The sequence below is a fragment of the Colwellia sp. BRX8-4 genome (assembly GCF_014077345.1).
GTDB lineage: Bacteria > Pseudomonadota > Gammaproteobacteria > Enterobacterales > Alteromonadaceae > Colwellia_A.
This window is the reverse complement of sequence record NZ_JACGVS010000017.1, coordinates 1-57671: the sequence shown is the minus strand read 5'-3', so window position 1 is coordinate 57671 and position 57671 is coordinate 1. Positions and strand designations below refer to the sequence as shown.

The window sequence follows — 57671 nt, the reverse complement described above, 5'->3', positions numbered from 1 at the left end:
TTATCTAATTGATAATTTACTAATTGTCCATTTGTATCGACAAACCAAATACTATTATTGAGTAAATTAAGTGTATAGTTTGAGTCGTATAAAGATTCTTTTTGCCAGGGTTTTATTTCAGTTAGCGTATTTGTATCTTGATAAAAAACAAATAATTTATTTGATAGAGTAGTTAACCATAAGTTGTTGTTGTTATCAGCAATGAGTTGATAGATATTTTCATTTTTAAGGATGTCTTTTGTTATGACTTCTCCATAATTATTTATGTAATTCAGTCCTAACTCCTCAGAAGACAACCAAATTTTACCATCTGTTGTTTCGGAAAATGAACCTATGGGTGAGCTGTATGTGCCTGATAAATAATGAGAAAACTTCAAGCTGTCTTTTAAGAATAAATTGAGCCCTTTTCCATAAGTGCCTAACCATATGTTGCCAAATTTATCGCTATATATCGAGTTTATCCAATCTTCTGATAAACTTTTTATCTTTGAATCACTAGTATATGCATCAATTAAATTAGTTTTTAAATTTATAATATTTAAACCATCTGTTGTTCCAACCCATATGGTCGATTCATCGGCTTGAGTTATACTGCGTATAGTATTAGAAATAAGCTTATTTGTTAGATGACCCTGGTTGTACTGATTATTCAGGTTATAATTTTGATCTAATACATAAATACCTAATTCTGTAGCTAACCAATATTCACCATTAATTTCTTTTATATCGAATAGTGATTTAGCAGGAATTGTGATCTTCCATTTATTATTTTTTTCCTGCAGTGATGATGAATAATTAAGATCTTTGTTGGTTACATAAATGCCTTTATCGTAGCTACCAAACCAAAAATTATTATTAGAATCTTGAAATATGGTATATATTTGTTTTATTTCATTTTCAAGGCCATGTATTTTAATGCGTGTGAAATTATTATTAGCGGGATTATATTTTTGGATGCCACTGGTGGTTGATACCCAAATATTATCTGTTTTGTCTTGATAGATATCCCAAATCATATTATCTTTTAAGGAATCACTATTTCCTAATTGATGATAATAGTTTTCGAAGTTATCTAGCTCTGCATTAAATTTACCTAAGCCTTTTTTAGTACCAACCCAAAGAGTACCTTGATTATCAACAAAAACTTTACGAATAAAATTATTCGCAATTGAACTTTTATCTGCCGGGTTGTTTTTATAATGGACGAAGTTACTTCCATCATATCTATTGAGACCAACTTCGGTCGCTATCCAAATAAAACCATCATGGTCCTGGGTAATATCAAAAACGTTATTTTGACTTAACCCGTCTGCAGATAGTAAACGTTTAAACTTTAAGGCTGCTTGGTTTGATAAGGAAGTATTTGCCGAAATAAGACTTTCAGTAGTTGTTTCATCAGCAGTTGCGACATTAATGGTAAATGCCATTGTCAAAATCAATAAACAGAAAGCTTGGCAAAAGTTTTGTAATTTTACCGGATAAGTCTTTGGAAAAAAATTAAGCACAAATACAACCTTGGATAGAAGCTTCAATTAGGCTTATTTACACCACTCATAATATAAAATAGAAGAAAAATATTTATAATGAATTATTTGACCGTTTGAACGGTATAAATTAAGCAAGCAATTTTATTATTTTTGTTATTTATATTGCATCAAGCCACATTAAAAATCATGGCTAGAGCTAAGTCAACTTATTTACCCTTATATGAATTAGATACTCAGATAAGTTAATATCATTAGCCCTAATATTTTATCGGCAGGTTTAGTATTTTCTTTGACAATTTTTTAATTTTTTTTCAATACTTTCATTGTGCTGCAATGTTTTCTCATCATTTTCTGCAATGTTTTCTTGGTAACTTGCTAAGGTTATCCTGTCGGTATTGTTGTTAAATAAAAGTTGTTGAGTAAAGAAGCGACTAATATCATCAATCGTCAATGATAAAATAACGTTGATCAATTGTTGTTTCTCATCGAAATTAGTTTCTTTATTACAAATAGCGGCCCAAAATCGTTGGCTCTTTATTCGTAAACTTGAGTCTTTTTCTTGTAATTGACTCGCCAAACCTTGTTGAATATGTTGCCAATCTTGCTCAGATAACAGTGTTAAATTGTCCTGTGCTCTATTAATAAACTCGTTTATTTCTTTTACTAAAACAATAGCGTCAACGTGCGGTGACTGTATATAGAAAGCGATACCTGGATAACGATTAATAGGAATGAAGCCAACCCCTACCAGATAGCCAAATTGTTTTTCAGTGCGCATTTCTTGAAAAAATAGTGGTGACAATATTTGGCTGGCGATCATCGTTATCGCTATTGTTGTTAAATCTTTTCCTACGAACGGGTAATACACCACGGCAGCATGATCATGTTCTGGTAAATGCAAAGGAAGGTGAATGTCACCTTGGTCTTCAATATCAAGAACAGGTACATTAACGGCATACTTATCTGAATAATGATGACTAAATGCTGCTTTTAATTGTTCACTAAATTTCAATGCATGTTCAGGTAACCAGTTGCCATGCATTAACGCCTCAATAGTTATCTCATCAAACAAGTGTTTTCTAAAGGCGATAAACTCTTCGAAAGAAGTATTTTCTAGCGCGTTAGCGAGTGAACTACTTGTTGGGTTTTTAGGTTGCATTGTTGAGCTAAGAATCGAAAATAATTGCGAAATAGATTTACTGGTTTGCGCGTTATGCCAGTGGTTAATTAATTGTTTTTTAAATAACTCAAACTTTTCTTCAATGAAATTCTCAGTGACTAGACTTATCAATAACTGTTCGAGTAACTTGTCTTGTTTAGTACTAACCCCTGATAGTTGTAGAGTAATACCACCTTGGTGCGAAAATAAATGGTAATGAATTCCAGCTAATTCAGCATCATAATGCTGTTCAATAACAGCATCGCTATACAAATCAACAAATAACCGTGTCATTGCAATATGTTTGCTGTCTTTTATCGTTAGGGGGGCATCAATACCTATGTAAATATAGCCCTTGGGGACAATAAAAGTACTGTCTTGTTTAAACCATACAGATAAACCATCAATTTTTTCAATTAATTTGGGGGTTTTATTACCCTGCTTAGCAACAGGTTGACACGGATATATTTTGGGCTCTTCGACAATATAAGGATTACTTAGCGGCAAAGAAAAATTAGCTGTTAATGCTTCATTTTCCCAAGTGTTAATTTGCAGTTGAGTTATTTTTTCAATACTGAAAGGGACTTGGTACCAAAAACTATTTTTATCAAATTCATTTTGCGCACTAATATGAATAATGCGCATATTGCTTGCTGATAAATAGCCCAACAAGACATTGATTTCTTGTTGTTGCATACCATCCATTATGTAGTCACCGTAAATATAATCTTCGGATCCGTAATGCTGCATGTTAATAACTAACTGACAAACAGAATCTAATGGTTTTAGTTTTTCTTGGTGCTTGAACGCTAAATTAGCGATTGCCTGCTTTTCTTGATAATAAAACTCATCAACAGGTTTGCTCTTCATTAAATTTAGGTAAGAAAAAATACTGCTAATGATTTCGTTAATATGCTGCTCACCTAATTCAGTAAGCGAAATACTTAAATTGAAATCTTTAAAGTTTGAACCATTTACTCCTGAACCAGCGGTTAAGCTAAGTGCCCAACGCTGTTTTTTAAGATAAGACAATATACTGCCTTTACCCTCATGACCCAGTAAATAGGTCAAAATAGATTCTGGTTTGTTACGGTAGTAGGGATCAATGCTGGGCATTGCAAAACTAACAATAAGTTGCCTGTCATTCTTTACCGGTTTTACATTAATTTTTATTTGTTGGTGTTCAGGTAAATAAAGCGGTATATCTATTATTTTGGGGCTTGAGGTTGCGGCTTTTATATCGGTAAATTTATTCTTTGCTAATTGTGATAACTCATCAAGTGACTGTGGGCCCTCTAATACAAGAGTCATTATGTTGGCACGATAATGCTGTTGAAAAAAATCACGTATTTCGGTTGTCAGATCGCTTTCTTTTCTGTCGGCTAGTGTATCAATTGAACCAACCGAGAATTTTGAAAAAGGATGGGCTTGATTAATAGTCTCTTTGTGAACATCGTATAGACGACGAATATCGTCTTTAAGTTTAAGTTTAAATTCAGCATCAACATTCTGGCGTTCTTTTTCAACAAACTCTTGTGAGAGTAACGGACTGATAAAAAATTGGCTAAAACGATCTAAAGCGAAAGTAAAATGTTGATGTTGGATATCAAAGAAAAAACAGGTGTGCTCAGTTGCTGTCCATGCATTATTACTGCCGCCATGTTGACTAATATATTTTTGATATTCACTGCCGTCTGGATAAGACTTAGTGCCTAAAAATAGCATGTGTTCTAGAAAATGGGCTAAACCTTCACGGTTGCTGGGGTCACTAAAGTGGCCAATATTTACTGCCAATGCAGCAGCTGATTTATTGGTTTGTTCGTTGTGAACTAATAGAACACGCAAGCCATTAGCTAATGTTAAGGTTTTATATTGCTTGTTGTCATTTGGGCTTTGTTTCAATATCGGCTCCGGCAAACACTGCAGCAACCTCATTTGTGACGAACACTGGAAAGGTAAGCGTTTGTTTCTAAGATTATTTTAATTATCTAGTTAAATTACCTGAAGCACCAACTAGAGTCTATTGTATTCTTAATTTATCTATTAATTATCTATACTATAGACTGAAATAAGCGCTAGAATGCCATCGATTTGAAAAAATGATGTTATTTGGAAAATTTATGCGAATATTTGTAATGCGACATGGTCAAGCTCAAGCAATGGCTCCTTCTGATAAAGGTCGTGAATTAACTGCCGTTGGTCAACGTGAAGCTGAAGTGATGGCAAAGAAATTGGTCCATCAAAAAGAGCACTTTGATGCTGTTTTTGTTAGCCCTTATGTTCGCGCTCAACAAACCGCAAAAATTGTAAAAAACATCTTAGCAACAACAACAACTCTAACCACGCTTGAATTTATAACGCCAGAAGACTCAGCTCAACAAATGCATAATTATATTGATGTCACTTTCATCGATAATGCCCAGGCAAATGTACTTATTGTTTCACATATGCCTTTGGTCTGTTATTTAGTGGAAGAGTTTACCTGTGGTCAACATGCGCCGTTATTTGAAACCGCCTCTATTGCGGTTATTGATTATGATATAAGTACCGCGAAAGGGCAGTTAGTTTCGCATACGACACCCAACAGTCTTTAGCGCTCTGGTTAGATAATATCAGCGAAGCGATCATTAAGTTCAACTAAAACCAATAATGCGCCATTACCACCCCACTCAAGTGGTGCTTGATGAAAAGCCATTACGTCAGGGTGTTGCACTAGCCAATGTGGGACTTTATTCTTTAGTACCTGTGAACCTAAGCCATGTACAATACAGACACACTTCGCATGTTCTTTTTTACAAGCAAACATTAGCGCGGCAATTTCTAACTTGGCTGTTTTCTGATCTAAACCATGTAAATCTAAAATTAAATCGGGTGCGTACTGACCGCGTCTTAAATTTTTAGCCTCAAAGCTGTCAACATCTTCACGCACATATTTCATCGGCCCTTGCTGATTCAGATTTGGTTCAAACTCATCAGAAAAGTAGAACTCAGCATGTTGTTTTTTCTTCGCATCTGCTTTGTTTTTTCCAAGATGTAAAGATTGATTTTGGGTTTGCTTTTTTATAGGCGCAATTTTATCTTGCACAATTGGCTTTACTTTACCAATAGCCTGCATAAATAAATCTTTCTCATCGGGTGTCAATGCGTCTTTAAATTTCATCTTGGAAACTACATTCTTACTTTAAGAGGGAAAACAATTCAAATTCTAAAAACATCTGTGGGCAATAACAAGCAAAAGGTTATAATACCGAGTAAATTAACTCAATGATCAATGTTAATGCTCTAAATATCCAAAAACAGCGTTGCTTTTAATCCCAATAGCCAGCTATTAGTCAATCAATCGTCTTGTTCTTGAAAATTTATCTTCATTTAAATTTGCACCATGAATTAATTTAATTGTTATAGTACCCCTTATAAAACTTGTTAAATAAAGAGAGTAAATGTGAACGAAGTTGATTTTTCACCGATTAAGGATGAACTGTTTACCATAGGTGATTATCTACGGTTTGCCACCAGTGAATTTAATCAAGCCGAGCTTTTTTTTGGTCACGGTACTAATAATGCGTGGCATGAAGCTATAACTTTAGTGATGTTCGCTTTAAACTTGCCAGTAGAGTTAAATGAACAAGTGTTTAATTGTCGTTTAACATCAACTGAAAAATCAGCGGTACTGGCCTTAATTGAACGACGTATCGTCGAACAACTGCCGGCTGCATATTTAACCAATCATGCCCAGTTTGTTGGCTTACCCTTTTATGTTGATGAGCGGGTTTTAGTACCACGCTCCCCTATTGGTGAATTAATAGAGCAACACTTTTCGCCAAATTTTTCACCAGAAAATCCACCTAAACGTATTCTTGATTTATGTACGGGAAGCGGCTGTATTGCCATTGCTTGTGCGGTAGCGTTCCCTGAATCCGAGGTTGATGCGCTCGACTTATCAATTGATGCGTTAAATGTTGCACAAATTAATATTGAAAATCATGGTTTAACAGAACAAGTTATTCCAATTCAATCTGACGTTTTTTCTGGGGTTGAGGGGCTAAGTTATGATTTAATCGTAACCAACCCACCTTATGTTGATCAAGAAGACGTTGACGCATTACCGCAAGAATACTTGCATGAACCTGAAATGGGCTTAGGTTCGGGTGTCGATGGCTTAGATATTGTTCGTGAAATTCTTGCTCAAGCGGCGAGTCATTTAAATGAGAACGGTGTGTTAATTTGTGAAGTAGGTAACTCTCAAATTCATGTTGAGCATGTTTATCCACAGGTGCCTTTTACGTGGTTAACCTTTAAAAATGGTGGTCATGGTGTGTTTATGTTGACTAAAGAACAGTTAACAAGCCATCAGAACAGTTTAACGCAAGCATTTGAACAAAAGTAATTTAGCTTATTTACCGTAATCGTGTATTCAAATAATAGAGAGAAGATATATTCATGTCAGGCAATACCTTTGGAAAATTATTTACCGTAACATCATTTGGTGAAAGCCATGGTTTAGGCTTAGGTGCAATTATTGATGGTTGTCCGCCAGGACTCGCCTTATCAGAAGCTGACTTACAAGATGATCTTGACCGTCGTCGTCCTGGCACTTCTCGTTATACTACGGCACGTCGTGAAGCCGATCAGGTTAAAATAATGTCGGGTGTTTTTGAAGGCAAAACCACAGGAACGCCTATTGGGCTGTTAATTGAAAATACCGATCAACGTTCAAAAGATTATGGAAATATCGCGCAAAGCTTTCGTCCAGGTCATGCCGATTATACCTATTGGCAAAAATATGGTATTCGTGACTATCGTGGCGGCGGAAGATCGTCAGCACGTGAAACCGCTATGCGAGTTGCCGCAGGCGCCGTAGCTAAAAAGTACTTAAAAGAAAAATTTAATGTTGAAATTCAGGGGTGTGTTACCCAAATAGGTGATGTTTGCGCAACTAATATTGATTGGGATATTGTAGAAAACAATCCATTTTTCTTTCCTGACGAAACTAAACTTGAAGCCTTAGACGAATTATTGCGTGGTATTATTCGTGAAAAGGATTCTATTGGCGCTAAAATTATGGTGCGAGCCACTAACGTTCCTGTTGGTTTAGGTGAACCTATCTTTGATCGAATGGACGCAGATATCGCTCATGCGCTTATGGGCATAAATGCTGTTAAAGGTGTTGAGATTGGTGATGGTTTTGCTGTTGTCAATCAAAGAGGCTCTGAGCACCGCGATGAGTTAACGCCTGAGGGTTTTGCAAGTAACCACAGTGGAGGCATTTTAGGCGGAATTTCATCAGGACAAAGTATTGTTGCAAATATTGCGATGAAACCAACTTCAAGTATTGGTGTTAGTGGTAAAACCATTGATTTAGATGGTAAAGCGACAGACTTAGTGACTAAAGGTCGCCACGACCCTTGTGTGGGTATTCGTGCGGTTCCTATTGCTGAAGCTATGTTAGCACTAACCTTGATGGATCATTTTTTACGTCATCGTGGACAAAATGCTGATGTCGTTTGTGCAACACCTGATATAGAAGCTTAAGTCGTCTTTATTATTAAATACCAAAAGTGATGACATCAGTTAAGTTCGTCAGACTGTCTTCGAGTTACTTTTGGTATTTTGCTATCTTAGGCTTGATCATTCCTTTTCTACCTGTTTTTCTTGATGCCAAAAGCTTCAGCTCAATTGAAATAGGTGAAATTTTGGCTATTATTACAGCCACTAAAATCATCGGTCCAACCTTTTGGGCTTTTGCTGCCGATAAATCAGGTAAACAATTAACCATTATTCGCAGCGGTGCCTTGTTGGCATTATTGAGTTTTTCATTACTTTTTTGGCTAAATGGTTATTGGCCTGTTGTTTTTTGTTTAGCGATTTTTAGCTTGTTCTGGACCGCTGTTTTACCTCAGCTTGAGGTGCTTACTCTTAATTCCATTAGACGTAGTGCTAAAATTTATGCGCGTATACGCTTATGGGGCAGTGTCGGTTTTATTTTCTTGGCTGTGATAGCCGGGGATTTAATTGAACGATATTCCGCAGATGCTTTTACTTATTTAGGTGTCATTGTGCTGGCGGGACTATTTCTTTCAAGCATGAAACTCCACCCTGCAAAAAAGACTAAAAATCCTGTGCAGCAAATCGAAAAAATCAGCGATAAAATATTCAGTCGCTCATTTATATTCTTTTTTCTTGCTGGCCTGATGTTACAAATGAGTTTTGGTCCTTATTATGGTTTTTTTGCGCTTTACCTCCGAGAGCTGGCTTATCCGGGATTTGCGGTTGGTATCTTCATTACCATCTCGGTATTGGCTGAAATTCTTATTTTTATCTATGCGAGTATATTCTTTCGATACTTCCGACTAAAAACCTTGCTGGCCATCAGTATATTACTCACCTCGCTACGTTGGTTTATGACGGGTAGTTTTGCCGATGTCATTTGGGTACTTGTTTTAGTACAGTGCATACATGCGCTGAGTTTTGGTTTGTACCATAGTGTTTCTATCCAATTTATCCATCAACATTTTAATCACGACCAACAAAATCGTGGCCAAGCTATTTATATCGGTGGTGTTTATGGTCTAGGTGGCGCGATTGGCGCTTATATTGCTGGTATCGTTTGGCAAGGAGGGCAAGGCAGTGAACTTGCCTATAACCTAGCGGCATCTGCAGCATTTATTGGCTTTGTGTTAGTATTATTCATGCAAGATAGGCAACAAGTTAATGTCAGTGGCTAAGACTTATCCGCGTTCTCATCCTTTTATATCTTTTATACTCAATATATTTTTCAGCCTAGTGTTTAATCACTAGGCTGACATTCATCTTTCTAATTAATTAGCATTTAGAAGAATAGGTTCTCCTAAACCTAATGCTTTTAGACGTGGTAGTTGCGATTTTGCATCACCTACCACTAAGTAAATCATTTGTTGATGGTGTAAATGTTGATTGGCTAAAGACTTGACGTTAGCCAAAGTTAAGCTTTCAACTGATTTTGCTCGTGCTAATACATAGTTTATCGGCAAGTTGTACTGGCTAATATTTTCTAACATGGTCAGTTTAGCGTTATATGTTTCGAATTTTCTCGCATTACTCTTTAAATAATAGCTTTGAGTAGTTGCTAAATCTTGGTCAGTAAAATCAGTTTGATAATTTTCTACCAGCGACTTTATTAATGCTGTAGCCTCTAATGTGACATTGGTGCGCACACCACTGCTAATGATAAACTCGCCACTTGATTTACTGCCGCTAAAACTTGAACGCACGCCGTAGGTATAACCTTTTCCTTCACGTAATTCTTGGGTGAGTTTTGAAGCGAAACTACCGCCGCCTAGAATATAATTCATCACTTGAGCACTATAGAAATCTTTATGCATAGCATTTAAGGCTGGGAAGCCAATTCTCAACTGCGATTGCTTAGCATCGGGCACATCATAAAAATATAGGGTTGATGTTGTGGGAAGCGCTGCTGGTAACATCTTAGGCAAAACAGCTTTAGTATTAAGCCAATTATTTTCTAATTTTTTAAAAGCCGTTAATACGCTTGTTTCATCAATATCGCCAACAATATGAATATCCGTTAAATTTGGCGACAGTTTTGTTTGATAAAATATTTTTAAATCAGCTAAAGTGATTTCCTCAACAGACAATAATGTCCCTAATAAGTTATTCGATAAAATATGAGTTTTACCATAAAGTAATTTATTCATTTGGTTATTAGCCAATTGGTTGGGGTTGGTTTGCTGTTGTATTATTTGACTAATAATATCTTGCTTGGTGAGAGTAAACTCTTTTTCATCCCAACGAGGTGCTAAGAGCATCTCTGTGATCAAGTCGACAGTTACTTGATAGTTTCTTGCTAAAGTACTGGCTGATAGCTTTATTGATTCTTGAGTTGCATAAATACTAATGGTAGCGCCAAGTTTATTAATCGCTTCTTCTAGTTGTTGAGGGCTTTTATACTTGGTCCCTTTATTCATCATTTCAGCGACTAAGTTGGCGACACCGACTTTTTGTATATCATCAAATAATAAGCCACCAGCAACCGTTATCTCAAGCTGTACTAAAGGGACTTCGCTATTTTTTATCCCGTAAAAATGTAGCCCATTGCTTAACTGACTTTGCCAAACGGTAGGTACCGATAGCGTTGGGGCTTCACCATATTTAGGTTCACTCGCTCGATCGAAACTTGAAGGGGTATTTACATAACGTGATTGCTGGCCAGCATCAAAACTTTGCTCTGCGTTAGCGACAATTTTTTCTTCAATAATTTGTGCTTTTATAGAGTTTTCTAATGCTAAGTCTTTTTGGCCTTTCGGTACAAAACTGGTGGCAACAAAACTTTTGTCTTTAATATATTGATGATAAACACGTAAAACATCTGCTTTGTTGACGGCTAAAATATTTTTAGCTTCTTGGTTAATAAAACCAGGATCCTGAGTGAAAATATTATATTGTGCTAATTTAAAGCCCTTACCTAATACACTTGAAAGCCCACGATAGAAGGCTGTTTCTTGACCTGCCTTAATCGTAGCAAGATCTTCATCACTAAAACCTTTTTTTTCAAACTCGCTAAGTGCTTGACTAATTGCTTGGTCAATCTGGTTTAAGTCAGTGTTCTCAAAGCCTCGTACCTTTACCATTAATTGGCCTGCCAACTCTGATTGGTAGTGATACATGGTTACTCGAGAGGTTAAGGTTAATTCATCAATTAGCTTTTTATTGAGTAAGGCTTTCTTACCATCACTGAGCAATTCAACTAAAACATTTAATGCGTAACTGTCTGAGTGATATTGTGGGACTGTCGGCCAAGTTAGGCTGAGTTCGGGTAACTTAGCAAAATTATCTTCATGATAAATTTTCTTGGTTGTTGTTAGATTTGCAGCTTGCTTGGCGAGGGGCGTTATTTCATTACCCGCCTTAATCTCATCAAAATACTTATGTACCCAAGCTTTTGCTTGTGCTTCATCAAAGTCACCGGCAATAACCAAGGTAACATTATTGGGTACATACCAGCTTTTAAAGAAATCTTTAACATCTTGAAGTGTTGAGTTTTGTAAATCAGATAATGAACCAATCACTTGCCAGTTGTAAGGGTGACTCTCTGGATAAAGATTTTTATCAATAACATACTGTGTATGACCATAAGGGCGGTTGTCATAACTTTGTCTTTTTTCATTTTTAACCACTTGTTTTTCTTTGGCGAGTACTTCTTCGGTCACCGTATTGATAAAAAAACCTAATTTGTCAGCTTCAGCCCAGATCATTTTTTCTAAAGCGTCATTGGGGACAGTTTGATAATAATTTGTTCTATCGCGGCTAGTCGAGCCGTTTGCACCTGAGCCGCCAATACGGGCACTCATTTTGTCTAATCCACCTTTACCCAGGTTTTCAGACTCGAGAAAGAGCAAATGTTCAAATAAATGAGCAAAGCCTGTTCGTCCTTGTGTTTCACGAGCAGATCCAACATGTGCCGTTAATGCAACAGCAACAACTGGGTCTGAACGGTCTATATGAAATACAACTTCTAAACCGTTAGCTAAGACGAACTTGCTATATTCAATATTTATAGTGCTATCAACCACATTAGTCTGATCTGATTGTTGGCTTATTGTTACTGAGTTAATTGATTTTTCTGCTGTATTACAGCCAGTGTTCGCAAGAACGGTTAATAATGAAAAGCTTAGCGCTGCCCACTTCATGAGTGAAACCTTATTTTAATGATTAATAATATTGCTGATATTGTGCCTTTTATTTATCCAAACACCAATAAAAGTAACGATATAAAGTAAATTATATGTTAATAAATATTACCAAGGTATAAAAAAAGCGCCGTAAGCGCTTCTTTCAAATCTGTTTATGTAAACTGTGACTATTTATTTAACGCTTCACCTAAGTGAGGGCGGATATCTTTTAGAATAGTTTTTAATAAACGAGGACAAGCAGCAACAATATTACCTGAAACAGTATGGTTGTGATCGCCAACGAAATCAGTGACTAAACCACCGGCTTCAATAATTAATAATTCACCAGCAGCAGATTCCCAAGGTTTTAAACCAATTTGGAAATATCCATCAACACGTCCGGCAGCGACATAAGCTAAATCTAAAGCTGGAGAGCCCGAGCTGCGAAGATCTGATGATTTAGTAAATAATGTTTTAAACATTTCTAAGTAAGCGTTGCTGTGTTGCTTGTGCTTAAATGGGAAACCTGTGGCAACAATTGCACCAGAGAGTTCTTTATGTTGTTTTACGCGAATACGAAAGCCATTGAGTTGTGCGCCTTTACCACGACTAGCAGTAAAAAGTTCACCGCGAGAAGGATCAAAGATGATAGCTTGATCTAATTTACCTTTGACTTTCAACGCAATAGACACTGAAAAATGTGGAATGCCTTTAATAAAGTTCGTTGTACCGTTTATTGGATCAATAACCCACTGGAAGTCGTCATCTTTTCCTTTAATCACACCACATTCTTCACCAATAATTGTATGGTTAGGGTATGATTTTTTTAATGTTTCAATAATGGCTTCTTCAGCGCTTAGGTCAGCACTAGTGACAAAATCATTTGTCCCTTTTGCTTGAACTTCAACTTTATCTAACTGTTCGATGGCACGAACAATAACTTTACCTGCGTTACGCGCAGCGCGAATACCAATATTAAGCATAGGATGCATATAGAGACTACCTTTTACATATTTGTAAATAGAATTAAACAGTATAACAACTTTTATAAAGAACGAGGCTTGCCGCCGAGCGGATTTTCAAGCGCGAAAATTATAGCAAAGTTATCAGTAATTAGCGACATTGTTTTTTATATAAAATATCAAAGAAAAAATTTCATAGATGTTTAATAACTAACACATAATTTTTCGCACTAACCATTTTCAATAAATTTGATGATTTTTTCTCAGCACAAGGTTAATGTTCTATGATAATATTATTGTTAATTTTAGCCATCTAGATAGTTAATACCAGTAGGTATAATTTATTTTATAAATTAACTATAAATTGAGTAATTTAAGATAATGTCAGAGCAATCATCACTTTTAAGTAATGTTCGGATTGTATTAGTTAATACTTCCGATTGTCGTAATATTGGTTCAGCCGCACGCGCTATGAAAACAATGGGGTTAAGTGAACTTATATTAGTTGATCCTATTGAAATGCCAAATGGTCAAGCACAAGCTTTAGCAGCAGGGGCTACTGATGTATTAAAAAATGCCAAGGTAGTTGCTACTTTAGCGGAAGCTATTAGTGATTGTGGTTTAGTTGTTGGCACCAGCGCACGTTCTCGTACTTTACCTTGGCCAATGTTGGAGCCAAGAGGCTGTGGAGAAAAACTTGTCGAAGAAGCCTATAACTTTCCAGTTGCTTTAGTTTTTGGTCGTGAAAGCAGTGGTTTAACTAACGACGAATTACAACTTTGTCATTTTCATGTGCAGATCCCAGCCAATCCTGATTACAGTTCATTGAACTTAGCGATGGCGGTTCAAACCTTAAGTTATGAAGTGCGGACCAGTTTTTTAATTGATCAACAAAAAGCATTTCAAACAAAAGGCGAAAATTTAAGTAAAAATTTACCCAAAAAGACGCTTGATGAAGACGAGTATCCGATCATGGACGAAACTGAGCGCTTTTATCAACATTTTGAAGATGCTTTAAAAGAAACCGGCTTTATAACACCGAGTCATCCAGGCCTAGTGATGACTAAGTTACGACGCTTATTTAATCGTGCCCGTCCCGATGTTAAAGAAGTCAAAATGATGCGTGGAATCTTAGCTTCAGTGCAAAGAGCCGCTAAAGCTAATGATAAAGAAGCAAACAAAGAATAATAAAAGTAAGCAATCGTACCCGTTTCGATGCAAAGTGCCTTCTAAATTCTGCATTTTGACCGATAACGGGTATATATTGGTACTTGCCTTAACCAATATATAGAAGGATAGAAATATGTTCAGCCGTATCAGAGAAGATATTAAAAGTGTCTTTGATAGAGATCCCGCCGCTCGAAATACGCTAGAAGTTCTCACCAATTATCCTGGTATGCATGCCATTTGGATCCATCGCTTGAGCCATAAGTTGTGGAAAAATAACTGGTATTTACTTGCGCGTAGCTTATCAACATTTTCACGTTGGTTAACCGGTGTTGAAATTCATCCAGGAGCAACACTTGGACGTCGCTTTTTTATTGACCATGGCATGGGGATTGTTATTGGTGAAACCGCTGAGATTGGTAACGATGTTACCTTGTATCACGGTGTTACTCTAGGAGGTACAAGCTGGAATGCCGGTAAACGTCATCCAACATTAGAAGACAACGTGGTTATCGGTGCAGGAGCTCAAGTCCTTGGCCCCATTACTATCGGTAAAGGCGGTAAGGTTGGCTCAAACTCTGTGGTGGTGAAAGATGTGCCTGCTAATGCAACAGCTGTTGGTATTCCGGCACGTATTGTTAATGAAAAAAGCCAGTCAGAAAAAGAACAACGTGACCAAGTGGCTAAAAAGTTTGGTTTCGACGCCTATGCGGTATCTGCGGATAATCCTGATCCTGTCGCTAAAGCTATTGGGCGAGTCCTTGATCATATGCACTTAATGGATAAAAAAGTCGCTGACTTATGTAAAGAAGTCAATCATCTTGGTGGTGAAGTGTGTCAAGAGGATCTACCTGAACTTCGAGTTGGCGAATTTATTGACGATGAAATAGCGGCAGCTAAACGTCGAGAAAAACGTGTGGAGTCATTTGATCCCGAAATTTAATAGAAAATAATTGATGAGTTACCCGATGTTTGATCCCTATCAAACTAAGGTATTGGCTATTAATTGCTTATTTTTACAACAGGTGTAGAATACTTGAGTAAAACAGTCGGGTATTTAGTTGACTATTTTATAAGGTTATGTAGAATTGCTAACGATTCGATAGGGGCACACAATGAAACTGACTTCAAAAGGGCGTTACGCCGTAACTGCTATGTTAGATGTAGCAATACATGCAGTAACTGGACCCGTACCTTTAGCCGATATTTCAGAGCGACAGGGGATCTCGTTGTCATATTTAGAACAACTATTCTCTCGGTTAAGAAAATATGGCTTAGTAAATAGTATTAGAGGTCCTGGCGGAGGTTATCGCTTAGGGATGTGTTCTGCAAAAATTTCGATTGCTGATGTTATCAATGCTGTTGATGAATCTATTAAAGCGACGAGATGTGACGGTAAAGGTAATTGCCAAAACGGTGACGAATGCTTAACCCATACATTGTGGGAAGGTTTAAGTGACCGAATCGAAGATTTTTTAAAAAACATAACGTTGGCCGAACTTGTCGAGCAACGCAATGTGAAATTAGTGTCTAGACGACAAGACAAAGCGCATGCGCGAGCAAACAAAGTTATGCCGTCATTAGAAACATTAATTAAAACCAAGAATATTATGCACGACATGCACTAAATGCGTGTTGTCAAACTGGAGAACGTTAGCGAATGAAGCTTCCTATTTATTTTGATTACTCAGCTACAACACCTGTAGATAAACGTGTTGCAGAAAAAATGATGCAGTATATGACTACTGACGGTTTTTACGGTAACCCTGCATCTCGTTCACACAAATTTGGCTGGCAAGCTGAAGAAGCGGTTGATATTGCACGAAATCAAGTCGCAGAGCTTCTTAATGCCGACCCTCGTGAGATTGTTTTTACCTCAGGAGCTACCGAGTCAAATAACTTAGCCATTAAAGGCGCTGCCAACTTTTATCGTAAAAAAGGTAAGCACGTTATCACCTGTAAAACAGAGCATAAGGCTGTTTTAGATACTTGTCGCGAACTAGAGCGCCAAGGCTTTGAGGTGACTTATTTAGATCCTGAGAGCAATGGCTTGATTGACCTTGATAAATTAGCAGCAGCTATGCGTGATGACACTGTATTAGTTAGCATCATGCATGTTAATAACGAAATTGGTGTTATTCAAGATGTTGCTGCAATCGGCGAAATGTGTCGTGCACGTAAAATTGTTTTCCATGTTGATGGCGCACAAAGTGTTGGCAAAATCGAAGTAGACATGGAAAAGTTGAAAATTGATTTAATGTCAATTTCAGCACATAAATTCTATGGTCCAAAAGGTATGGGCGCTATGTATGTGCGTCGTAAGCCTCGTATTCGTCTTGAAGCTCAAATGCATGGCGGCGGACACGAACGCGGTATGCGTAGTGGAACATTACCAACGCATCAAATCGTTGGTTTAGGTGAAGCTTGTCGCATTGCCAAAGAAGAAATTACTCAAGACATCGCTCACGTAACTGAAATGCGCGATCGTTTATGGGCTGGCTTGAACACCATGGAACAAGTTTTTGTTAACGGAGATTTTGATAATCGCTATCCGGGTAACTTAAACGTAAGTTTTAATTTTGTTGAAGGTGAGTCTTTGATCATGGCGCTTAAAGATTTAGCGGTTTCTTCTGGCTCTGCATGTACTTCAGCTAGTTTAGAGCCTTCGTATGTTCTACGTGCTTTAGGTTTAAATGACGAAATGGCACATAGTTCAATTCGTTTTAGCTTTGGCCGTTTTACCACGACTGAAGAAGTAGACTACGCGATTACACTTATTCAAAAATCAATTGGGCATTTACGTGATATGTCACCACTTTGGGAAATGTTCCAAGACGGTATTGATCTAGACTCAATTGAATGGGCTGCTCACTAAGCATCCCCACTAAAAATTTTACTGATGAGCGGGCATTTTGTTTCGTTCATCGTTATTAGGAGAGAAATCATGGCTTATTCAGAAAAAGTAATTGATCACTATGAAAACCCACGTAATGTTGGCTCAATGGATAAAAATGATCCACAAGTAGCAACAGGAATGGTTGGCGCACCGGCATGTGGTGACGTAATGAAGTTACAACTAAAAATCAACGCTGACGGTATTATTGAAGACGCTAAGTTTAAAACTTATGGTTGTGGTTCTGCGATTGCCTCAAGTTCATTAGTGACTGAATGGGTAAAAGGTAAGTCAATTGACGAAGCAGGGAAAATTAAAAATACTGCTATTGCCGAAGAGCTTGCTTTACCACCTGTAAAAATTCATTGCTCTATTTTAGCTGAAGATGCTATTAAAGCAGCGATTGAAGATTACCGCAGTAAAACTGCTTAAACATCGGAGTTATTTATGAGTGTTACAATGACGAAAGACGCAGCAGACCGTGTTCAGTCATTTATTACCAATCGAGGCAAAGGTCTCGGTTTACGTCTTGGTATTAAAACAACGGGATGTTCTGGTTTAGCTTATGTGATGGAATTTGTTGATGAGTTAAATGAAGATGATACGTTGTTTTCAATCTCTGATGTGAATATCATTATCGATGGAAAAAGTTTAGTTTACCTTGATGGTATTGAAGTTGATTTTGTTAAGGAAGGTCTAAACGAAGGTTTTAAATTCACAAACCCGAATGCCAAAGGCGAGTGTGGTTGTGGTGAAAGCTTTAACGTTTAATACCAAGTCTCTAAGCCTTTTAAATATTGCTGAGTAGCAAGTAACTTAGTCGCAGTGGTATATATTTTGTGAACGACTTAATGTTAAGTCGTTCGCTGGAGTTTTTGTGAATTATTTTCAGATTTTCGGTTTTACAGAGCAATATGAACTCGATGTTCATAAATTAGCTGATATTTACCAAACACTACAAAAAAAAGTACATCCAGACAAGTTCGCTCATGCTTCTAGTCAAGAGCAATTAGTCGCGGTTAAAAGATCAACCTTAATTAATGATGCCTATCAAACACTAAAACACCCCTTGAAACGTGCACAATATCTATTAACATTGCGAGAAAGTGATCAGCCAAATGAACAAGCTTCATTTAGTGATAACAGTTTTTTAATGCGCCAAATGGAATTACATGAAATGCTTGACGATGTTAAGCATGCTGACGACCATGAAGCTGCCATTCTAAATTATGCTGCAGTATTAAATACCGGCTTTGAAGAACTCGCTTTAGAGATGCATACCTTGCTTGATGAAAACTCCATCCAGTCAAACTTATTGGCAGGTGATAAATTACGAAAGTTAAAGTTTTATCAAAAGTTACGCGTCGATCTCGATAAATTAGAAGATCAACTTTTCAATGACGACTGATCGTTAGTTCATATGAATTTTAGTTTAATAAAATAACAGCAAATCGATGTTTTTTTATTTACAATGAAATATCATACCGCCCGTTAATCGTAATCGAATATAAAAGAGTCTAAAAATGGCGTTATTACAAATAGCTGAACCTGGCCAAAGCACGGTTCCTCATGAACATCGCCTCGCCGCAGGTATTGATTTAGGTACAACTAACTCTCTTATCGCCAGCGTTAAAAGTGGTTTATCTGAAACCTTAGTTGATGGCGAAGGTCGAGATATATTACCCTCAGTGGTGAGTTACCAAGCGAATGAAGTATTAGTAGGCCATGCCGCTAAAGCACATTCGGTGAGTGATCCAGAAAATACTATTGTTTCAGCTAAGCGCCTTATTGGTCGTTCATTAGCTGATATCCGTAAAAAATACCCCTCACTGCCATATTCTTTTTCAGGTGATGAAAGTCATCCAAGCATCACTACACGTACTGGTGAAGTAAACCCAGTGCAAGTATCGGCAGAGATATTAAAAAGTTTAAAACAACGTGCAGAACATGCATTAGGTGGTGAGTTGACCGGTGTTGTTATCACCGTGCCTGCTTACTTTGATGATGCCCAGCGCCATAGCACCAAAGATGCGGCAAAACTTGCTGATCTAAAAGTTTTACGTTTACTTAATGAGCCTACAGCCGCTGCGGTCGCTTATGGTTTAGACAGTGGCAAAGAAGGTATTATTGCTGTTTATGATTTAGGTGGGGGTACCTTTGATATTTCAGTATTACGTCTCAATAAAGGTGTCTTTGAAGTATTAGCGACCGGTGGTGATTCAGCGCTAGGTGGTGATGACTTTGACAATCTTCTTGTTGACCACATTATCGAACAGACGGGTTTGCAACGACCATTGTCAGCAACCATAGAGCGTCAATTGTTACAGCAAGCCTGTTACGTGAAAGAACAACTGACAGAAAATGAAGTTATTAGTTTCTCATTAACGCTAGAAAATGGTGATGAAAAACATGGCGAAGTTAATCGTGTGATGTTTGAGTCTTTAATCAATACTCTAGTAACTAAAACATTACGTGCTTGTCGACGCGCATTAAAAGATGCCGATATTAGCGTTGATAAAGTCATTGAAGTGGTGATGGTTGGTGGTTCAACGCGTGTTCCTATGGTTCGCCAACAGGTTGAAAAATATTTTAATCGCTTACCGTTAACGTCTATTGATCCCGATAAAGTGGTTGCCATTGGCGCTGCGATTCAAGCCGATATTTTGGCGGGTAATAAGCCCGACAGCGATATTTTGTTACTTGATGTTATTCCTCTATCACTCGGCCTAGAAACGATGGGCGGATTGGTTGAAAAAGTTATTCCTAGAAATACGACAATTCCCGTTGCTAAAGCACAAGAGTTTACGACCTTTAAAGATGGGCAAACGGCAATGGCTGTTCACGTGTTGCAAGGTGAGCGTGAGCTTGTTGAAGATTGTCGTTCGTTAGCTCGATTTGAATTGCGTGGCATTCCAGCGATGACTGCCGGTGCTGCTCACATTCGTGTTACGTTTAAAGTTGACGCTGACGGTTTATTAGAAGTGTCAGCCATGGAAAAGTCAACAGGTATTGAAACAGGTATCACGGTGAAGCCCTCATTTGGTTTAGAAGAGCAAGAAATTACTCAAATGCTCAGAGATTCAATGAGCAATGCTCAGCAAGATATACAAGCGCGTATGTTGAAAGAACAACAAGTTGAAGCCTCACGAGTTATTGAATCAGTACAATCGGCACTGATTAATGACAGCGCATTACTAAATCATGACGAAATTACCACAATAAATAACGCAATAACCGCTTTAGCGAAGATTGCCCAAAGCACGGTTGCCGATGATATTGAAGCAGCTATTGAAATATTAAATGAAAGTACCGCTATTTTTGCTGAACGTCGTATGGATTCTTCGATAAAAACAGCACTAGCAGGACATTCAGTAGACGAAGTTTAAAAACTTTTAGGAGCTAAGAAAATGGCGAAAATTATATTCCTTCCTAACGAAGACTTATGCCCAGATGGTGCAGTGGTTGAGGCAGAAAAGGGCGAAAGTGTACTTAACGTTGCACTGCGTAATGATATTGGCGTTGAGCATGCTTGTGAAAAAGTATGTGCTTGTACCACTTGTCATATGATCATACGTGAAGGTTTTGATTCAATTGCAGAAAGTGATGAACTTGAAGATGACATGCTAGATAGAGCTTGGGGATTAGAACCTGAATCTCGTTTAGGCTGTCAAGCGCTGGTTGGCGATGAAGACTTAGTTGTTGAAATCCCAAAATATACGGTCAATATGGTTTCAGAAAACCACTAGTCATTTTTTGTCAATTTGATAGATAGGGCAGTAACATGTTAATGTTACTGCCCTTTTTTGTTGTAGCACCGCTAGAACTATTTTTTTAGAGGAGGGCTTTAGTCAACCTTTCCGTACGGCTAAATCAACTGTATTACTTAGATAAATAGACAGGACATTAAAAATTTGCTCTACTCACCATGAATATTTATGTGTTGTAATCGCTTAATAATAGTGAATATATTTTAAAAATAACTTTAGGCATAATGAATTTGTCCGAACTATCTAAATCAGAAACGATAAAAAGCTTAACCATCACTAATCAGTTTGCGACTGATATATTATTATTAAATACCCCAAGTGAAATTTGGCAATATTTAGCTCAAAATATTGTCGAAAAATTAGGTTTTGAAGATGCCGTTATTTACACCTTAGATTCAGGGGGGATGACGCTAAGTCGAATGTCGGGCTTTGACAAAAAAAAATCCTTCAATGATGGTGTAATCACGACTAGTTCCATAAGAGATACTTCGTCTAATTCTATGACCATACCTTTTAATGAAGGCGTTATAGGGAAAGTTGCTGCGACCAAACAACCAATATTGGTAAAAGATACCCGTGAGTTTGAAAGCTATATTGTTGAGGATGAAACGACCTTATCTGAGTTAGCAGTTCCTATTTTATTTAAGCAGCAATTATTAGGTGTTATTGATTCGGAACATGCCAGTGTTAATTTTTACACTGAGTTTCATCTGAAAACACTCACTGCGTTAGCAACAATTACCGCAATGAAAATTTCACAAATTATAAAGGTCGATGGCCTAGAAGAGGTAATAGAAAACTTAGAGTATGCTAATAAAATTCAAGATGCACTGTTTGAAATAGCAGAAATTATCTTTAAAACTAAAAATATTGATGAGTTTTATCAATATTTACACCAGTGTATTGGCAGACTGACCTTGGCGAAAAATTTTTTTGTTGCGCTATTAAAAGATGATGGGCAAACAATAGATTTTCCTTATGCTATTGATGAGTTTGATGATAGATCAACGTTTACTAGTATTAACATCGATCCTAATTTTTTAAGTATTACTGGTTATGCGTTAGCTAAAGACCAGCCTTTTTTATTATATGAAGCGGATATTCAAAAGATGCTTGATGAAAAAGCCATTTATATTCGTGGTAACATCCCCAAAGCTTGGTTAGGAGTGCCTTTTGGTAGTGGGATAAATAAAGGCATAGTTGTCGTACAAAGTTATAGTACTGAATTCTTATTTCAAGAAAAAGACAAACAATTGTTAATGTTTGTGGCTAAGCATATCAATAATGCCATCGAAAGAATGGAAGCCAAACAAAAGTTACAATTTTTAGCCTTACATGATCCTTTAACCAATTTACCGAACCGTTCGCTATTCAAAGACAGAACCCAACACGCATTTTTACATTGCCAGAATAATCGCCAAGACAATATAGCGATATTATTTATTGATGTAGACAGGTTTAAGCAAATTAATGATACCTATGGTCATCACGTTGGCGACAAATTACTGATTGGTATAGCGCATGCAATAATGACTAGGTTGAGAAATACGGATACGTTAGCTCGCTTAGGCGGCGATGAATTTGCCATACTACTTGATGGAAAAATTGATTATGAGACTATCTGTCGTATAACTGAAAGTATTCTTGTTGCTACGGCTTCTGCCTTCAATATCGACGGTTTGAATATCTTTAGCAGTGTTAGTATCGGTATAGCGACTTATAACAATTCGAGTGAAAGCGCAGAACAATTATTGATTGATGCCGATCATGCTATGTATCAAGCTAAGTTAAAAGGGCGTAATCAGTATGTTTTCTTCGAAGCGCTCGAAGAGCAAAATAAATCAACCAATGTCAAAGTTGAGTATGATTTTGATAATGCGGTAAAAAATTCAGAGTTTATTGGTAATTACCAACCCTTGATTGATTTTGACAGTGGCAAGGTTATTGGTGCTGAAATACTCGTACGTTGGCAGCATCCTAAATTAGGGCTTTTGTATCCCGATTTTTTTATTCCAATTTTAGAAAAATCAGGTCAGATAGTACAGCTTGATCTGTATATGCTCAAGCTTGCGGTCAGTAAATTAAATCTATGGGCTGACTGGTTACCAAAACAATTTAAGTTGAGTGTTAACGTTTCAACATCAGGTTTTTCATCTAAAGACTTTATTGGCTATTTACAAGACCAGCACCTAAAATCTGCAGATATTACTGATCGATTATGTGTAGAAATCACTGAAGAAAGCCTTATCCTAAACGTTGACGCGGTCAAAAACCATTTAGACATTTTGAAAAGTATTAATATCCCAGTCGCCTTAGATGATTTTGGAACCGGCTTTTCATCGCTAAGTTATTTACACCAATTTTCTTTAGACTTTTTAAAAATAGATAAAAGCTTTGTTGACGACTTAAATGCAGTCAATAGTAAGGTCTTGATACTGGAAGCTGTGGTTAATTTAGCTAAATCATTAAAGATTAAAACTACCGCAGAGGGCATTGAAACTGCGGAACAATATCAAAAGCTTAAAGAAATTGGTTGCGATTTAGGGCAAGGATATCATATTGCTAAGCCATTACTTGAGAGCGACTTTAAACGCTTTTTCTTAAACAGAGTAAGCTAAGGTTTATGTGCTAATCATCATCCACTAGTTAAACGATGTTAAGCCATAAAAGAAAGTTTGTTGTTAAATTAAAATACCCTAATTTTAAACCTCTTTGCAATTATAAATAATTTATAAAAAGATTAAAGCGCCGAGTTCTTTCAATAGATACCGTTAAATAGGAAATAATATGAGTGATTTACCCTCGGCGGCTGATAAAGCAGCGGCTAAAGAAAAAAAACATATTGAACGCCAAAAGAAAATTAAAGCCAACGTTGATCAACGAATTGCTCAAGCAACAGAAGAACGCGGTGTTTTTGTAGTAATAACGGGTAATGGCAAAGGTAAAAGTACCTCTGGTTTTGGTACGGTATTGCGTGCTATTGGTCACGGCCAAAAAGCTGGCGTGGTGCAGTTTATTAAAGGCACTGAATGGGAATGTGGCGAGATGAATATTCTCAAGCAATTTGCTGTTAAGCACCATGTTATGGGAACCGGCTTTACCTGGGAAACACAAAGTACCGAAACTGATGTAGCAGCAGCAAAAGTCGCTTGGCAAAAAAGTAAAGAAATGTTGAGTGATGAAACGCTTGATATTGTTTTACTTGATGAAATGACCTACATGGTGACTTATGGCTATATTGAACTAGACGAAGTTATTGAGGCATTGAATAATAGACCTAAAATGCAGCATGTACTTATTACCGGACGTGCTTGCCATCGCCGTTTAATCGAGTTGGCTGATACCGTATCTGAAGTTCAACCAATTAAACACGCTTTTAAAGCTGGCGTTAAAGCACAAAAAGGACTTGACTGGTAAAGTAGGTAATCTACTAAAAGCACGGGTTTCGTTATATTATCGACTCAATTAGAAGCTATATGGAAACAATGAATCACGCTTTAGCGACTTAATCTGTTCACGAAACCCCTGTAGTATTATTAACAGTAAACTAAATAGTAATATGCTAATGAACATCGAAATTAACATCAAAAACACCACAAAGCACTATGGCTGGGTCAGTATCTTTTTACACTGGTTCGTTGCGTTAACCGTTATTGGACTCTTTGCTTTAGGCTACTGGATGGTTGATCTCGATTATTACAATCCTTGGAATAAACAAGGGCCTGATCTTCATAAAAGTATTGGTATACTTTTGTTCTTTGTAATGATTTTTCGTTTGATTTGGCGCAGCGCTCAGATAAAACCAAAAGCGCTTAAAACACATAGCGATACAGAAAAAAAACTTGGACATTTTATGCATTTATTTTTGTATACTGCACTGTTTATTTTAATGATTTGTGGTTATTTAATTTCTACGGCTGATGGACGTGCAATCGAAGTTTTTCAGTTGATATCAATAATGAGTTTTGGTGAGCTGTTTACTAATCAAGAAGATCTTGCCGGTGCGGTGCATAAATATCTTGCTTACCTATTGATGTGTTCTGTTGTTTTACATGCATTAGCAGCGCTAAAGCATCATTTTATCGATAAAGATAACACCTTAACAAGAATGCTTGGTTATCAGCGTTTAAACAATAAATAGACTTTATTCATACGATTAAATAAAAAAGGACTCACATGAAAAAATTATTACTTGCCTCAATATTGCCAACGCTACTTATGACATCTGCTTTCACTCCAACAGTTAATGCAGCAGACTACATCGTAGATTACAAAGGCGCGCATGCCTCCGTTAACTTCAAAATTAAGCATTTGGGTTACAGTTGGTTAACGGGACGTTTTGATAAATTTAGTGGCAGTTTTAGTTATGATGCAGCTGATTTATCTACGGCTAAAATTGAAATGTTGGTGGATACCACTAGCTTAAATACTAACCATGGCGAACGTGATAAGCATGTTCGTAGTGATGACTTTCTTGATGTGGATAAGTTTGGTAGTGCAAAATTCGTTAGCACTAGCATTACTGATAATGGTCAAAATAAATTAGCAATTAACGGCACTTTAACCTTACACGGTGTTAGTAAAGCCATTATTATTGACGCGATAAAAATTGGTGAGGGTAAAGATCCTTGGGGTGGTTACCGTGTTGGCTTTAGTGGAACAACAAAAATTGGTTTAGCTGATTTTGGTATTCCAGACACGTTAGGACCTGCTTCATCACATGTTGAATTAGAGCTGCATATTGAAGGTATAAAGAAGTAATAAGTGATTGTCTGGCTTACCAAGCCGGTTAATGTCGATTCATATCGTCCCAGTCTCTACTGATAAACTAAAGCCAGCACTGATGCTGGCTTTTTTATAACAATATCTTTATTTTAGAGGCGGAACTGTGAGAAATAGTCGTCGTCTAACGGTGTTATCTCATTAAGTCTGGTTTAGCTCTATGGGTAAACATTATATAAATTTAGCTAAAATTACGTTTAGCTGTTAGAATTCGCGCGAATTTTTTAATGGCTGATTATTCGGCACTCACATTCAATTAAGGTGCTTTTATGTCTAAATTTTTTTATCGCGGTACTCCTGATGTTATGGGCACTCACGGCAGTGCAGGTTATAAACCTAATCGCGGCGTTAAGCTCGGTAGTGCAGCAAAACCATTAATGCTCGTTGTTGCATCAAAAGAAAGGCAGCAAGAAGTTATCGCTATTGTTACTGAGCACAATTTTATTGCTAACATTGAAATTAATGCTGATGTAAAAGAAAATATTGTTGAGCTAGAAGCGGCATTAAATGTCCCTAAAACACAGCGTTTTGATAAAACACCGAACAGAAACGATCCTTGTTCTTGTGGAAGTACTAAAAAATATAAAAAATGCTGTGGATAAATGAGTCATAGTTTTAATAAAAAAGGCTGAGAAATTATTTCTCGGCCTTTTTTATTAAAGCAATTATGGTAAAAAGAGTAAAATTGACAGATACTTACTCCTCAGTTGTTGTTAATAGGAGAGGATCATTAAGTGAAAAAAATCAGCTTAACGCAAGATGAAAATTTATCATTTAAAGTTAGCCAGCAATTATCACCACAAGAATCACAACGTTTTGATCTTTATTTTTCTATTCCCGAAGAAATGGGCATTAATGCTATTACCCTCAGTGAAGATAATTACTTTCACAGCAGTATCCGAAGCCATAGTGCTTACTTTTCTCGCCAAGTGCATTTACCTTTAGTTCGCAGCCGATTTATAAGTCAAAAAAAGGGTGATCAGGGCGACTATCGCAGTAACTTAAATTTATTTTCTTATCAATTTAGGGTCGCACTCGAAACAGATATCAAGCAAGCCCTACAAGAAAAAGATATCGAAATTTATTATCAATATGCACTTGAATTGGTTGATCAAACACAAAGCTTGTTAAAAAAACTGCGCCGCTATACCCCTTTAGATCAAAAACTAAGTTCTTACTTTGAAAATGTAGATAATTACCTAAGCTGGTATACCGAGCAGTCATTTCTTAATTTGCTTGCCAATGGACCAAAAAGCTCGGAACATGCAGAAACCCGAGATGTGTTGTTTGCCTTGTGTCGCCAAGAAAATAATTACCGAACAGAGCGCCAGTATAATTCAAAAATTACGCTAGCAGACCCAAATCGTATCACTAACAAAATGCGCTTGTTGCAGCGATTAAGTGAATTTGGTGTGGTCTTTAAAAGAACCACTCATGACCTAGACAATAATCTAAGACGCTTAGTTCGTGGAAGTATTACCGCTGTCGTTATGGCGTTCGTTATGTCAATTGTGCTCAATGCTCGCTCAGCATTTAACGAAGTAACTTTAGTACTGATCACTTTTTTAGGGGTGATTTATGGTGTCCGTGAAATATTTAAGGATGATCTTACACGCTATCTTTGGCGAAAAATTCAGCGAGGACGACCCAAGTGGCAGCATGTATTTACCGATAGTTTGTCTAAAAATAAAATGTCTATGCAAACCCTATGGCTTGATTATATTAAGAACAAAGACTTACCTGATATTGTTAATAAACATTTTCAACAACGCCGTCAACAAAACAAGCAAGCGGCACAACTCTTACATTTTCGCTGTAATTCAAAAGTTATTGCTAAAGAGTTTATCCCTGGCTTTAAAGAGATTCAGCACCAGATGTTTTTTAATTTAACGCCTTTTGTGCGTTTTTTGAAAAAAGGAGAAGGGCGTTTATATGCTCTTGATGGGAGCAAGATATCTAATCAAGGTGTTGAACGACGTTATCAGATAAATTTAGCGGTTGTGCAAGAGCAAAAAATACCGGGTAATAAAACTAAACAATACATTCAGCGTTTTAAAATAACAATGAATCGTTCGAAAATCATTAACATCGAAGGGATGAAATCAGAACAAAATTTTGAAGGTAACCCACAATAGCATAAATTGGCCAGCTCATTTGCAAATGTGTTATTTGTCATTGAACTGGCCGTAATAAAGTTACCGGTTAATCAATCGCTAAACTATCGAATTATCGGCCTTATAAACATCAAAATTAATCGTCTCTATTTTAATTGTTCTAAGCATACCGCCAATACCAACAAAGGCGATAACTTGAAAGTAGATACTGTTAATAATAATCTCCATATAACCTAGTTCATAAACATCAACTGCTGTGTTTGCCATTAAAAATAAGCTTAAGAAAATACTCACAGAGCCCATTGATTGTAAAGCAAATTGAGTTTGGCTACTTCTGTCCTTAACTGCTTGGTGGGGATCTAAACGTTTGCCGGTAAGGTGCCAAATGGCTAAACCAATAAAGAGTGCATGTACCAAACTCAGTGTCACTATTTTAATAATGAAGTCGCTGGTAATCGCAAAATTATGAATATATAAATCAAATAAAATATAAGAAAATAATAACACCACAGCTGAAGTAACCAATAAAGGTGAAACATAATTGAACAAGTGACGTGGTGTCAAATCTGCGGTGCGGTTGGTACGCTTATTGGCTTTTCTCATCAGTTTAAATTGTCTACACCCAGAGATTTCTAACAACATATAGGGGATAAACTGCACCATACCAAACATTAAGGGTAATCCTTCTGCAAATTTTTGCTTATCACTATAATCTTTTGACATCAAAACATAGAACCCCAGTAATATCAGACCAATAACCAGTATTATTTGATTAAGGAATCGATAACGAACCTTAGCTACATTTAGTTGTTCAGTTGACTCAGGGTAAAGTTTTGGATAACTCTCCGGCGGAAAATTTGTTAAAACCCCATCAATTTTTTTAATTATTTGCTTAGGGTAATAGTATGAAATGAGTATAATTTGGCTTAAAAATAATGTGTAAAATAAAATGTTAATAGACATCTTCTGCTCCTTAATTGTTTTTACTGTTCATTGCACTACTAAAAGCAATACGTATTTCTGAGTCGGTTACCCCTGCCGTTTTACAGGCAGAAATAGCATTATCTAACTGTGCTAAAACATCAGCATTTAAATCCATCTTACTATTTACGATTGCATCAGGGTGAACAAAGGTACCTCGATAACCTTTGCTTTGAATGACTAAGTCTCGTTCTAATAATTTGTAAGCTTTAGCAATAGTTTTACTGTTGAGCTCTAAATCATTAGCCAATTGTCTAATCGAAGGAAGTGGGTCTCCCGGTCTAACCTTATCGCTAATAACCGCTGATTTTATTTGTTCAACGAGTTGTGTAAATAACGGCATCGGATCTTCTATATTAATGGTAATTTCCATATTTCTTTCTCTGCTCCAGTTGTTCCGTGTGTGGTAATGGTACAACTATAACCTCGATCAAGGCAAGTAAAAATAGTTTGTTTTTTGAACTATTGAGGTGTTAAGAAAAGTGTTTGTGATTTATTTTAATAAAATCAAGTTCTTGCGTGGATGTGTGGGTACAGAGGTCGTATACAATAAAGCCTGAATATTTCGGTGATATCAGTGATATCGAGATATTCAGGCTTCAGGTTATTTACAAGGGGGATTACTTAACTTCTTCTCCTGCGGCTTGTTTATCAGCATGATAGCTTGAACGCACTAAAGGCCCACAGGCTGCATGGTTAAAGCCCATCTTAATCGCTTCAGCTTGATACATATCGAAAACATCAGGGTGAACGTAGCGTTCTACCGGTAAATGATGTTTACTCGGTTGTAAATACTGACCAATTGTAAGCATAGTCACGCCATGGCTTCTGAGGTCGCGCATAACTTGTAAAATTTCTTCGTCTGTTTCACCTAGGCCAACCATTAAACCTGACTTTGTCGGTACCGCAGGATTGGCTTCACCAAATTTTTTCAGTAAATCTAACGACCATTGGTAGTTAGCGCCTGGACGTGCTTTGGTATAAAGACGCGGTGCGGTTTCTAAATTATGATTAAAGACATGTGGAGGATTAGCATTTAAAATTTCTAAGGCACGGTCCATGCGACCACGAAAATCAGGGACTAAAATCTCAACTTTAGTATTTGGTGCATGTATGGCTATTTCACTAATACAATCAGCAAACTGTTGAGCGCCACCATCACGTAAATCATCACGGTCAACCGAAGTGATCACCACGTATTTCAGTTTCATATCTTTAAGTGTTAGTGCTAACTTTTTAGCCTCATCAACTTTAGGGGCTAAAGGACGACCGTGGCCAACATCACAAAAAGGGCAACGGCGTGTACAGATATCACCTAAGATCATAAAAGTGGCGGTACCGTGGTTAAAACACTCGGATAAGTTTGGGCAAGAAGCCTCTTCACAGACTGAATGTAAGTCATGTTTACGAAGCGCTGCTTTTATACTGTCAATCCGTTCTGTCGTACGAGGTAGTTTAATACGTAACCATTTAGGCTTTCTAAGCATGGTTTCACGCTCTGAGGGCACAATTTGAATAGGGATATGCGCCATTTTTTCTGCATCACGCATTTTTGTGCCAGGGATAACTCGAGTTGTTTTAGTGGTCATTCATTTCGTCCCAACCAGTTTTATAACTGATATTATTGGTATTTAATAATTTAGCGAGGTGTTTTACTAAGGATTCACCTGCTTGAGCAGTATCTGTTAATTGACTGATATCGGCTGTTTGCACCATTTCTAGTCCTTGATAACCACAAGGATTTATCCGAAGAAAGGGCGATAAGTCCATATTTACATTCAGTGCCAAACCGTGAAAAGAGCAACCTTTACGCACTCGTAAACCTAACGATGCAATTTTCTTTTCGCCAACATAAACCCCTGGTGCGTCAGGTCTAGCTTTGGCGATAATGTTAAAATCAGCTAATGCGGCAATTAAGCCATTTTCAAGTAGCGTTACTAAATCACGCACGCCCATTTTTCGGCGACGTAAATTGATCATAAAGTAGATAACTTGTTGACCAGGGCCGTGATAAGTCACTTGTCCGCCACGATCTACTTTTACTACTTCTATATCACCCGGCATTAGCAAGTGTTCTTCTTTACCTGCTTGCCCTTGTGTGAAAACGGCTGGATGCTCGACTAACCAAAGTTCATCTTGAGTGTCTTCGTTACGATCATCGGTAAATTTTTGCATCCCTTGCCAAACCTTGGTGTAGTCCATAGTGGCAAGTTGTCGAATGATTAACGAATTTTTCAAGTTTATACTTCACTTAATTCTATTGATGCCGATTATATCCAAATAATAATAGGAATACACCGGACAAATACTAAGGTTATTATCGCTACGCTAAAGCGTAATTTTTTTAAAGAACGTAGCGGACGATATCAATAGCCGTTAATTCTGTATAAATTGTTTCTATATGCTCTTTACTGGTAACCGTCACCGCAATTGAAAGCGAATGGTAAGTCCCTTTCGAACTGGCTTTAATTTTAGGAGAGTAATCACCGGGTGCATGCTTTTGTAGTTCATTAATCACTAAATCAGGTAATTCGTCGCAAGCAACGCCCATAACTTTAAAGTTAAGTACGGTCGGAAATTCTAATAATTCATCAAACTTGGTTTTCATTTTCTCTCTCTAAATAGTACTTGGTCAATAGTCAATCTGGGGGTATTTTATCATTAATCAAATAAAATGTGATCATTGTATTTACCGCTTTTATTATTAATCACAATTTTGTCTTAATAATAAAAAACTCGGCATGAGCCGAGTTTAAAATTACAAGGTTTTTTATTTGCTAACTAGTTCACAAATTGTAGTTTCACATAGTCGACTAACTTGCTAAACATGCCGCCTTCATTAACTTCTTGCAAAGTTACTAACGGGTATTCTGCGATGTCTTCACCGTCTAAGCGTAAAAATAGTTTACCAACAACGGTTCCCTTGGCTAACGGCGCTTTTAATTGTTGGTCAAGTTCAATACTGGCGGCTAAATTTTTACGTTGACCACGCGGGACTGTAATAGGGGTATCGAGTAAAATACCCAAGTCGACTTCTTTTACATCGCCCATCCAAACACGATTGGTAGCAAACTTATCACCCGCTTTATAAGGGGTATAGGTTTCGAAGAAACGAAAGCCATAATTAAGTAACTTTTTACTCTCAACTTTTCTTGCTCGTTCGCTTTCCGTACCCATAACAACACTGACTAAGCGCATTCCACCTTTAGTAGCGGATGAAACTAAACTGTAACCTGCCTGAGCGGTATGACCGGTTTTTAAACCGTCAACATTCATGCTTTTATCCCATAATAAATTATTACGGTTGTATTGTTTAATATTGTTATAACTAAAGACTTTTTGGCTGTAAATTTTATATTCTTCAGGTACATCTCGAATAAGTGCCATTGCTAGTGTTGCCATATCACGAGGTGTTGTCTTGTGTTCTTGGCTGTCTAAACCGTGACTGTTTTCAAAGTAACTACTACTCATCCCTAGTTGTGCGGCATGACCATTCATTAACTGAGCAAATGCACCTTCGCTACCGGCAATATGTTCAGCCATAGCAACACAAGCATCATTACCTGAAGCGACAATAATCCCTTGATTTAATAACTCTACAGAAACTTCGGTACCAACTTCAATAAACATAAGCGATGAACCAGGGAAGTTCTTTGCCCAAGCTTTTTCACTGACTTTGACTAAGTCAGTGTTGTTGATATTACCACTTGCTAATTCTTTACCTATGATATAACTGGTCATCATCTTTGTTAAGCTGGCTGGCGCTAACAAAGCATCGGCATTACTCTCTGCAAGAACTTTACCGGTATTGAAGTCAATAAGTATATGACCTTTTGCTTTAACTTCTGGTGGTGATGGAATAATGGTTAACGCTTGGGAAAAAGATGAAAAAGTTAAAGAAATTGCGCCTAAAAGGCAGAGAAGTTTTGTTGAGGTTTTAGCCGTTTTTTTAGCTAATGGGTAAGTCATAATATTCCTACGAAACTGAATGATAAAAGAAGAATTTTTCAGCAGTATACCATCTTTGTTACTGATTGCTATGGTGCTATCGTGGCAAATTGTTACGAATGATTACTTCAGACTGAATGCTTTTGGATAACCTGATTTTTTTAAACTGGTCAATAGGGTGTTTAACGCCTCTTCATCGTTGATTGGGCCGATTTGTACACGAAAAAGGCCATCGTTCATTGGGATTATGGTATTTATTTGATATAAATTCTCTAGGGCTTGGGCTGTTTTATTGGCAAGTACTTCATTCTTAGTGGCGAAAACTTGAATATATTTACGTTGTTCGCTATCTGTAGGTAAGTTATTTTCAGTCAGTTTTTGTTTTATCTCAGTAACAGCAAAATCAGTAATGGCAGTGATCGTGACATTAGCCACGCCTGTTTTCATCATACCTAGTTTATAAGCCGCGCTGTAAGATAAATCAATAATACGGTTTTGATGAAATGGTCCGCGGTCATTTACTCTAACAATTACTGATTGACTATTGGCGTTGTTAGTTACTTTTAAGTAAGTGGGTAGGGGTAAATTTTTATGAGCCGCACTCATAGCGTACATATTATAAATTTCACCATTTGAGGTTAAATGACCATGGAATTTTTCGCCATACCAAGAAGCAATACCCGTTTGGCTAAAATTTTCAGCACTTTTTAATACTGAATAAGTTTTACCACGCACCTGATATTGGCTTTTATTCCCCCCTCTACTATGGGGCTCTGCTCTTGGCGTAATATTAATAAGCTCACTTGCCGTAGGCGCTCGGCTGGGCATACTATCTTTGTGTTGTTGATAGCGTCCGGTATTGACACTGCAGGCAGAAATCGAGACTAAAAGCGTCATCATTAATAGTTGTATTTTCACTGGCAGATTCTTTTTATGTTGTTAATCAATTTAAGCAATAAAACGCTTATGGGTGCTAATCGCCATCAGCATGCCAAAACCTGCAAGTAATGTCACCATTGATGTTCCGCCGTAACTGACTAAGGGCAAAGGAACGCCAACAACAGGCAATAAGCCTGACACCATACCTATGTTCACAAAGACATAAACGAAAAAGGTTAAAGTTATACTACCGGCTAATAGTTTTGTGAAGGCATGGTCGGCATGGACAGCAATCCATAAGCCTCGCATCACTATCATTAAATAGACACTGAGCAGTACTGCGACACCTACAAAGCCAAATTCTTCACTAAACACCGCAAAAATAAAGTCGGTATGGCGTTCAGGTAAAAATTCCAGTTGTGACTGTGTACCTTGTAACCAACCTTTGCCATGCAAACCACCTGAACCAATGGCTATTTTTGATTGAATAATATGATATCCAGAGCCAAGTGGGTCTTGCTCTGGGTCAAGAAAAGTTAATACACGCTGCTTCTGATAGGGCTTCATCAAAAACATCCAAAGAACGGGTGCAAATGCCGATGCTAAGCCAATACAAGCGATAATTAGCTTCCAGCTTGCTCCGGCAAGAAAAATCACAAAAATACCTGAACTGGCGATTAACAGTGACGTACCTAAATCAGGTTGCTTAGCAATTAATAAGGTTGGCAATAACACTAAAATAAATGCAATGGTGATGGTAGATATTTTAGCGGGTAAGTCATATTGGCTAACGTACCAAGCGATCATAATGGGGACAATCAGTTTCATTATTTCAGAAGGCTGAAATTTCATAAAACCCAAGTCTAACCAACGCTGTGCGCCTTTACCTATATGACCGAATAAGAGTACGGCGATTAAGAGCAGCAAACCTAAAATAAATACGGGTACCGCCCATTTTTGATAGGAAAGGGGCGGGATTTGAGCAACGGCGAACATCACCAATAATGCTATACCTAAGCGGGTTATTTGACGGTAAACAATGGCTGCTTCTTGACCACCTGCACTATAAACAACAAATAGCCCTAAGGTCATTAATGCTAAAATACCCAACAAAAGAGGCAAGTCAATATGAATTCTTTGCCAGAAACTTCGCTGTTTTTGTTGGTCATGACCAATATTACGCACTAGTTACGTCCTGTGTTTTTGTCAACACCATAAACATTATTGTGTTGTGGATGCTTACTTTTATCGGTACTAATAATGACTCTATCACCAAAATATTGATCCATAACTTGGCGTGCTACCGGCGCAGCATTAAAACCACCACCACCTTCCAAAACATTTTCAACGACAACCGCAACCACTATTTCTGGATTCTCATAAGGAGCAAAAGCCACAAACATAGCATTGTTTCGCTGCTTTTCTTTAGTGGCTTCTGCATCATATTTCTCATCTTGTTTTTTTGCAATAAGTTGTGCTGTACCCGACTTTCCTGCGGCGTCATAGCGAGCACCTTTAAATGCAGGATATTTCTTTTGTGCCGTGTTATGCATAGCATCAAGCACTAAACTCCAGTGCTTACTGTCTTTTAAAACAATAGGGGGTTTATCATCATATTCTGCCATTTTAGTGACCATTTTATTGATAATATTAACATTACCCTCAGTCTCAGCGGTGGTGATTTCCTCATTGATTTTAACTTCTTCCGCGACTAACTCTGCAGTAGCACGTAAAAAATGTGGGATTTTTATGTCGCCTTTATTCGTTAAAATAGAAAAAGCTTGAGCTAGCTGTAACGGTGTTACTGTCCAGTAGCCTTGACCAATACCAACAGCGATTGTATCGCCGGTATACCAAGGTTTATTGTATCGACTACGCTTGGTTTCTCTACCAGGCAAAATAGCGCGTTTATCTTCCCAGATATCAACACCCGTAAGATCGCCAAAACCAAATTTTTCCATCATGTCGGTAATCGTATCAATATCTAATTGATACGCTAAATTATAAAAGAAAACATTACATGAGTGTTCAATGGCTTGATTAAGATCTACCCAGCCATGGCCGGGGGCCCACCAATCGCGGTATTTACGTTCAAGACCTTTTAGCTGAAACCAGCCAGGGTCGTAGAAGCGTGATTCATTGGTAATTACACCTGCTTCTAATCCTGTTAATCCGAGCAAAGGTTTGACTGTCGAGGCGGGTGGGTAACCTTGTACACTTCGATTAAGTAATGGTCTGTCGTTTTTAGGATTAAGTAATTTACGATAGTTTTTACTACTAATGCCATGAACAAATAAGTTTCCATCATAACTTGGGTTTGAATACATGGCCAATATTTCACCACTTCGTGGATCAATTGCTACTACAGCGCCACGCTTGCCTGCTAAGGCACGTTTAGCAATCATTTGTAATTCAATATCAATACTCAGGGTTAAGTTTTTTCCTGATATTGGGGGCGCATAATCAAGCGTTCTTATAATGCGACCTTGATTATTTATTTCAACTTCTTGATGACCAATAGTGCCATGAAGTATATTTTCATAATATTTTTCTAAACCAAGCTTACCTATATTACGCGTTGCTGCATAATCTTCATCTAAATTTTCTTCGGCCAAACGAATTGAATCTTTAAGGTTAATGCGGGCAACATAACCCAAAGAGTGGGTCGTTAAATCACCAAATGGGTAATATCTTTTAAGACGAGCATCAATAAAAAAACCAGGGAATTTGTGTTGGTTGACAGAAAATAATGCAACTTGTTGTGCGCTTAACCGCGAGTGCAGTTCTACTGGTTTAAAGCGTCGTTTGCTTTTTAGTGCTTCAAAAAGTTTTTGCTGCTTTTCTTCACTGATATCAAGCAACTCACTGACTTCTACAATGTGTTTCTTCAAATCAACCGTTTGCTCAGCAATAACCTCAAGCGAATATACGGGTTTGTTATCAGCAAGTAGAATGCCATTACGATCGTAAATTAGTCCGCGATTAGGTGCAACTGGAAGGAGTTTTATTCGATTGGAATTAGAGCGAGTTTGATATTTTTCATAAGAATTAATTTCTAACTCGTAGATATTGCTAATTAAGGTTAACAATAAAGCGAGTATACCGATAAAGGCAATAAATGTTCTGCGCGCAAATAAATTAGCTTCTGCCGAATGGTTTCGAATAGCAACACGTTTGTTCGATGCCATTATTACTCTCGGTGATACGGGTGATTATTGTTAATGCTCCAAGCTCGATACAGACTTTCAGCAACAACAATACGCACCATTGGATGTGGCAAGGTTAATGGCGATAAAGACCATTTTTGTTCTGAAGCTTTAATACAAGCGGGGGCTAAACCTTCGGGGCCACCAATAAGTAAAGCAACATCGCGGCTGTCTAATTGCCAACGCTTAAGTTGTTGGGCAAGCTGTGGTGTTGTCCACGGTTTACCTTCCACTTCAAGCGTAACAATACGGTTACCTTTTGGAATTGCGTTTAGTAATAATTCGCCTTCTTTTTCTAGAATGCGAGCTATATCGGCGTTTTTACCACGCTTACCTGGCGGGATTTCTACTAAATGAAACGACATGTCGCGCGGAAATCGACGACAATATTCGTTAAAGCCTTGAGTAACCCATGCTGGCATTTTATTGCCAACAGCATATAAGGTAAGTCGCATAATAGTTTAGTTAACCTTCACTATTAGCTTAGTTCCACAATTCTTCTAACTGGTAACGGTCACGAATTTCGTCTGTCATTACGTGAACAATTAAATTGCCTAAATCAACTAACGCCCATTCGCCAACATCATTACCTTCAATACCTAACGGCTCAATACCTTTAGCGCGGCATTCGATGGCAACTGATTGTGCAATAGATTTAACATGGCGATTCGAGTTACCTGAACAGACAACCATATAATCAGCAAAGCCTGATTTTTTTCCGATGTCTAAAGTCGTGATGTCACGACCTTTCATTTCTTCGATTTTTTCAATAACAAATGCGTTTAACGCTTCAACTTGCAAGGGAATTACTCTTAGTGTAAATAATAATGCGCTATAATATCATCATTTTTTCTGCAGGTTAACTAGCAAATTATTTTTGATAGAGTTTTTTTTCAATAATGTAATGATGTACGCATTCTGTTAAGTGATTATTGTGTTTATTATTGCTTAAAAGTTGTTGGCGTATTTCACTTGAAGAAATATTAAGCGACTGGTTTTGATGGAAAATAATGCCGCCGGCATCTTGTTGCTTTATTTCTGCTAGGTCATCTATTTGATGGTTTTTTAATAGTTCTTGGGTGGCGGTATTAATTTGATTTAATTGATAGCCAGGTCGAATATTGACGACAATATGGCATAGTGACAAAATAGTTTGCCATTGATGCCATAGGGTAAAGTTAAGGAACGAGTCCATACCTATGATAAAGAAAACCCGACTGTTGGGTTGTTCTTGTTTTATTTCACGTAGACTTGTTACGGTATAAGAAGCGCTATGTCGTTTTAGTTCGCGATTATCAAGCTGAAATAATGGCTGCTGTTGGCAAACAAGGTTCACCATAGCTGTTCGGTGCTTAGCGCTGGCTGTTGTGGTGTTTTTATGAGGTGGCAAATGCGCAGGTAAAAAGAAGAGTTGTTCAACATTAAGCCATGCTGCTGTTTCTTTAGCTGTTTCAATATGGCCATTATGAATAGGGTCAAACGTTCCCCCCATTATGGCAATATTTTTCTTAATTTCGCTTACTCGTTTAGCCGAATTCATAATCTAAATTGAATTTTTTGGTGGTTTGTCCGTGATAGAGACTTATACAAACATCTGCCAATAATATAAAAGGGTTAAAGTCACTACTGGTTTTACTGATCAAATCAGTTTGTGCTAAACGCGCTTGAGCTTGGTAAATATTGTCACGACTAATATGGTTAAGGGCATACTGATACAGAGGTTTCTTTTTATCCCAAATCCGGTATTTTTTATAAATACTATCGATACTCTCACCTTGTTCAATTTGCTCTAGCATAGTTGATAATTGCGTTATCTCTTTGTGAATAAACCAAATAAGCTGACCGATTGCAGCCCCTTCGTGTTGCAGTTGATCTAACATGCCAATGCACTTTGGCAGGTCACCACTAAGTAAGGTATCAACCACCTGAAAAGGATTGAATTTTGCTTGTTTAATCAGTAATTTTTCTGCGTCTTCAGCAATAATTAGTTGTGTACCAAACAGCAATGAAAATTTTTGTAACTCTTGCTCTAAAGCCGGTAAGTTACCTTCAAAAAGCTCTATCATCAATGGGGTAACATCGTGATGAATATTTAATTTATGCTGTTTGATTTGTTGATTTAACCACTGTTGTAATTGACGACCTTCAATATCATAAAGGGGGACAAAACAACCTAACTGTTCTAATGATTTAAACCATTTTCGTTTTTGACCCGCACTGTCAATTTTAGGACCATGAAAGATTAGCTGTACATCAGGATGAAAGTTTTCACTGAGTTTAAGTAGTATTTTACTGCCGGCGTCAGCTATTTTTCCGGTGACTAGTTCTATTTCAATGATGCGCTGTGCTGAAAATAAGCTCATCGCTTGATACTCTTCAACCAAAAGGTTCCAGTCAAATTTATCGTCAGCACTAAAACGGATAACTTCACTAAATCCCTGTTGCTGACAGTGCTGTTTTATTGTGGTTAAGCTGTTGTTCTTTTGCCAAGGCTCATCACCAAAAACTAACCAAACAGGCTTAAAGCCCTGATTGAGGGTATTAGATAGCTGGTTATGATAGATCCGCATTAGATTTTAATCGTAGAGAGGTCGCGTAAGATTTTATTAGCCGCTTCTTTGCGCATTTCGCTTAACATTAATTCCAGTTCCCGACTTTTAGCAAGCGCAATATTGGGATCATCTTGATAATCGCGATTAAGTTCAAAAACAAAAGAGCGAACATCCTTTTGTGAAAGTACTAGCTGATATCTAACGGTATAAATCAATTCGTATTCTGCCACTTGCCCATTTGGAAATACGGATAAGGTGCGACGGTTTAGGCTGTCTTTTGAAAGTTTAAGTTGCGGGACATTCTCTGTAGCTTGGCTCAGCAACTTTATTTTATTTATCGTTAAGTGCTGCTTAACTTGGCGAGTAAGCTCCCCAAATTTATCAGCGGAACTTAAGTGCAAAGTTTGCAGTTGCGGCGATAATAAATAATCACCGCGTAAAGCAAAGCCACAGCTTGATAAAAACAAGGTGAATAACACCAAAGTAGCCGCGGCTACCCGTGTTTGGTGTTTTGTCGTTTTTTTGTGCATATGGCTCATTTTTATTACCTTTGTAGGACTTTTTTGCGATTAGTTAGCAACAATGTTTAAAAGTTTACCCGGTATATAGATAACTTTACGAATTGTCTTATCATCAATAAAGCGGACCACTGTTTCATCACTTAAACCTAAGGCTTCAACTTCTTCTTTGTTGGCGTTGGCTGAAACGGTAATTTTTGCACGTACCTTACCGTTAACTTGCACGATAATTAACTTCTGGTCTTCAACCAAAGCACTCTCATCAACGATAGGCCAAGATGCTTCTTCAATCGAAGCATTATCGTTATTAGCGCCGCCTAATGTTTTCCAAATTTCATGACACATATGTGGTGTAATTGGTGTCAACATTATAATGACCGCGCGAACGGCTTCTTGCATAACCGCTCTGTCTTCAACACTGACTAAACTTGCTTTCGATAAATGGTTCATTAATTCCATAATTGAAGCTATAGCTGTATTAAAGGTGTTTCTTCGGCCAATATCATCACTGACTTTTGCTATAGTTTTGTGTAACTCGCGGCGTAATGTTTTCTGCGCTGCATTCAAGGTTAATGTGCTCAATAAAGCCACTTCGCCATGTTCTTTTACTTGTTCGCTAAAATCAAAGGCGAGTTTCCAAACACGCTTTAAGAAACGGTGTGCACCTTCAACACCTGAATCAGACCATTCAAGGGTTTGCTCTGGTGGTGAAGTAAACATAATAAATAAACGTACAGTATCAGCGCCATATTTGCCGATAACTTCTTGTGGGTCGATGCCGTTATTTTTTGACTTTGACATTTTACTCATACCAGCAGAAATAACTGGTTTGCCATCAAGCTTACTAACAGCCGAAGTAACTTGTCCTTTTTCATCACGCTCAACGTCTACATCTGTTGGTGAAATCCAATCTTGACCACCATTATCTGCCTCGCGATAATATGTATCTGCTAGTACCATGCCCTGACATAATAACTTTTTAAACGGTTCATCACAGTTTACTAAACCTGCGTCACGCAATAACTTGTGGAAAAAACGTGCGTAAAGTAAATGCAAAATAGCATGCTCAATCCCACCGATGTATTGATCAACCGGTAGCCAATAATTTGCTTTGGCGGGATCAATCATTTGTGTATCATCGTTCGGTGAACAGTAACGTGCGTAATACCAAGAGGATTCCATAAACGTATCAAAGGTATCAGTTTCACGGAATGCTTCTTCACCGTTATAAGTGGTTTTTGCCCACTCAGGATTGTCTTTAATCGGTGATGTAACGCCATTCATGATGACATCTTCAGGCAATTCAACGGGTAACTGGTCAAGAGGTACCGCGACAGATTCACCATTTGCTAGGTGCATCATAGGAATGGGAGTACCCCAATAACGCTGACGAGAAACACCCCAGTCACGCAATCGGTAGTTAACTTTTACAGAGCCTTTATTTTCACTGATTAATTTTTCTGATATCGCTTTAAAGGCCGCCTCAAAGTCTAAACCGTCGTATTCGCCTGAATTAATTAATAATCCCTTTTCAGTAATTGCTGCCTTACTGAAATCGTCGTCTTTGCTACCAGCAATAACTTGGGTAATCTCCAAGCCGTATTTAGTGGCAAATTCGAAGTCACGTTGGTCGTGGCCAGGAACAGACATTACCGCACCTGAACCGTAATCCATTAAGACAAAGTTTGCTGCCCAAACTGGAACGATGTTACCGGTTAGTGGGTGAATCGCTTTAAGACCGGTATCGGCACCTTTTTTCTCCATCGTTGCCATATCGGCTTCGGTAGATTTATTGGTTTTGCATTCAGTGATAAAGTCGTTCAATGCAGGGTTGTTTTTTGCTGCAGCTAAAGCCAGTGGATGCTGCGCAGCAAGTGCTACGTAAGTAACTCCCATGAGGGTATCTGGACGTGTGGTGTAGATGTCAAAGCTTTCATCTGAATCTGCAACTTGGAAGGTCATTTCAATACCTTCGCTGCGGCCAATCCAATTACGTTGCATAGTCTTAACTTGTTCAGGCCATTCAGTAAGTTGGTCTAAATCTGTAAGTAACTCTTCAGCGTAATCAGTGATTTTAATAAACCACTGTGGAATTTCTTTACGTTCAACCGGTGCGCCTGAACGCCAACCACGTCCGTCAATAACCTGCTCGTTTGCCAATACTGTTTGATCAACGGGATCCCAGTTGACCGTAGCATTTTTCTTATAAACTAAACCTTTTTCGTAAAGTTGCGTAAAGAACCATTGTTCCCATTTGTAATAGTCTTTTTTACAAGTTGCTAATTCACGGCTCCAGTCGTAAGCAAAACCCAGTGATTGTAATTGATTACGCATGTAATCAATATTTTCATAGGTCCATTTAGCCGGCGCTGTTTTGTTTTTAATTGCCGCATTTTCTGCAGGCAAACCAAATGCGTCCCAACCCATAGGTTGCATAACATTTTTGCCTTGCAGGCGTTGATAGCGAGAGATAACATCGCCTAAACTATAATTACGCACATGCCCCATATGTAAACGTCCACTTGGATAAGGGAACATAGCAAGACAGTAATATTTTTCTTGGCCGGGCTTTTCTTCGGCTTTAAAGGTATTGTTATCAGTCCAAAATTTTTGAACTTGCGCTTCGATAGCTTGGGGATTGTAAATGGATTCCATTAAAGATTTCTCAAACACTTTAGAATGTGGTGTTCATTAGCCAATCAATAGTAAATTGACCGCGATCATGAACGCATAAAAATAATGGCGATAGAATACCTTATATACCTGTCTCACATCAAGATACTGTTTTGAGCATATTGAAGTAAAGTAAGGATATGTTATAGTTTTTAGAAGTTTATTTGATTTGTTTTTCTATAAAGCTATGACTAGCTATACTTAATCTATAAGTCGTCGAGGAATGTGTTATGAAATCAAAAAATAGTGTTTTTCAAGAGCTTTATCAAGCTTTAGTTACATGGGCAGAAGATGTTAACCAGCATGAGATAACTGATATCGTTAACAAAGTAGAGCAAAGTAAGCTTTACTTGCAAGCGGCAGAAAAATTACCCGAAGAGAAAGTTAAGCAGTTTGTTGATAATTTACGTTTTGATATCAATGAATTTATTATTCAAAATGAAGCACAAGCCAAACATTCCCTCTATTTAGGCTTACTCAATGAGTCTTTCTGGAAAAATATGCAAGCGATCACTGATAAGTCACAAGTGGAGTGGTCAGAGCTTGATGAAGATATTAAGCATCGTGGTCTATATAAAACGGGCGACTTTATTGGTTTTGGTTTGTTAGAGTGCCAGCATTGCCAAGAAAAAATAACATACAGTCATGCGGCGGATGTTGCTGATTGTTTTAATTGCGGCGGTAGTTCTTTTATAAGGTTACCCTTTGCTCCTTAAAACGAAGCTGGGACGCCACTAAAATTTACTAATTATTTAAAATGAGGGTACACTGGCAGTATTAAATTTATTAATTATTATACGCTTGTTTTTTAAGCGTTATCAGTGAGATATTGCATGCCTTCATCCGTTAAGTTAACTTCTTCAATTACTCGGTTACCTGTTGAAAAATTAACTGCTCAATTATCTGCTGAGCAGTTTTCTAATGCTGAAGTCACTCCTGATGTAGAGCAAATTATTATCGGTCATGCTCGCGCTAAAGAGGCGCTTGAATTTGGTTTGTCTATGGAGGCTCCCGGTTTTAATGTTTTTGCTATGGGAGAGCATGGTACGGGTAGACAAACCTTAATTAAGCAAATGTTAGCGACAACCGCTGGCAATCAAGAAACACCTTATGAATGGTGTTATATCAATAATTTTGATGATGTTCATGCACCGCACAACCTCTATTTAAGTCCCGGAGATGGTAAACAATTATTGGCACGTATCAATACTTTTATTGATGAATTATTAGACTTATTTCCTGAGATTTTTGATAACCCAAGTTATCAACGACAAAAGTCGGCGGTTGATCGCGCATTTAATAAAAAATATGATCAAGCCATCGCTGAAGTCGAAGAAAGTGCTTTAAAAGATAATGTTTTATTGTTTGAAGAAAATGGAGAGATTGGTTTTTCACCGCTGGTTGAGGGAAAACCTTTAAATGATAAAGAATTTGCCGGTTTAGATGAAGGTAAACGTGCTGATTTTTATCTGTTGCTAGATAAATTAGAAAATTTCCTCTCTGAAAAATTGATTGAATTACCACAATGGAAACGCATCTCATCTGATAAATTACGTAAATTAAAAAATGAGACTGCAGAACAAGCTATTCGGCCGTTTCTAGAAGAATTAGAGCATGAGTTTGCCAGTAATATTGGCGTGTTAAAGTACTTGTCAAAAGTAAAAACCCATGTAGTTGATACTGTTTTAGAAATTCTTGTTGATGAAAGTGTTGAGAACAGAAACGATAAAGATGCGCGTAAACTTATGGTTGAACAATTTTTACCTAATTTACTCGTTTCTCAAAAACCTGATGCTGGCGCTCCTGTTATATATGAGCAAAACCCAACTTTTCAAAACTTATTTGGCCATGTTGATTTCGCGAGCTTTCAAGGAAGCACCTATACCAGTTATCGATTAATTAGACCTGGAGCGTTACATAAGGCTAATGGCGGTTATTTAATTTTAGAGGCAGACAAGCTACTCAATCAACCCCTTGTCTGGGCACGTTTAAAATTAGCGCTTAAATCACAAGAAATTACCATTGAAAATCCTTACTCTGAATATAGTCAACCGGGATCATTTAGCTTACAACCTGAAAAAATTCCATTAAACGTTAAAGTGATATTGCTCGGCGACCCCGAAATTTATTACATGTTGCAAGACTATGACCAAGAGTTCACCGAATTATTTAGGGTCTTAGCAGACTTTGATCAGTATCTTGAAAGTAACGAAGAAAATCTTAATGATTACGCTCATTTGATTCGCCAGCGTGCACATAAATACAACTATCCACATGTCAGTAATGAAGCTGTATTAGAGCTAGTGCGCTATGCATTGAGACGTGCAGAGCATCAACATAAAATTTCGGCTAATATTGTTCAAGTAAACGACTTACTTGATGAAGCTTTTTATTTGTGGAAGAAAACAGACAACAAAGGTCATTTAACTGCCAGCCATGTTGCTTTAGCGCTTGCAGCTAAACAGCGAAGAACTGGCCGAATGAGTGAGGCATGGTTAGGTGAAATAAAAGAAAAACAAGTATTGATTGACACCCAAGGGCACCATATCGGTAAAGTAAATGGTTTAACTGTCTTAGAAATAGGGGACAGTGTTTTTGGAACGCCTGCGCGCATCACAGCAACCGTTTATGCGGGAAGTGAAGGCGTCACCGATATAGAAAGAGAAGTAGACTTAGGTAAGTCTATTCACTCCAAAGGTGTGCTGTTATTAACCGGGTATTTAGGACATAAATACGGGCAAGGTTTTCCAGTGTCAATTTCTGCCAACCTTGCAATAGAACAGTCTTACGGACATATTGATGGTGACAGCGCGTCTATGGCGGAACTTTGTGCGCTTATTTCTGCTATTTCTTTACTGCCAATTAAACAAGGCTTTGCCATTACTGGTTCGATTAATCAGCACGGAGGTGTGCAATCAATTGGTGGCGTTAATGAAAAAATTGAAGGTTTTTATCGTTTATGTAAAGACGAAGGCTTAACGGGAAAGCAAGGGGTTATTATTCCGCGCACCAATGTTAATAATCTGATGTTAGCGGACGATGTTATTGAAGCGGTTAAAAACAACCAATTTGCCATTCACGCTGTTGAAGACATTGATCAAGCATTAGAGTTGCTGATGAATGAACCCGCTGGAGAAATTAGTCGAACGGGGCGCTACCCAAGAAAATCTATTCATGGTTTAGTTTTAAATAAACTTTCACTTTTTTCTGATTTGTTAACGGGTGCTGACGAGTAATTAAAATATTATCTACGTTTAAATGATTTTAATATAGGTCAGGCATATAAGCGTCTGGCCTTTTTTATATCAATGTCTAGATAAAATGACCGATATAGTTCAGGCCACAGAGGATTACTTGTCAGTATTTGTAATTTAACCATAGCCGTTTCTTTTTCACGGCCAATCTCATTACCCCTGTTATTTATCTTTATTGGTATTAAATACATTTTTCTGATTGTTTTTTGAACAAAATGATTTATATACCTTGAATAATAAATAAATGTCAGTATAATGCGCGCCTCGATAACAGTGATTCTGACTTGAATATTTTCTTTCACACTGGTTATACGAAATGAGTGGGGTTTTCCGCCCAATAGACTTCTTAGCTAATATTCTTTATTAGCCCTATGTTCTTTAGTGAACGTGCCTTAAGTCTTCCTGGTGGTTTCCTCGTATATAACGCGGAATGTTTTGGTTACTTTTAACCTATTCCGCCACAAGAGAAGACAAAATTTATGACTACTTCTAACGATGCTCCTGTGAGCTTTGACTCTTTAGGCTTGCCTGAAACTTTATTATCTGCTGTAAAATCTATCGGTTTCGAAAACTCAACTGATATTCAAGCAAAAACTATTCCGCCATTATTAGCGGGTAAAGATGTTTTAGGTGAAGCACAAACAGGTACAGGTAAAACTGCTGCCTTTGGTTTACCTGCATTGGCTAAAATTGATGTTTCATTGAAAAAGCCACAGTTAATGGTGTTAGCACCAACACGTGAATTAGCGATGCAAGTTGCTGAAGCAATTGAAAGCTTCGGTAAAAATATGAAAGGTTTATTGGTTGCTACTTTATACGGCGGTCAATCATACCAGCCACAATTTCAACAATTAGAGCGTGGCGCTCAAGTTGTTGTTGGCACACCTGGTCGTTTAATGGATCACTTACGTCGTAAGAGTCTAAAACTAGGTAACTTATCTTTTTGTGTACTTGATGAAGCTGATGAAATGCTTAACATGGGTTTCCTTGAAGACATTCAGTGGATACTTGACCATTTACCAGAAACGACGCAAATGGCTTTGTTCTCTGCAACTATGCCACCAGCAATTCGTAAAATTGCTAACCGTTTCTTAAAAGATCCAGAACATATTAAAATTGCTGCTGTTAAACAGTCAAAAGCAAATATTTCTCAATTTGCTTGGAAAGTTAGTGGCATTCGTAAAATTACCGCTTTAGAGCGTATAGCTGAAATCGTTGATTACGATGCGATGATAGTTTTCGTACGTACTCGTAGCGACACGGTAGAAGTTGCAGAACAATTAGAGCGAGCTGGTTACCCAGCATTAGCTTTAAACGGCGACATGAACCAAGCACAGCGTGAACGTTGTATCGAACAAATGAAATCAGGTAAGTCATCTATATTAGTGGCAACTGATGTTGTTGCTCGTGGTTTAGATATTCCACGTATTTCATTAGTGGTTAACTATGATTTACCAGGCGACAATGAAGCTTATGTTCACCGTATCGGTCGTACAGGTCGTGCAGGTCGTGAAGGTATGTCAATTGCATTTGTTCGTCCTCGCGAAATGCACTCTCTACGTCATTACGAACGTTTAACTTCAGGTGTTATTAACACTTATGAATTACCAAATATTGAAGAAATTGGTAAAAAACGTATTGAACGTACACGTGTTGAAATGGCACAAATTGTTGCAGATAAAGATTTAGTAAACATGCGTGAAATTGTTGAAGCAATGGCCAATGAATCAGAGCTTTCTATGACTGATTTAGCTGCAGCTTTATTGTTCCAAAAACAATTAAACCAGCCATTACAACCAAAAGAAGATCCTAAGCCTCGTCGTGAAACGCGTGAGCGTAGTGACCGTGATTCTAGAAGTGAGCGTGGTGGTCGTAACGAAAGTCGTGGCGGCAGAAATGAACGTGGTGGTGAACGTGGCGCTGAGCGTGGTGGCGAACGTGCTCCTCGTAAAGTTAAAGTTAACCGTACCGACGTTGATTGGCAGACATACCGTTTAGAAGTAGGTAAAGAGCATGGTGCACGTCCTGGTGATATCGTTGGCGCAATCGCTAACGAAATTTCGTTAGATAGTAGCTACATTGGTGCAATTAACTTACATGATAAACATACTTATGTTCAGTTACCAAAAGGCATGCCAGAGAAATCATTTGAGCAATTAAAGCGTGTTAAAATTCGTCGTCAATCATTAGAAATTACGGTTTCAGATGTTAAGACGGTTGAATCAACACCAACAACTGATCGTCCTCGTAAACGTCAAGAGCGTTCTAATCGTCCTAGCTAGTCGATAAATAAATAATAAAAAGGTACGTATATCGTACCTTTTTTTATGCCTGTAATTTACCAAAAAGCATGAATACTTTAGCGTTAATTAGTCATGTAAACATAACTGAACAGCTGTTGGCTAAGCACTATATGGCTTGTCTTGACGTCGAATACATTCCGCACAGATAGCACGTACATTTTCTGTTACGCTGCGATGTTTTATTAGATTTGCTTTGCGCTATCTCTTCATTGAAAACCTAGTAATAATGCACCCATTGATTCTTTAAGAGAGATAAACATGACTGATGTAAAAAATCCACTTAACCTTCGTGGTATAGAATTCACTGAATATGCGACACCCGATTCAGATTTTATGGAAAACGCTTTTTATGGTTTTGGTTTTTCAAAAACGAAAAAGTTTAAAGGTCGTGATATCGATTACTTTAATCAAAATGATATTCATTTTTTATTAAACAATGAAAAAGCAGGCTTTTCAAAAGAATTTGCTAAAAGCCATGGTCCTGCTATTTGCTCTATGGGCTGGCGTGTAGACGATGCTGATTTTGCTTTTGAAGAAGCGATTAAGCGTGGTGCTAAATCTGCGGCTAACGAAGACAACAAATTACCCTATCCAGCTATTTTTGGTATTGGTGACAGTTTAATTTATTTTATTGAGAAATTTGCAGCATCAACGACTAATCCGGGTTCTATCTACGAAGATGACTTTGAAGCGATTGACGCTCCGGTTATTAACGAAGATAAAGGTTTTTTACGTGTTGATCATTTAACGAACAATGTTCATCAAGGTACGATGGAGCATTGGGCTAATTTCTATAAAGATATTTTTGGCTTTACCGATGTGCGCTACTTTGATATTAAAGGTGAGAAAACTGCACTAATTTCATACGCGTTAGCATCGCCTTGTGGCACTTTCTGCTTACCAATTAATGAAGGTAAGGGTAAGAAGAATAACCAAATCGATGAGTACTTAGATGAGTATAACGGTCCTGGTGTTCAGCATTTAGCCTTTATCAGTGATGACTTAGTTGGTTCTTTAGACAAGTTAGATAAAAATATTATTGATACCCTTGATATCGTCCCTGAGTATTATGATGACGTATTTAAACGCATTCCTTGGGTTAAAGAAGATCATAAACGCATTCAAGATCATCAAATTCTTGTCGATAGCCAAAAAGAAAACTCGTATTTATTACAAATTTTCACTAAAAATATTTTTGGTCCAATCTTTATCGAAATGATTCAGCGTGTTGACGACCAAGGTTTTGGAGAAGGCAATTTTACCGCTTTGTTTAAATCTATTGAGCTTAACCAAATGGAAAAAGGTACCGTTTAATTTTTATAAATTAGCGGTATAATGATTAAAGGTCTGCTTATGTAGGCCTTTTTTGTTGCTATTTTGCGTTTATTTAAGTGGCTTAGTTACTTGATTTTTAACGAATAAACTTAGATGTAATACAAATTAATCAAAATTTGTTTTAAGGTTTTCTTAGCTAGGTTGTAAGGGAAGAGTATTGTTCAATAATACGGTTAATCGTTTGTTTCTCATTATCTTTTGCGGCCAGTAACATACGCTTATAATGGCCAATGGTTTTCGCTAAATATTGTTGATGTGATTTAATCGACAAATCCCACATTTTATCACCGGTAGGTGATATTTTATTTAAAGTGTTATCAATGTCGGCAGATGCACCAAACTGTTTTTTGACATGGATAATTTCATAGCAACGTTTGTTTTCAGTAACGATACATTCATCCAGTAAAATAAAATTATGAGCTATTAGGGTTTGTCTTACAGGGTAGTTGTAATGCACGGGGCAAACGATAAACTCTATTTCGCTTGTTGGGGGAACGAGCGAGTTTTGCTGAAAATTAGTGATGATACTTTCAATAAAACTAATGAGTAGCTCTCCACCAACGCCAGCAATAATAACTAACTGTTTATCTTGTATTGCCAACGGTAGCTTTGCGACATCAATACAATGGACCTGCCAAGCTTGGATATAGTCGTCTGCACTAAAGTGCTTTTGTAATAATGATTCAAGATGCGTGGTTAATGAGGGAACAATATCGACAAAATGCACGGTGTCAGCTGTTTGGCGCTTTAATAATGTTAGTCCCAGTAAACCATGATCACAGCAACAATCCCAAATGCTTTGATAGTGAGTACTGACCATATTATCTATTTTTTGCAATCGTTGACTAATGTTTCTCATCTGCGTGCTTAAACCAAATTAAACCAAATTAAACCAATTTTTTTGCTGGCTTTCATCGAGAAAACTCCAAGCAATAAAACGACTGATTTTTTGTCCTTGCGCCATATCTATAACTTTTATTTGTTTGGCTTTCGACTTATTAAGCGTCTGCTTTAGTTGGCTAATGTGGTCTTTTTTTGACACTAAGCAGGTAAACCATAGCACTTGTTTTTGGATAGATTTACTTTCTTTTATCATCTGATTAATAAAGGCAAGCTCGCCACCTTCGCACCATAATTCCGCATTTTGACCGCCAAAATTTAACGGTACACTGGGACTGGTTGTTAGCGAGGGGTTGAACGTTTTTTTATTTGCCGCTAAATTTTTGACTTTCCGAGCTGACCCTTTTGTTGCCTCAGCCAATGAACGATGAAAAGGTGGGTTACACATGGTTAATTCAAAGCGATCATCTTCTTCAATGATGCCATTAAATATTTGTGATGAATTCGTCTGTAAGCGACAAGTAATCGATTTTTTAAACGACTTGTCAGCAGAGATTATTTGCTTGGCAACTTTAATGGACGTCGGATCTATATCGGTGCAAGTAAACTGCCATTGATATTCACGTTGACCTAAAATAGCATAAATGCAACTTGCCCCAGCGCCTATATCAAGCACTGATACTTTGCTTTCCTTTAAGGTTGAAGTTGCAGGGAGTGATATTGCTAATAAATCAGCAAGATAATGAATATAGTCGACTCTGCCAGGGATAGGTGGACATAAATACCCCGTAGGTATATCCCATTGATTTACTTGATAGTGATATTTCAATAATGCCTGATTAAGTGCTTTTACCGCCTTTGCATTGGCAAAATCAATAGATAAGTTCTGATATTTATTGGTATGAACAAAGGGTTTTAATGTCGGTAACGACTGGCACAGTGCTAAAAAATCATAACCGTTGTTATGGCGGTTGCTTGGATGAAGGTTTTGTTTTAATGGCACGAATTTTCTCTACAAATAAATATCCCTAACATTTTAACATTTCCTTTATAGCCATGCCACATGATAATAAATGATAAGTTTGTCGTATATAAAGGTTATACGACAAACGTCAATAGCATCATCTTTACTTGAATGGTTTAAAGGTCATAACCTAGGTGCTGGTGTAAACGGATGACTAATTCTTCTTTCGAATTAACATAGCCTAGTTTTTCAGCAGTTGAGCGCAGTGCTTGTTCAGCTAAATTAAGGAATTTACCATAGCCTTGACTCGTTTTATGATCTTCTGTTGCTATGATAACAAATTGTATGGAATCAACTAAGCAATCGCCAGCAAAATGTAAGGTGAAGTTATTATTAGGTTCAAATGGGTTGAAGCTTAATTTTTGTAACTCACCCGCAGCTTTATGCTTTTCTTCCAAACGACTTCTGACGATAGGTATTAAACCATTAGCTAAAATAGCACCTTCGAATAAATGTTGCTTATTAGCCGACTCAATAAAAGCATGGCTGATTAAATCATAGAGTGGTTGATAAGGTTGCTCTTTTGATTTATCAATATTAAGTAGTTCTTTGATGCGTCGGTTAATAGGTAAATCAGCCACTACATAAGTAAGTACATCTCTTTTGTCTGGCAAGCTAATATCATCAGCGGCATAGCGATTTTTTAAAGTACGTAATTTATGGGTTTGTGTACCCGTAACGCCTTTATCTTTAGAGAATAAATCATAAGTAAAATGTTGGTGATCACAGACTCTTACTGTTGATTTATTAATGTGGTTAACGTCAATAAACTCATTTAAAGCGAGCAGAACATTCTTATGAAACTCTGCTGAGGTTTGGCGAACATCGTCACCATTAGCTAAAAATACCAGTGTAATAACTCGCACGCGCTTTTTGCCATTAATGTAAGTGTTTTGGCTGTAATGGTTGCGCGGACTGTACAAAAAAAGAATTTCTTCATCAGTTTGTACGGTTAATTTTTCTGGGCTATAACGGATACGAGCAAATTTTCCGTTAGCAATAAATTGTCCACTTTCTATGTCTAATTTATTATTCACGTCAAAGAAACTGTCAGCTAAATGTTGATATAGACGCTGGTAGGGCTGCTCACTAGTTCGATCAATTAATTGATTATTCAGGCTGATTAACTCGTCAGTCAGTGGGAATTTAACTAACAAGTAGTGATTAGTACGCGCAGATGACGGAATATATACTTTATGCTGATTATTACGAGAACGTGAGATAGGCATTTTATTTCCTTATTAAATAGAGTCATAAATCTTAAAGGCATTATAACAAGAAGCGTCTGTATTCACATGATCTAAAACAAAAATTTGGAGTATGATCACTTTATTCTCTCGTTTAAAAATTTTCGAGGGTAAATAAATATCAGCAAGTTAGTGAACTAATAGCCATTTTATTATTAGAGCATACCCCGATGAAAATACTAAAAAGTAAATGTACTATTAAGCTCATTTTTTTTATTAAGTAGCGCATTTTGAAATGAGCACCTAATGCGCAGGACTTAGTGGGTAAAACATACGGTGTGGCACATTTATATCCACTGAGAAAAATATATTTTGATAGTCGTAATAATCATGTTCAAAAGAGACAGTTAATTAACTAAGGCGTTTTTAAACAAAAGTATTAGATAAATAAAGTTATTTTTAATTGTACTGAAGATTATTATTTAATGTCATTGGTACCAACTGAATAAAATGTAAATACCCGCGTTATTAAACCGATTACATCACTGAAATTTATTAATGAGTTGAAAATTACTCACTTGCCCAGTATGCTACGCGACCCCTTTTAGACCCAGTGGTATAAATAAACAATGATAGGTTTTGATTACGGTACTTCAAATTGTGCTGTCGCAGTAATGGAAAGTGGCCAGCCGAAGATATTATCTTTAGGCGAACATGGTAAGTATATTCCTTCAACACTATACGCACCAAGTCGAGACATTATTTCTCATTGGTTATGTCAACAATTAAGTGAAGAGCAACAGCTCCTGTTCAAACAACAACGGGTTGGTCCGTTACAAAGGGGTCAGAATGTATTACGAGAGCTAAAGCTCGATGGCATCCCTAGTGAATTATCGTTTGGCCAAGCGGCGCTGAATTTATACTTAGAAGATCCTGAAGAAGGTTATTACATTAAGTCACCAAAATCCTTTTTAGGGGCGAGTGGTTTGGTTGATAGCCAAATTAACTTATTCGAAGATATTGTTGCTGCAATGATGAGCAACATAAAAACATTGGCTGAAGAAAACCAGCAAAAAGAAATAACGCAGACTGTTATTGGCAGACCGATTAATTTTCAAGGCTTAAAAGGTGAAGAAAGTAATCGTCAAGCGTTAACGATATTAACTAATGCAGCTAAACGCGTCGGTTATAAGAGTGTAGAATTTCAATATGAGCCAGTTGCCGCTGGTTTTGAATATGAAGCAAGTTTACAAGAAGAAACGAAAGTTTTGGTTGTTGATATAGGTGGTGGTACTACTGATTGCTCAATGTTATTGATGGGACCACAATTTAAAAGCAGTACTTCAAGAGAGCAACATTTGCTTGCGCACACCGGTGTTCGTATTGGCGGTAATGATTTCGATATTCAATTAGCGCTCAAGGGAATAATGCCAAGCCTAGGGATGAATGATACGTTAAAAACGGGTAAACCTATGCCTGTTAATAGTTTTAATCAAGCTGTGGCCATTAATAATATTAACGAGCAAACTAATTTTTACAGTCAAGCCAATTATCGTTATTTGCAAACGCTGCAACGCGATGCTAAACAGCCTGAGGTATTCTCCCGTTTGTTAAAGGTTCACCAGCAAAAATTAAGTCACCTTATTGTTAATGGTGCAGAGCAAGCAAAAATAGGCTTAACCGAACAAGACTCTCAGCCAATATACCTAGATGAATTAGCTGATAATTTAAAAGTAGAAGTTAATCGTGCCTTGATGTTGAAAGCAAGCTCTTCACAATTGAAGCAAATTGCTCAATTGATGAATGAATGTGTGGTGCAAGCTAATTGCCAACCTGATGTGATTTTTGTTACTGGAGGCTCAGCAAAGTCACCGGTGTTAAACCAATTTTTACGTGAGCAAATGCCAAATACGCCGGTGATTGCTGGCGATCACTTTGGCAGTGTAACCGTTGGCTTAGCGCGCTGGGCTGAAAAAGTATTTCAATAGCATAACTATTTCACTGCAATTATCTTGTAATAGTAGTGTCAACAATGTTAAAAACAATACTGTGGAGTTGTGACTGGTTTTACATTTAAAAAGGAATTGATATGTGTATTAAAACATTAAGTTTTATTTGTTTTATTTATAGTTTTTTCACCTTCAGTGGCTTAGCTAATAATTATCAACCGATAGTTGTTGGCGTTAATGAGAGCATTGCCGGTAAATCACTTGATCAATATGCGAATACTTGGTGGCAATGGACCCAAACAATGAGTGATAGAAGCTCTCCGGTGCGTGATAGTACGGGAGAGTTTTGCGGTGTTAATCAAAAAGGGAATGTTTGGTTTTTAGCCGGTGGTTATGGCACCTCGAAAATAAAGCGGCATTGCATTATTCCTTATGGTAAACATATCTTCTTTCCTATTATTAATATGGCGTATTGGCCAGAACAAAATGTCAGTAAAACCTGTGATGAAGTAAAACAAGAAGCGGCATTAAACAATGGAGAGTTGTATTTTGTTTATGCTGAACTCGATGGCCAATCTATTCCCAATATCCGTAATAATCGAATAAAATCAAAAGAGTGTTTTGATTTACACGCATTACTTGCGAAAACACAAGCAACAGAAAAAGTTTATCCTTCTGCTACTGATGGCTATTGGTTAATGTTGCGCCCCTTAGCTAAAGGTGTTCATACGTTAAAGTTTAATGCCCAGTACCATCATGATAATTCGGTACATGGACATATGATGCAGGATATTGAATATAAGATTGAAGTCATTTAAATGCGTTAAGCCTTTGAAGCGTTATGTTGATTGAATTGAATTGAATTGAATTGAATTGAAATAGACATTGAACATATTTAAGCAGCATTTTACAATGGTTTATGTTTACTTTCATATTGCTTAATTATGTCCTCTGATACCTTAGGCGCAAGCCTCAATTACAAAGCCAAAGAAAAGGGTTATCGTGACCGTGCCCTCAAATTATTTCCTTGGGTCTGTGGCCGCTGTGCTCGTGAGTTTGTTTATTCAAACCTTATGGAGTTAACTGTGCATCATGTTGATCACGACCATACTAATAATCCAAATGATGGAAGTAATTGGGAACTGTTATGTATTTACTGTCACGATAACGAGCACGCTAAATATACAGATCACGCTAAATATAAAACAGAAGTTATTGCCGGTGATACTAATCAAGATACGGCAACCTATAATCCATTTGCTGACTTGAAATCAATGCTTAAGAAATAATTTATTTATATTTCAATATGGTTACAATTTTTTTTCATTTTATTACAAAATTACCATTGTGTTTTACCGAGATAACCCCGAGTATATTAAGTGAAGACAATTTTCTCTTAGTAAAAGGTAACATTATGAAAATAAATATTTCCGGTCACCATGTTGAAATTACTGAAGGTATCCAGCAGTCAATTGAGGACAAGTTTAAAAAAGTTGCTAAGCATTACCCAAGTCTCACTTCTATTAGCGCAATTATTACCGTCGAGCCTCATCAACAAAAATTAGAAGTTTCTACTCACTATGAAGGTAATGAGATCTCCGTAACGGCATCAGGAAAAGAGTTGTACGCTGCTATTGCAAGTGCCGCTAAAAAGATGGAAGCAGCCCTCGCTCACCGCAAAGGTGTCTTAGCTGCAAAATTACATAAAAAATATGAAGTTGAACAATCAGATGCATTTTTACCTGTGGAATAAATGTAATCGAATTAGTTTATTATCTTAACAAAGGTTGCTATGAGCAGCCTTTTTTATGTTCAGGAAAATGTTGATAACAGCTTTAGGCATCCTAGTCTTTGCTGCAATAGTGCTTGTTGCACGTTATTTTAGCTGCCGACAAATCTAGACCTTCCATTGTGGATGGTAAATAACGATGATGTCTATAACTGGCAGCGTAAACAGGGAGAAACCATTGGCCGGATCAAGTTTATTAACCTTACTCGATGATATTGCAACAGTACTTGATGATGTCGCTATCTTATCAAAAGTCGCAGCAAAGAAAACAGCTGGCGTATTAGGGGATGATTTAGCACTGAATGCTGAGCAGGTCTCAGGAGTTAAAGCTGAACGTGAATTACCGGTAGTTTGGGCTGTTGCTAAAGGGTCGCTGTTAAACAAACTTATCATTGTGCCTACCGCTTTAGTTATTAGTGCTTTTGCGCCGCCCTTAATTACTCTCTTGCTTGTTATTGGCGGGCTGTTTTTATGCTTTGAAGGTTTTGAAAAGGTTTTCCATAAATTCTTCCAACATAATGATAATTCATCTCAAGATCAAAAAGAGGCACATCAAAAAAAGTTGTTAGCTTTAGCCGATGAAAACGTAGATTTAGTCGCCTTTGAAGAGAAAAAAATTAAAGGTGCCATCCGCACTGATTTTATATTATCAGCAGAAATTGTTGTTATTGCTTTAGGCACAGTTCAAGAGGCTGCCTTTGAAGTTCAAGTTGCGGTCGTTTCTGGACTTGCCCTAGCAATAACCTTTGGTGTTTATGGGCTTGTTGCCGCTATCGTTAAACTTGACGACTTAGGCTTATACTTATTAAGAAAGTCTGTTTCGGGGCGCTTTAATGCCATTCAACGAGCTTTAGGGCGCGGTTTACTTATTTTTGCCCCGGCATTAATGAAAACGCTGACAGTGGTTGGTACTATTGCAATGTTCTTGGTAGGCGGTGGTATTTTGGTCCATAGTTTTTCATGGTTGCATAAGCAGGTACATCATCTGGTTGAATTTCTGGCGAACACTTTTGGGGCGATCGCTGAAATTATAGTACCGATATTAACCGAAGGTATCATAGGTATTATTGCCGGAGGCTTAGTGTTATTAGTCGTAACATTAGTAAAGTCACTTAAAAAAGCCCATTAATATGTTTTCTGTGGTTAGTTTAATGTAGCTGATGTTTAAAAATATTCAGCTACATGCTTGATTACTGATTACTGATTACTGATTACTGATTACTGATTACTGATT

The 57671-nt window shown here is 37.4% G+C and carries 51 protein-coding genes (1 of these 51 running past the window's edge); 28 read left to right on the top strand and 23 right to left on the bottom strand.

Features of this window, described 5'->3' with window-relative positions; translation table 11 throughout:
* Together H4J56_RS14365 and H4J56_RS14360 are read right to left on the bottom strand one after the other, a co-directional pair.
* Positions 1–1505 carry the 5' portion of an EAL domain-containing protein gene (locus H4J56_RS14365; RefSeq protein WP_182230450.1) on the bottom strand. 3112 nt of this gene lie to the left of the window's left edge, so 1505 of the gene's 4617 nt are visible here — the first part of the coding sequence; its start codon is at positions 1503–1505; its stop codon lies off the left edge, out of view.
* Positions 1506–1764: 259 nt separating this feature from the next.
* A complete protein-coding gene (locus H4J56_RS14360; protein WP_182259517.1) occupies positions 1765–4548 on the bottom strand; it encodes an insulinase family protein in 2784 nt (927 codons plus the stop codon).
* Positions 4549–4766: 218 nt separating this feature from the next.
* Here H4J56_RS14360 and sixA point away from each other — a divergent pair, with 218 nt between their 5' ends.
* On the top strand, positions 4767–5240 hold the full coding sequence (gene sixA / locus H4J56_RS14355; protein ID WP_182259516.1) for a phosphohistidine phosphatase SixA: 474 nt from the start codon (positions 4767–4769) through the stop codon (positions 5238–5240).
* An 8-nt stretch (positions 5241–5248) separates the two neighbouring features.
* Here the strand turns inward: sixA and smrB are convergent, their stop codons facing one another.
* Complete coding sequence (gene smrB, locus H4J56_RS14350; protein WP_182259515.1) at positions 5249–5806, bottom strand: endonuclease SmrB; 558 nt, start codon at positions 5804–5806, stop codon at positions 5249–5251.
* Positions 5807–6088: 282 nt separating this feature from the next.
* On the opposite strand from smrB, the gene prmB reads away from it, so the two are divergent.
* From prmB to H4J56_RS14335, 3 genes are read left to right on the top strand one after another with little or no spacing between them, the layout of a single operon-like run.
* Positions 6089–7033, top strand: a complete 945-nt coding sequence (prmB, locus tag H4J56_RS14345) for a 50S ribosomal protein L3 N(5)-glutamine methyltransferase (RefSeq protein ID WP_182215039.1) — start codon at positions 6089–6091, stop codon at positions 7031–7033.
* 53 nt (positions 7034–7086) lie between these two features.
* Complete coding sequence (aroC, locus tag H4J56_RS14340) at positions 7087–8178, top strand: chorismate synthase (RefSeq protein ID WP_182242956.1); 1092 nt, start codon at positions 7087–7089, stop codon at positions 8176–8178.
* A 29-nt stretch (positions 8179–8207) separates the two neighbouring features.
* Entirely contained in the window at positions 8208–9371 is a 1164-nt protein-coding gene (locus tag H4J56_RS14335; protein ID WP_182242958.1) for an MFS transporter, read from the top strand.
* Positions 9372–9464: 93 nt separating this feature from the next.
* Here the strand turns inward: H4J56_RS14335 and H4J56_RS14330 are convergent, their stop codons facing one another.
* Both H4J56_RS14330 and suhB read right to left on the bottom strand, forming a co-directional pair.
* Positions 9465–12332 carry a pitrilysin family protein gene (locus H4J56_RS14330; RefSeq protein WP_182259514.1) on the bottom strand — a complete coding sequence of 956 codons (2868 nt, stop codon included), beginning with the start codon at positions 12330–12332 and terminating at the stop codon, positions 9465–9467.
* A gap of 170 nt (positions 12333–12502) precedes the next feature.
* A complete protein-coding gene (gene suhB / locus H4J56_RS14325) occupies positions 12503–13306 on the bottom strand; it encodes an inositol-1-monophosphatase (protein WP_070376083.1) in 804 nt (267 codons plus the stop codon).
* A 351-nt stretch (positions 13307–13657) separates the two neighbouring features.
* Here suhB and trmJ point away from each other — a divergent pair, with 351 nt between their 5' ends.
* From trmJ to H4J56_RS14250, 15 genes are all read left to right on the top strand, one after another.
* A complete protein-coding gene (trmJ, locus tag H4J56_RS14320; protein ID WP_182215033.1) occupies positions 13658–14464 on the top strand; it encodes a tRNA (cytosine(32)/uridine(32)-2'-O)-methyltransferase TrmJ in 807 nt (268 codons plus the stop codon).
* 115 nt (positions 14465–14579) lie between these two features.
* Positions 14580–15386 carry a serine O-acetyltransferase gene (cysE, locus tag H4J56_RS14315; RefSeq protein ID WP_182215031.1) on the top strand — a complete coding sequence of 269 codons (807 nt, stop codon included), beginning with the start codon at positions 14580–14582 and terminating at the stop codon, positions 15384–15386.
* Between the two features lie 172 nt (positions 15387–15558).
* Complete coding sequence (iscR, locus tag H4J56_RS14310; protein WP_070376086.1) at positions 15559–16071, top strand: Fe-S cluster assembly transcriptional regulator IscR; 513 nt, start codon at positions 15559–15561, stop codon at positions 16069–16071.
* A 32-nt stretch (positions 16072–16103) separates the two neighbouring features.
* On the top strand, positions 16104–17318 hold the full coding sequence (locus H4J56_RS14305; protein ID WP_070376087.1) for an IscS subfamily cysteine desulfurase: 1215 nt from the start codon (positions 16104–16106) through the stop codon (positions 17316–17318).
* Between the two features lie 69 nt (positions 17319–17387).
* A complete protein-coding gene (gene iscU, locus H4J56_RS14300; protein WP_070376088.1) occupies positions 17388–17768 on the top strand; it encodes a Fe-S cluster assembly scaffold IscU in 381 nt (126 codons plus the stop codon).
* Between the two features lie 15 nt (positions 17769–17783).
* Positions 17784–18107 carry an iron-sulfur cluster assembly protein IscA gene (iscA, locus tag H4J56_RS14295; protein WP_070376089.1) on the top strand — a complete coding sequence of 108 codons (324 nt, stop codon included), beginning with the start codon at positions 17784–17786 and terminating at the stop codon, positions 18105–18107.
* A 106-nt stretch (positions 18108–18213) separates the two neighbouring features.
* Entirely contained in the window at positions 18214–18744 is a 531-nt protein-coding gene (gene hscB / locus H4J56_RS14290; RefSeq protein ID WP_182215029.1) for a co-chaperone HscB, read from the top strand.
* A gap of 115 nt (positions 18745–18859) precedes the next feature.
* On the top strand, positions 18860–20722 hold the full coding sequence (gene hscA, locus H4J56_RS14285) for a Fe-S protein assembly chaperone HscA (RefSeq protein WP_182259513.1): 1863 nt from the start codon (positions 18860–18862) through the stop codon (positions 20720–20722).
* A gap of 21 nt (positions 20723–20743) precedes the next feature.
* Complete coding sequence (gene fdx / locus H4J56_RS14280; RefSeq protein WP_070376092.1) at positions 20744–21082, top strand: ISC system 2Fe-2S type ferredoxin; 339 nt, start codon at positions 20744–20746, stop codon at positions 21080–21082.
* Positions 21083–21333: 251 nt separating this feature from the next.
* A complete protein-coding gene (locus H4J56_RS14275) occupies positions 21334–23721 on the top strand; it encodes an EAL domain-containing protein (RefSeq protein WP_182259512.1) in 2388 nt (795 codons plus the stop codon).
* Between the two features lie 169 nt (positions 23722–23890).
* The gene (cobO, locus tag H4J56_RS14270) at positions 23891–24520 is read left to right on the top strand and encodes a cob(I)yrinic acid a,c-diamide adenosyltransferase (protein ID WP_182259511.1); all 630 of its coding nucleotides are present in this window, start codon (positions 23891–23893) and stop codon (positions 24518–24520) included.
* Positions 24521–24680: 160 nt separating this feature from the next.
* A complete protein-coding gene (locus H4J56_RS14265) occupies positions 24681–25244 on the top strand; it encodes a cytochrome b (protein WP_182222114.1) in 564 nt (187 codons plus the stop codon).
* Between the two features lie 35 nt (positions 25245–25279).
* The gene (locus tag H4J56_RS14260) at positions 25280–25864 is read left to right on the top strand and encodes a YceI family protein (protein WP_182215024.1); all 585 of its coding nucleotides are present in this window, start codon (positions 25280–25282) and stop codon (positions 25862–25864) included.
* Between the two features lie 290 nt (positions 25865–26154).
* Positions 26155–26487, top strand: a complete 333-nt coding sequence (locus H4J56_RS14255) for a PBPRA1643 family SWIM/SEC-C metal-binding motif protein (protein ID WP_182171187.1) — start codon at positions 26155–26157, stop codon at positions 26485–26487.
* Positions 26488–26619: 132 nt separating this feature from the next.
* A complete protein-coding gene (locus H4J56_RS14250) occupies positions 26620–28020 on the top strand; it encodes a hypothetical protein (RefSeq protein ID WP_182259510.1) in 1401 nt (466 codons plus the stop codon).
* Positions 28021–28098: 78 nt separating this feature from the next.
* Here the strand turns inward: H4J56_RS14250 and H4J56_RS14245 are convergent, their stop codons facing one another.
* The 15 genes from H4J56_RS14245 to leuS form a co-directional block, all read right to left on the bottom strand.
* Positions 28099–28962, bottom strand: a complete 864-nt coding sequence (locus H4J56_RS14245; RefSeq protein WP_182259509.1) for a hypothetical protein — start codon at positions 28960–28962, stop codon at positions 28099–28101.
* A gap of 10 nt (positions 28963–28972) precedes the next feature.
* Complete coding sequence (locus H4J56_RS14240) at positions 28973–29353, bottom strand: GntR family transcriptional regulator (protein ID WP_182259508.1); 381 nt, start codon at positions 29351–29353, stop codon at positions 28973–28975.
* A gap of 247 nt (positions 29354–29600) precedes the next feature.
* On the bottom strand, positions 29601–30569 hold the full coding sequence (gene lipA / locus H4J56_RS14235; RefSeq protein WP_182215017.1) for a lipoyl synthase: 969 nt from the start codon (positions 30567–30569) through the stop codon (positions 29601–29603).
* A complete protein-coding gene (gene lipB / locus H4J56_RS14230) occupies positions 30559–31182 on the bottom strand; it encodes a lipoyl(octanoyl) transferase LipB (protein WP_220463210.1) in 624 nt (207 codons plus the stop codon). The genes lipA and lipB overlap by 11 nt, the downstream gene beginning before the upstream one ends.
* 142 nt (positions 31183–31324) lie before the next feature.
* Positions 31325–31588 (bottom strand): DUF493 family protein YbeD, encoded by a 264-nt coding sequence (ybeD, locus tag H4J56_RS14225; protein ID WP_070376102.1) that lies wholly within the window; start codon positions 31586–31588, stop codon positions 31325–31327.
* A gap of 173 nt (positions 31589–31761) precedes the next feature.
* Complete coding sequence (locus tag H4J56_RS14220; protein WP_182215016.1) at positions 31762–32949, bottom strand: serine hydrolase; 1188 nt, start codon at positions 32947–32949, stop codon at positions 31762–31764.
* Positions 32950–33051: 102 nt separating this feature from the next.
* Positions 33052–33846: a septal ring lytic transglycosylase RlpA family protein gene (locus H4J56_RS14215; RefSeq protein WP_310733545.1), complete on the bottom strand. Its 795-nt coding sequence runs from the start codon at positions 33844–33846 to the stop codon at positions 33052–33054.
* A 30-nt stretch (positions 33847–33876) separates the two neighbouring features.
* Entirely contained in the window at positions 33877–34992 is a 1116-nt protein-coding gene (gene rodA / locus H4J56_RS14210; RefSeq protein ID WP_182222091.1) for a rod shape-determining protein RodA, read from the bottom strand.
* Positions 34992–36995: a penicillin-binding protein 2 gene (gene mrdA / locus H4J56_RS14205; protein ID WP_182215013.1), complete on the bottom strand. Its 2004-nt coding sequence runs from the start codon at positions 36993–36995 to the stop codon at positions 34992–34994. The genes rodA and mrdA overlap by 1 nt, the downstream gene beginning before the upstream one ends.
* A gap of 2 nt (positions 36996–36997) precedes the next feature.
* Entirely contained in the window at positions 36998–37468 is a 471-nt protein-coding gene (gene rlmH / locus H4J56_RS14200) for a 23S rRNA (pseudouridine(1915)-N(3))-methyltransferase RlmH (protein ID WP_070376105.1), read from the bottom strand.
* A 28-nt stretch (positions 37469–37496) separates the two neighbouring features.
* Positions 37497–37814, bottom strand: a complete 318-nt coding sequence (gene rsfS, locus H4J56_RS14195) for a ribosome silencing factor (RefSeq protein WP_070376106.1) — start codon at positions 37812–37814, stop codon at positions 37497–37499.
* Positions 37815–37884: 70 nt separating this feature from the next.
* Entirely contained in the window at positions 37885–38553 is a 669-nt protein-coding gene (gene nadD, locus H4J56_RS14190) for a nicotinate-nucleotide adenylyltransferase (RefSeq protein WP_182259507.1), read from the bottom strand.
* On the bottom strand, positions 38540–39583 hold the full coding sequence (holA, locus tag H4J56_RS14185; protein ID WP_182222094.1) for a DNA polymerase III subunit delta: 1044 nt from the start codon (positions 39581–39583) through the stop codon (positions 38540–38542). Before holA ends, nadD begins: the two co-directional genes overlap by 14 nt.
* Positions 39583–40104, bottom strand: coding sequence for an LPS assembly lipoprotein LptE (lptE, locus tag H4J56_RS14180; protein WP_259364662.1), 522 nt, complete (start codon positions 40102–40104; stop codon positions 39583–39585). Before lptE ends, holA begins: the two co-directional genes overlap by 1 nt.
* 30 nt (positions 40105–40134) lie before the next feature.
* Positions 40135–42738 (bottom strand): leucine--tRNA ligase, encoded by a 2604-nt coding sequence (gene leuS, locus H4J56_RS14175; RefSeq protein ID WP_182222095.1) that lies wholly within the window; start codon positions 42736–42738, stop codon positions 40135–40137.
* A 248-nt stretch (positions 42739–42986) separates the two neighbouring features.
* On the opposite strand from leuS, the gene H4J56_RS14170 reads away from it, so the two are divergent.
* From H4J56_RS14170 to hppD, 4 genes are all read left to right on the top strand, one after another.
* A complete protein-coding gene (locus H4J56_RS14170; protein ID WP_182215005.1) occupies positions 42987–43472 on the top strand; it encodes a zinc ribbon-containing protein in 486 nt (161 codons plus the stop codon).
* Positions 43473–43589: 117 nt separating this feature from the next.
* The gene (locus H4J56_RS14165; protein WP_182215003.1) at positions 43590–45992 is read left to right on the top strand and encodes an ATP-binding protein; all 2403 of its coding nucleotides are present in this window, start codon (positions 43590–43592) and stop codon (positions 45990–45992) included.
* A gap of 497 nt (positions 45993–46489) precedes the next feature.
* The gene (locus H4J56_RS14160; RefSeq protein ID WP_070376112.1) at positions 46490–48292 is read left to right on the top strand and encodes a DEAD/DEAH box helicase; all 1803 of its coding nucleotides are present in this window, start codon (positions 46490–46492) and stop codon (positions 48290–48292) included.
* 279 nt (positions 48293–48571) lie between these two features.
* Positions 48572–49627 carry a 4-hydroxyphenylpyruvate dioxygenase gene (gene hppD / locus H4J56_RS14155; RefSeq protein WP_070376113.1) on the top strand — a complete coding sequence of 352 codons (1056 nt, stop codon included), beginning with the start codon at positions 48572–48574 and terminating at the stop codon, positions 49625–49627.
* A gap of 157 nt (positions 49628–49784) precedes the next feature.
* Here hppD and H4J56_RS14150 read toward each other — a convergent pair whose 3' ends face one another.
* The 3 genes from H4J56_RS14150 to H4J56_RS14140 all read right to left on the bottom strand — a co-directional run bounded on the left by H4J56_RS14150 (position 49785) and on the right by H4J56_RS14140 (position 52741).
* On the bottom strand, positions 49785–50507 hold the full coding sequence (locus H4J56_RS14150) for a tRNA (adenine(22)-N(1))-methyltransferase TrmK (RefSeq protein ID WP_182171227.1): 723 nt from the start codon (positions 50505–50507) through the stop codon (positions 49785–49787).
* Positions 50508–50525: 18 nt separating this feature from the next.
* Positions 50526–51491, bottom strand: coding sequence for a 23S rRNA (adenine(1618)-N(6))-methyltransferase RlmF (gene rlmF, locus H4J56_RS14145; RefSeq protein ID WP_182259506.1), 966 nt, complete (start codon positions 51489–51491; stop codon positions 50526–50528).
* 137 nt (positions 51492–51628) lie between these two features.
* Positions 51629–52741: a DUF3083 family protein gene (locus H4J56_RS14140; protein ID WP_182214998.1), complete on the bottom strand. Its 1113-nt coding sequence runs from the start codon at positions 52739–52741 to the stop codon at positions 51629–51631.
* Positions 52742–53328: 587 nt separating this feature from the next.
* Here H4J56_RS14140 and yegD point away from each other — a divergent pair.
* The 5 genes from yegD to H4J56_RS14115 all read left to right on the top strand — a co-directional run bounded on the left by yegD (position 53329) and on the right by H4J56_RS14115 (position 57566).
* Positions 53329–54687, top strand: coding sequence for a molecular chaperone (yegD, locus tag H4J56_RS14135; protein WP_182214996.1), 1359 nt, complete (start codon positions 53329–53331; stop codon positions 54685–54687).
* A gap of 101 nt (positions 54688–54788) precedes the next feature.
* Positions 54789–55466 carry a hypothetical protein gene (locus H4J56_RS14130; RefSeq protein ID WP_182171239.1) on the top strand — a complete coding sequence of 226 codons (678 nt, stop codon included), beginning with the start codon at positions 54789–54791 and terminating at the stop codon, positions 55464–55466.
* A gap of 126 nt (positions 55467–55592) precedes the next feature.
* Entirely contained in the window at positions 55593–55937 is a 345-nt protein-coding gene (locus H4J56_RS14125) for a YajD family HNH nuclease (RefSeq protein WP_070376120.1), read from the top strand.
* A 125-nt stretch (positions 55938–56062) separates the two neighbouring features.
* Positions 56063–56401: a ribosome hibernation-promoting factor, HPF/YfiA family gene (gene hpf / locus H4J56_RS14120; protein WP_070377205.1), complete on the top strand. Its 339-nt coding sequence runs from the start codon at positions 56063–56065 to the stop codon at positions 56399–56401.
* Positions 56402–56615: 214 nt separating this feature from the next.
* Entirely contained in the window at positions 56616–57566 is a 951-nt protein-coding gene (locus H4J56_RS14115) for a DUF808 domain-containing protein (RefSeq protein ID WP_070377206.1), read from the top strand.
* Positions 57567–57671 lie beyond the last annotated feature (105 nt).

Coding starts and splice junctions, on each gene's coding strand:
- lptE (WP_259364662.1), bottom strand. CDS start 40,104: ATGAGCCATATGCACAAAAAAACGACAAAACACCAAACACGGGTAGCC.
- sixA (WP_182259516.1), top strand. CDS start 4,767: ATGCGAATATTTGTAATGCGACATGGTCAAGCTCAAGCAATGGCTCCT.
- H4J56_RS14140 (WP_182214998.1), bottom strand. CDS start 52,741: ATGCCTATCTCACGTTCTCGTAATAATCAGCATAAAGTATATATTCCG.
- smrB (WP_182259515.1), bottom strand. CDS start 5,806: ATGAAATTTAAAGACGCATTGACACCCGATGAGAAAGATTTATTTATG.
- fdx (WP_070376092.1), top strand. CDS start 20,744: ATGGCGAAAATTATATTCCTTCCTAACGAAGACTTATGCCCAGATGGT.
- cobO (WP_182259511.1), top strand. CDS start 23,891: ATGAGTGATTTACCCTCGGCGGCTGATAAAGCAGCGGCTAAAGAAAAA.
- H4J56_RS14260 (WP_182215024.1), top strand. CDS start 25,280: ATGAAAAAATTATTACTTGCCTCAATATTGCCAACGCTACTTATGACA.
- leuS (WP_182222095.1), bottom strand. CDS start 42,738: ATGGAATCCATTTACAATCCCCAAGCTATCGAAGCGCAAGTTCAAAAA.
- H4J56_RS14125 (WP_070376120.1), top strand. CDS start 55,593: ATGTCCTCTGATACCTTAGGCGCAAGCCTCAATTACAAAGCCAAAGAA.
- H4J56_RS14150 (WP_182171227.1), bottom strand. CDS start 50,507: ATGAGAAACATTAGTCAACGATTGCAAAAAATAGATAATATGGTCAGT.
- H4J56_RS14305 (WP_070376087.1), top strand. CDS start 16,104: ATGAAGCTTCCTATTTATTTTGATTACTCAGCTACAACACCTGTAGAT.
- nadD (WP_182259507.1), bottom strand. CDS start 38,553: ATGAATTCGGCTAAACGAGTAAGCGAAATTAAGAAAAATATTGCCATA.
- H4J56_RS14220 (WP_182215016.1), bottom strand. CDS start 32,949: ATGACTTACCCATTAGCTAAAAAAACGGCTAAAACCTCAACAAAACTT.
- rlmH (WP_070376105.1), bottom strand. CDS start 37,468: ATGCGACTTACCTTATATGCTGTTGGCAATAAAATGCCAGCATGGGTT.
- ybeD (WP_070376102.1), bottom strand. CDS start 31,588: ATGAAAACCAAGTTTGATGAATTATTAGAATTTCCGACCGTACTTAAC.
- H4J56_RS14160 (WP_070376112.1), top strand. CDS start 46,490: ATGACTACTTCTAACGATGCTCCTGTGAGCTTTGACTCTTTAGGCTTG.
- hpf (WP_070377205.1), top strand. CDS start 56,063: ATGAAAATAAATATTTCCGGTCACCATGTTGAAATTACTGAAGGTATC.
- iscR (WP_070376086.1), top strand. CDS start 15,559: ATGAAACTGACTTCAAAAGGGCGTTACGCCGTAACTGCTATGTTAGAT.
- H4J56_RS14170 (WP_182215005.1), top strand. CDS start 42,987: ATGAAATCAAAAAATAGTGTTTTTCAAGAGCTTTATCAAGCTTTAGTT.
- iscA (WP_070376089.1), top strand. CDS start 17,784: ATGAGTGTTACAATGACGAAAGACGCAGCAGACCGTGTTCAGTCATTT.
- cysE (WP_182215031.1), top strand. CDS start 14,580: ATGTTCAGCCGTATCAGAGAAGATATTAAAAGTGTCTTTGATAGAGAT.
- suhB (WP_070376083.1), bottom strand. CDS start 13,306: ATGCATCCTATGCTTAATATTGGTATTCGCGCTGCGCGTAACGCAGGT.
- H4J56_RS14335 (WP_182242958.1), top strand. CDS start 8,208: ATGACATCAGTTAAGTTCGTCAGACTGTCTTCGAGTTACTTTTGGTAT.
- aroC (WP_182242956.1), top strand. CDS start 7,087: ATGTCAGGCAATACCTTTGGAAAATTATTTACCGTAACATCATTTGGT.
- lipB (WP_220463210.1), bottom strand. CDS start 31,182: ATGGACTACACCAAGGTTTGGCAAGGGATGCAAAAATTTACCGATGAT.
- yegD (WP_182214996.1), top strand. CDS start 53,329: ATGATAGGTTTTGATTACGGTACTTCAAATTGTGCTGTCGCAGTAATG.
- H4J56_RS14245 (WP_182259509.1), bottom strand. CDS start 28,962: ATGTCTATTAACATTTTATTTTACACATTATTTTTAAGCCAAATTATA.
- holA (WP_182222094.1), bottom strand. CDS start 39,583: ATGCGGATCTATCATAACCAGCTATCTAATACCCTCAATCAGGGCTTT.
- hscA (WP_182259513.1), top strand. CDS start 18,860: ATGGCGTTATTACAAATAGCTGAACCTGGCCAAAGCACGGTTCCTCAT.
- H4J56_RS14255 (WP_182171187.1), top strand. CDS start 26,155: ATGTCTAAATTTTTTTATCGCGGTACTCCTGATGTTATGGGCACTCAC.
- mrdA (WP_182215013.1), bottom strand. CDS start 36,995: ATGGCATCGAACAAACGTGTTGCTATTCGAAACCATTCGGCAGAAGCT.
- H4J56_RS14130 (WP_182171239.1), top strand. CDS start 54,789: ATGTGTATTAAAACATTAAGTTTTATTTGTTTTATTTATAGTTTTTTC.
- trmJ (WP_182215033.1), top strand. CDS start 13,658: ATGTCAGAGCAATCATCACTTTTAAGTAATGTTCGGATTGTATTAGTT.
- H4J56_RS14330 (WP_182259514.1), bottom strand. CDS start 12,332: ATGAAGTGGGCAGCGCTAAGCTTTTCATTATTAACCGTTCTTGCGAAC.
- H4J56_RS14165 (WP_182215003.1), top strand. CDS start 43,590: ATGCCTTCATCCGTTAAGTTAACTTCTTCAATTACTCGGTTACCTGTT.
- H4J56_RS14240 (WP_182259508.1), bottom strand. CDS start 29,353: ATGGAAATTACCATTAATATAGAAGATCCGATGCCGTTATTTACACAA.
- lipA (WP_182215017.1), bottom strand. CDS start 30,569: ATGACCACTAAAACAACTCGAGTTATCCCTGGCACAAAAATGCGTGAT.
- iscU (WP_070376088.1), top strand. CDS start 17,388: ATGGCTTATTCAGAAAAAGTAATTGATCACTATGAAAACCCACGTAAT.
- hppD (WP_070376113.1), top strand. CDS start 48,572: ATGACTGATGTAAAAAATCCACTTAACCTTCGTGGTATAGAATTCACT.